At 72.6% G+C, this 57,671-nt stretch carries 32 protein-coding genes and 1 pseudogene (1 of these 33 running past the window's edge); 18 read left to right on the top strand and 15 right to left on the bottom strand.

The genetic code is table 11. The features are described 5' to 3' along the window. From ACZ303_RS27920 to ACZ303_RS27900, 5 genes are all read left to right on the top strand, one after another. A protein-coding gene (locus ACZ303_RS27920) for an urease subunit alpha (protein ID WP_467343340.1) crosses the window boundary here: on the top strand, nucleotides 1-795 show its 3' portion. 927 nt of this gene lie to the left of the window's left edge; the window shows 795 of its 1,722 coding nt (coding positions 928-1,722); its start codon lies beyond the left edge, outside the window; the stop codon is at nucleotides 793-795. 133 nt (nucleotides 796-928) lie between these two features. Then, on the top strand, nucleotides 929-1,588 hold the full coding sequence (locus tag ACZ303_RS27915; RefSeq protein ID WP_467343339.1) for an urease accessory protein UreF: 660 nt from the start codon (nucleotides 929-931) through the stop codon (nucleotides 1,586-1,588). A 39-nt stretch (nucleotides 1,589-1,627) separates the two neighbouring features. Beyond that, on the top strand, nucleotides 1,628-2,338 hold the full coding sequence (gene ureG / locus ACZ303_RS27910) for an urease accessory protein UreG (RefSeq protein WP_467343227.1): 711 nt from the start codon (nucleotides 1,628-1,630) through the stop codon (nucleotides 2,336-2,338). Beyond that, the gene (locus ACZ303_RS27905) at nucleotides 2,335-3,120 is read left to right on the top strand and encodes an urease accessory protein UreD (RefSeq protein WP_467343226.1); all 786 of its coding nucleotides are present in this window, start codon (nucleotides 2,335-2,337) and stop codon (nucleotides 3,118-3,120) included. The genes ureG and ACZ303_RS27905 overlap by 4 nt, the downstream gene beginning before the upstream one ends. Nucleotides 3,121-3,294: 174 nt before the next feature. Beyond that, nucleotides 3,295-4,893, top strand: a complete 1,599-nt coding sequence (locus ACZ303_RS27900) for an alpha/beta hydrolase (protein ID WP_467343225.1) — start codon at nucleotides 3,295-3,297, stop codon at nucleotides 4,891-4,893. Between the two features lie 86 nt (nucleotides 4,894-4,979). On the opposite strand, the gene ACZ303_RS27895 is transcribed toward ACZ303_RS27900, so the two are convergent. Next, nucleotides 4,980-5,402, bottom strand: a complete 423-nt coding sequence (locus ACZ303_RS27895) for a DUF6415 family natural product biosynthesis protein (RefSeq protein ID WP_467343224.1) — start codon at nucleotides 5,400-5,402, stop codon at nucleotides 4,980-4,982. A gap of 92 nt (nucleotides 5,403-5,494) precedes the next feature. Here ACZ303_RS27895 and ACZ303_RS27890 point away from each other — a divergent pair, with 92 nt between their 5' ends. Together ACZ303_RS27890 and cyaB are read left to right on the top strand one after the other, a co-directional pair. Continuing rightward, on the top strand, nucleotides 5,495-6,343 hold the full coding sequence (locus ACZ303_RS27890) for a helix-turn-helix domain-containing protein (RefSeq protein WP_467343223.1): 849 nt from the start codon (nucleotides 5,495-5,497) through the stop codon (nucleotides 6,341-6,343). Nucleotides 6,344-6,360: 17 nt separating this feature from the next. Beyond that, on the top strand, nucleotides 6,361-6,945 hold the full coding sequence (gene cyaB / locus ACZ303_RS27885) for a class IV adenylate cyclase (protein ID WP_467343222.1): 585 nt from the start codon (nucleotides 6,361-6,363) through the stop codon (nucleotides 6,943-6,945). A gap of 103 nt (nucleotides 6,946-7,048) precedes the next feature. Here the strand turns inward: cyaB and ACZ303_RS27880 are convergent, their stop codons facing one another. The 6 genes from ACZ303_RS27880 to ACZ303_RS27855 form a co-directional block, all read right to left on the bottom strand. After that, nucleotides 7,049-8,149, bottom strand: a complete 1,101-nt coding sequence (locus ACZ303_RS27880) for an FAD-dependent oxidoreductase (protein WP_467343221.1) — start codon at nucleotides 8,147-8,149, stop codon at nucleotides 7,049-7,051. 397 nt (nucleotides 8,150-8,546) lie between these two features. After that, nucleotides 8,547-9,722, bottom strand: coding sequence for an extracellular catalytic domain type 1 short-chain-length polyhydroxyalkanoate depolymerase (locus tag ACZ303_RS27875; protein WP_467343220.1), 1,176 nt, complete (start codon nucleotides 9,720-9,722; stop codon nucleotides 8,547-8,549). Nucleotides 9,723-10,449: 727 nt separating this feature from the next. Next, entirely contained in the window at nucleotides 10,450-12,414 is a 1,965-nt protein-coding gene (locus ACZ303_RS27870) for a helix-turn-helix domain-containing protein (protein WP_467343219.1), read from the bottom strand. 128 nt (nucleotides 12,415-12,542) lie between these two features. After that, on the bottom strand, nucleotides 12,543-13,943 hold the full coding sequence (locus ACZ303_RS27865) for an MFS transporter (protein ID WP_467343218.1): 1,401 nt from the start codon (nucleotides 13,941-13,943) through the stop codon (nucleotides 12,543-12,545). Between the two features lie 65 nt (nucleotides 13,944-14,008). Then, nucleotides 14,009-14,815 carry a 3-hydroxybutyrate dehydrogenase gene (locus ACZ303_RS27860; RefSeq protein WP_467343338.1) on the bottom strand — a complete coding sequence of 269 codons (807 nt, stop codon included), beginning with the start codon at nucleotides 14,813-14,815 and terminating at the stop codon, nucleotides 14,009-14,011. A gap of 170 nt (nucleotides 14,816-14,985) precedes the next feature. Next, nucleotides 14,986-16,410, bottom strand: a complete 1,425-nt coding sequence (locus ACZ303_RS27855; protein WP_467343217.1) for a 3-hydroxybutyrate oligomer hydrolase family protein — start codon at nucleotides 16,408-16,410, stop codon at nucleotides 14,986-14,988. Nucleotides 16,411-16,813: 403 nt separating this feature from the next. Between ACZ303_RS27855 and ACZ303_RS27850 the strand changes: the two are divergent. Continuing rightward, nucleotides 16,814-17,595: pseudogene (locus ACZ303_RS27850) on the top strand (CoA transferase subunit A). 206 nt (nucleotides 17,596-17,801) lie between these two features. On the opposite strand, the gene ACZ303_RS27845 reads toward ACZ303_RS27850, so the two are convergent. Beyond that, the gene (locus ACZ303_RS27845; protein ID WP_467343216.1) at nucleotides 17,802-19,436 is read right to left on the bottom strand and encodes a TROVE domain-containing protein; all 1,635 of its coding nucleotides are present in this window, start codon (nucleotides 19,434-19,436) and stop codon (nucleotides 17,802-17,804) included. 605 nt (nucleotides 19,437-20,041) lie between these two features. Between ACZ303_RS27845 and ACZ303_RS27840 the strand changes: the two genes are divergently transcribed. Beyond that, a complete protein-coding gene (locus ACZ303_RS27840) occupies nucleotides 20,042-20,644 on the top strand; it encodes a hypothetical protein (protein WP_467343215.1) in 603 nt (200 codons plus the stop codon). Nucleotides 20,645-20,732: 88 nt separating this feature from the next. Here the strand turns inward: ACZ303_RS27840 and ACZ303_RS27835 are convergent, their stop codons facing one another. After that, entirely contained in the window at nucleotides 20,733-21,560 is an 828-nt protein-coding gene (locus ACZ303_RS27835) for a TIGR02452 family protein (protein WP_467343214.1), read from the bottom strand. Nucleotides 21,561-21,828: 268 nt separating this feature from the next. Between ACZ303_RS27835 and ACZ303_RS27830 the strand changes: the two genes are divergently transcribed. Further along, nucleotides 21,829-22,218 (top strand): SSI family serine proteinase inhibitor, encoded by a 390-nt coding sequence (locus ACZ303_RS27830; protein ID WP_467343213.1) that lies wholly within the window; start codon nucleotides 21,829-21,831, stop codon nucleotides 22,216-22,218. Between the two features lie 9 nt (nucleotides 22,219-22,227). Here the strand turns inward: ACZ303_RS27830 and ACZ303_RS27825 are convergent, their stop codons facing one another. The 5 genes from ACZ303_RS27825 to ACZ303_RS27805 all read right to left on the bottom strand — a co-directional run bounded on the left by ACZ303_RS27825 (nucleotide 22,228) and on the right by ACZ303_RS27805 (nucleotide 26,700). Further along, nucleotides 22,228-22,386: a hypothetical protein gene (locus tag ACZ303_RS27825; protein WP_467343212.1), complete on the bottom strand. Its 159-nt coding sequence runs from the start codon at nucleotides 22,384-22,386 to the stop codon at nucleotides 22,228-22,230. 129 nt (nucleotides 22,387-22,515) lie between these two features. Continuing rightward, nucleotides 22,516-23,463 carry a cytochrome c oxidase assembly protein gene (locus tag ACZ303_RS27820; RefSeq protein WP_467343211.1) on the bottom strand — a complete coding sequence of 316 codons (948 nt, stop codon included), beginning with the start codon at nucleotides 23,461-23,463 and terminating at the stop codon, nucleotides 22,516-22,518. A gap of 102 nt (nucleotides 23,464-23,565) precedes the next feature. Next, entirely contained in the window at nucleotides 23,566-24,591 is a 1,026-nt protein-coding gene (locus ACZ303_RS27815; RefSeq protein ID WP_467343210.1) for a 6-phosphofructokinase, read from the bottom strand. 121 nt (nucleotides 24,592-24,712) lie between these two features. Continuing rightward, nucleotides 24,713-25,441, bottom strand: a complete 729-nt coding sequence (locus ACZ303_RS27810; RefSeq protein ID WP_215084552.1) for a type 1 glutamine amidotransferase — start codon at nucleotides 25,439-25,441, stop codon at nucleotides 24,713-24,715. 20 nt (nucleotides 25,442-25,461) lie between these two features. Further along, nucleotides 25,462-26,700 carry a MurT ligase domain-containing protein gene (locus ACZ303_RS27805; protein WP_467343209.1) on the bottom strand — a complete coding sequence of 413 codons (1,239 nt, stop codon included), beginning with the start codon at nucleotides 26,698-26,700 and terminating at the stop codon, nucleotides 25,462-25,464. Nucleotides 26,701-26,865: 165 nt separating this feature from the next. Between ACZ303_RS27805 and def the strand changes: the two genes are divergently transcribed. Next, nucleotides 26,866-27,405: a peptide deformylase gene (gene def, locus ACZ303_RS27800; protein ID WP_467343208.1), complete on the top strand. Its 540-nt coding sequence runs from the start codon at nucleotides 26,866-26,868 to the stop codon at nucleotides 27,403-27,405. Between the two features lie 198 nt (nucleotides 27,406-27,603). Here the strand turns inward: def and ACZ303_RS27795 are convergent, their stop codons facing one another. Further along, on the bottom strand, nucleotides 27,604-28,248 hold the full coding sequence (locus tag ACZ303_RS27795) for a TetR/AcrR family transcriptional regulator (RefSeq protein ID WP_467343207.1): 645 nt from the start codon (nucleotides 28,246-28,248) through the stop codon (nucleotides 27,604-27,606). Nucleotides 28,249-28,420: 172 nt separating this feature from the next. On the opposite strand from ACZ303_RS27795, the gene ACZ303_RS27790 reads away from it, so the two are divergent. From ACZ303_RS27790 to ACZ303_RS27760, 7 genes are all read left to right on the top strand, one after another. Beyond that, nucleotides 28,421-29,641 (top strand): acyl-CoA dehydrogenase family protein, encoded by a 1,221-nt coding sequence (locus ACZ303_RS27790; protein ID WP_467343206.1) that lies wholly within the window; start codon nucleotides 28,421-28,423, stop codon nucleotides 29,639-29,641. 411 nt (nucleotides 29,642-30,052) lie between these two features. Then, a complete protein-coding gene (locus ACZ303_RS27785; protein WP_467343205.1) occupies nucleotides 30,053-32,932 on the top strand; it encodes a helix-turn-helix transcriptional regulator in 2,880 nt (959 codons plus the stop codon). A gap of 10 nt (nucleotides 32,933-32,942) precedes the next feature. Then, nucleotides 32,943-35,687 (top strand): AAA family ATPase, encoded by a 2,745-nt coding sequence (locus ACZ303_RS27780; protein ID WP_467343204.1) that lies wholly within the window; start codon nucleotides 32,943-32,945, stop codon nucleotides 35,685-35,687. Continuing rightward, nucleotides 35,684-38,527 (top strand): ATP-binding protein, encoded by a 2,844-nt coding sequence (locus ACZ303_RS27775; protein ID WP_467343203.1) that lies wholly within the window; start codon nucleotides 35,684-35,686, stop codon nucleotides 38,525-38,527. The genes ACZ303_RS27780 and ACZ303_RS27775 overlap by 4 nt, the downstream gene beginning before the upstream one ends. Before the next feature lie 264 nt (nucleotides 38,528-38,791). Continuing rightward, nucleotides 38,792-39,886 (top strand): cytochrome P450, encoded by a 1,095-nt coding sequence (locus ACZ303_RS27770; RefSeq protein WP_467343202.1) that lies wholly within the window; start codon nucleotides 38,792-38,794, stop codon nucleotides 39,884-39,886. Between the two features lie 117 nt (nucleotides 39,887-40,003). After that, nucleotides 40,004-41,602, top strand: a complete 1,599-nt coding sequence (locus tag ACZ303_RS27765; protein ID WP_467343337.1) for a GMC family oxidoreductase — start codon at nucleotides 40,004-40,006, stop codon at nucleotides 41,600-41,602. A gap of 90 nt (nucleotides 41,603-41,692) precedes the next feature. Then, nucleotides 41,693-57,671 (top strand): type I polyketide synthase (locus ACZ303_RS27760; RefSeq protein ID WP_467343201.1); only part of this gene is annotated, 15,979 nt, incomplete at its 3' end.

Genomic DNA, 57,671 nt, shown 5'->3' with positions numbered 1-57,671 from the left:
CCGCACACCGTCAACACCGTCGACGAGCACCTCGACATGCTGATGGTCTGTCACCACCTCAACCCGGCCGTCCCCGAGGACCTCGCGTTCGCCGAGTCCCGGATCCGGCCCGGCACCATCGCCGCCGAGGACGTGCTGCACGACCTCGGCGCGATATCGATCATCTCCTCCGACTCCCAGGCCATGGGCCGCATCGGCGAGGTCGTCCTGCGCACCTGGCAGACGGCCCACGTCATGAAGCGACGGCGTGGCGCCCTGCCGGGCGACGGGCCCGCGGACAACCGGCGGGCGCGCCGTTATGTCGCCAAATACACCATCAATCCGGCCGTCGCCCAGGGCCTCGACCATGAGATCGGCTCCGTCGAGACGGGCAAGCTCGCCGATCTCGTGCTGTGGGAACCGGCGTTCTTCGGGGTCCGGCCGCAGCTGGTGATCAAGGGCGGCCAGATCGCGTACGCGCAGATGGGCGACGCCAACGCCTCCATCCCCACGCCCCAGCCGGTCCTGCCGCGCCCCATGTTCGGCGGCGTCGGACGGGCCCCGGCCGCCAACTCCCTCAACTTCACCACCCAGTGGGCCCTGGACGACGGCCTGCCCGAACGGCTCGGCCTCGGCAAGCGATTCGTACCCATCCGCTCCACGCGCGGCGTCACCAAGGCGGACATGCGGTGCAACGACGCCCGTCCCCGGGTGGAGGTCGACCCGGACACCTTCACCGTCACCATCGACGGCGACGTCGTCGATCCGCGGCCGGTGGCGGAACTGCCGATGGCCCAGCGGTACTTCCTCTTCTGATGGGGGCGTTCTGATGGGGGCCCTGGATATGGCCGTGACCGCCTCGGCAACGGCGCCGGTGGCCGGCCCGGCCGCCGCCCCCGCGAGTGCCTCCCCGCCCGTCCCCACGCCCACCCCCGCCGCCCGGGCCGCGTTGCTCGTGCTCGCCGACGGCCGGTTCCCCGCCGGCGGGCACGCGCACTCCGGTGGGGCCGAGGCGGCCGTGAAGGCGGGGCGGGTCCGGGACGGCGCCACACTGGAGGAGTTCTGCCGGGGTCGGCTGCACACCGCCGGGCTGACCTCGGCCGGTCTGGCCGCCGCCGCGGCCGCCGGCCTGGACCCGCTCGAACTCGACGCCGCCGCCGACGCCCGTACCCCCGCGCCCGCCCTGCGCGCCGCCGCCCGCCGCCTGGGCCGGCAGATGATGCGCGCCGCCCGCGCCGCCTGGCCCTCGCCCGAGCTGGACGCCCTCGCCGCGGCCCGGCCGCGCGGCGCCCATCAGCCGGTCGTCCTCGGCCTCGCCGCCCGCGCCGCCGGGCTCGGGCCGCTGGACGCCGCGTACGCCACCGTCTACGAGTCGGTCAGCGGTTCCGCCACCGCGGTCGTACGGCTGTTGAGCCTCGACCCGTTCGAGGCGACCGCCGTCCTGGCCCACCTCGCACCCGACCTCGACCGGATCGCCCAGCGTGCCGCCGAGGCCGCGCTCCAAGCCCTGCGGGAGGGCACGGACGCCCTCCCGGCGGCCTCCGCGCCGCTCCTGGACATCACCGCCGAACAGCACGCGGCCTGGCCGGTGCGGCTCTTCGCCTCCTAGCCCCAGCGGCTCGCGCCCCTCAGCAGATCGGAGACCTCCATGCACCTCGACCACACCGACACCACCTACCCCCACCGCCACACCTACAGCGCCGCCGACCCCCACCGCCCCGACGGCACCCGCCGCGCCCTGCGGATCGGCCTCGGCGGGCCCGTGGGCTCCGGGAAGACCGCGACCGTCGCCGCGCTCTGCCGACGACTGCGCGACCGGCTGTCCATCGCCGTCGTCACCAACGACATCTACACCCGCGAGGACGCCGAGTTCCTGCTGCGCAACGCCGTCCTGCCGCCGGAGCGCATCACGGCCGTCGAGACCGGCGCCTGCCCGCACACGGCGATCCGCGACGACATCTCCGCCAACCTCGAAGCCGTCGAGGACCTGGAGGCTGCGTTTTCTTCCTCGGGCGCCGGGCCCCTCGACCTCATCCTCGTCGAGTCCGGCGGCGACAACCTCACCGCCACCTTCTCCAAGGGCCTCGTCGACGCGCAGATCTTCGTCATCGATGTCGCCGGCGGCGACGACATCCCCCGCAAGGGCGGCCCCGGCGTCACCACCGCCGACCTCCTCGTCGTCAACAAGACCGACCTCGCCCCCTACGTCGGCGCCGACCTGGAGGGCATGGCCCGCGACGCCGGGGCCCAGCGCGGCGACCTCCCCGTCGTCTTCACCTCGCTCGCCGCCGAGGGCGGTGTGGCGCCCGTGGCGGACTGGGTGGGGGAGCGGCTCGCCGCCTGGACCGCCGCGCCATGACCGTTGCCGGTACCGGTTCCGGGGTACGGGCCGACGCCCGGATCGTCGCCGCCGCGGACGGCCGGGGCGGCACCGCGCTGCCCGTGCTCGACGGCGCGGGCCCCTTCGCGCTGCGCCGGCTGCGTCCGCACGGGCCGCGGGCGCGGGTCGCGCTCGTCGGCGCGATGAGCGCGCCGCTGGGCGGCGACGCCCTCGCCCTCACCGCCGAGGTCGGTGACGGCGCCGCCCTGACCTTCACCACCACGGCCGCCACCATCGCGCTGCCCGGCCGCACCGGCGCCCCGGCCACGTACGACATCCGGATCCGGGTCGGCGACGGTGCCACGCTGCACTGGCTGCCCGAGCCGCTGATCTCCGCGCGCGGCAGCGACCTGCGGACGACCACGCGCGTCGAGCTGGCCCCGACCGCGCGACTGGTGCTGCGCGAGGAGCAGATCCTCGGCCGCGCGGGGGAGCCGCCGGGGCGGCTGAGCGCCCGGCTGACCGTACGCCGCGCGGGCCGCCCGCTGTACGACCAGGAGCTTGCGTACGGGCCCGGGGCGCCCGGCTGGGACGGTGGCGCGGTCCTCGGCGGACACCGGGCCGTGGGCCAACTCCTCGTCGTCGACCCGGCCTTCGAGGAGGATCCGGTGGTGTCCCGGCCGCTGGGGCCCACCGCCGCCGTCATGCCGCTCGCCGGACCGGCGGCCGTGGTGGGCGCGGTCGCGCCGGACGGCCTGCTGCTGCGGAAAATGCTGGAAGTTGAGGCATTTACGTCGAATGTCGCCATGGAGCTCGCGTGATGCCGACGTGACGAGCGACACCACGCGTGTCGCCGAGCATGTCGTCATCCTTACGGATTAGTAAAGAACACCCGTACGACCTGTCCTTTGTGGCAAGGGAGACGGAAGGATCCGACCAGCAGTACTTGCGATCATCGCCGCCCCAAGCGGCGTATCCAGCAGGGGGATTCCTACGTGAGATCTACATCCATACTCGGCGCGGCCGGCACGGTCGTGACCGGCGTGCTGGTGGCCGGGTTCCTGACCGCCCCGGCAGCCAGCGCCGGTGAGCGCGTGCCGGGCGGCGCCGCCGAGGCGCGCGGTGTGCGCGTCGCCGCCGAGAAGGCGGCCAAGGCGGGAATCAAGTGGCAGGAATGTCCGGCCGATTGGGGCCTTGAGAAGCCCATCGAGTGCGGTTACGTCACGGTCCCCGTCGACTACACCAAGCCCAACGGCCGCACCATCAAGATCGCGGTGGACCGGGCCCGCTCCACCGGCACCGCCAAGGAGCGCCAGGGCGCCCTCGTCTACAACCCCGGCGGCCCCGGCGGCTCCGGCATGCGGTTCCCCAAGCGCATCACCACCAAGGCCCCGCTGTGGGCCAAGACCGCGAAGGCGTACGACTTCGTCGGCTTCGACCCGCGTGGCGTGGGCCACTCCGCGCCGATCTCCTGCGTCGACCCGCAGAAGTTCGTCGCCGCGCCCAAGGCCGACCCGGTGCCCGACAGCGAGGCCGACAAGCGCGCCCAGCGCAAGCTGGCCCGCGAGTACGCCGACGGCTGCGCCGCCCGCAGCGGCAGCCTGCTGCCGTACCTCACCACCCTCAACACCGCCCGTGACGTCGACGTCGTCCGCGCCGCGCTCGGTGAGAAGAAGCTCAACTACCTGGGCGTCTCCTACGGCACCTACCTCGGCGCCGTCTACGGCACCCTCTTCCCGAACCACGTCCGCCGCATGGTCGTCGACAGCGTCGTCAACCCCGCGCAGGACAACATCTGGTACGAGGCCAACCTGGAGCAGGACGTCGCCTTCGAGGGCCGCTTCAAGGACTGGGAGGCGTGGGTCGCCAAGTACGACTCCGTCTTCCACCTCGGCAACACCCAGGCCAAGGTCCAGAAGGGCTGGGAGAAGCTCCGGGCCACCGCCAAGAAGAAGCCCCTCGGCGGGGTCGTCGGCCCGGCCGAGCTGATCAACTTCTTCCAGGGCGCCGCGTACTACGACTCCTCCTGGGTGCCGGTCGCCGAGACCTGGAGCAAGTACGTCGCCGGTGACGAGAAGGCGCTGGTCGAGGCCGCCGGCCCGAACCTGTCCGACACGGCGGGCAACATCGCCGCCGAGAACGGCAACGCCGTCTACACCGCGGTCGAGTGCGCCGACGCCAAGTGGCCCACCAGCTGGAAGAAGTGGGACCGCGACAACACCCGCATCCACGAGAAGGCCCCGTTCATGACGTGGGCGAACGCCTGGATGAACCTCCCCTGCGCCACGTGGAAGGCCCCCCAGCAGAACCCGCTGGAGGTCACCACCCACAAGGGTCTGCCGCAGACCCTCATCGTGCAGTCCGACCGTGACGCCGCCACGCCGTACGTGGGCGCGGTCGAGCTCCACAAGCGTTTCCAGGGCTCCCGCCTGATCACCGAGAAGGGCGCCGGCTCGCACGGCGTCACGGGCCTCGTCAACCCCTGCATCAACTCGAGGGTCGACGCCTACCTCCTCGACGGCAAGGTCGACGCCAAGGACGTGACGTGCGCCCCGCACGCCACGCCTGAGCCGAAGGCCGCCGCGGCCAAGTAGCCGCGGGCCGACCACGAAGAGCCGCCCCCCGGTCCGCCATGGACCGGGGGGCGGCTCTTCGCTCGGGTGCTCGGTCCGCGTCGCCCTCACGCGTCATGAACGGGAGGGGCGGCTACCTCATGGTTGCCCCGTCCGGAGGCGACCTCATCAGGGTGCTTCCGCTCCGAGACGACAGGCTGTGGCCATTCGAGAAGCCGCCGGCAGTCGCGCGCGAGCTGGGCGACGTGGGCGATGTCGGACAGCGGGGCGCCGGTGAGGCCGTAGCGGGCGTGGTCGGCGATGTGGTCGAGGGTGGTCCGGTCGCGGCACCAGTCGAGGCTGCCGTGCCAGAGCTTGTCGACTCGCGCCCGGGCCTCCGGCAGCAACTGGTAGATGCCGTTGCGGAGATGGGCTTCGAGTGCGGGCAGCTCGTCACCTTCAGCCGGCTTGGACCGGAGCGCGAGGGCTTGGTCGATGTGCCGTTGGATGGTGGCCGAGTCGGGGCACGTGTGGATGGGTCTGCTGTTCACGCCCAAAGGTTCTTGGTGCGCCGGGGGTCGGCTCGATACCCAGTCGGTAATCTCACGGTGAGATGTACTTCCCTTGGCCGGCGGGGGCGCGGATGTCTACAGCACTGGTACCGATCGACCTGCCGGATTGGGCGTGGCAGCGGGCCGAGGTCAGACAGGCACTGCGGGCCCGGAACATGGGGGCGGTGTTCCGGCACGTGCAGCAGTACGGCGGGGCGAGCCAGGCCAGGATCGCCACGGCGGTCGGGATGACACAGGCCCGCGTCAACGAGATCATCAACGGCCGGCGGGAAGTAGCCCTGCTCGACGTCTACGAGCGGATCGCGGAGGGCCTCAGCCTGCCCGACGATGCCCGACACCTGCTCGGCCTGGCGGCGGGGCGGGAGGTCCGCAGCGGCGGGAAGGCGTTCGACCTGGCCGCCTTCCCTGAAGTGGTGCGGGTCTACCCGTCGCAGGCGTCCGCGGCCGAGGAGATCCAGCGGCAGGCACGCACCGCGGCGGAAGTGGACGTTCTCGCCGTGCGCGGCCTCGGCCTGGTCGGCCTGAACGACTCGCTGCTCCGTGGGCCCGTGATGGGCGGTGCCGAAGCGTCGTTGCGGGTTCGTGTGCTGCTACTCGACCCGGACACGCCGGCCCTTGCCAAGCGGGCGGCAGAGATCGGGGAATCCGCTGAGTCCATGGCGAGCGGGGTGCGGCTGGCCGAGGCCCGCCTGCGGGAGCTCACGGGGGCTTGCGACGTGCGGGTGTACCGCTACCGGATGCTTCCGACGTGGCGCATCATCCGACTCGACGCCACCATGTTCGTGTCCGCCTTCGACGTCGGGTGGGAAGGGCATGAGTCAGCGGTGTACAAGGTGATGGAGACATCGCACGGGCCTTTGTACCGGGGGTGCCGTCGCATGTTCGAGGCACTCGTCGAAGACGGAGAGCGCACTGTCTGAGAACGGGGGTACTGCTGGTGATCGAAGCTGAACTGAAGGCCAGGGTCCACGACCCGGAAGGTGTCATGCGGCGTCTCGACGAGCGGGCCACCGGGCGGGCGGAGGTCTACCAGGACACCTACTACGACGATCCGGGTGGCGCCCTGGGGAAGGGCGACCGCGAGCTTCGGGTGCGGACCGTGCACGGCCCGGATGGCACCCGGTCCGTCCTCACGTACAAGGGCGCACGGGTGGATGACGCGTCGGGTTCGAAGCCGGAGCACGAGACCGGCGTCGAAGACCCGGACGCGGTGCACGCCATGCTGCGCGGTCTCGGCTTCGTGCCCGCCATCGCCTTCGAGAAGCGGTGCCGGAACTACGCGTTCGACGCCCGTGGCCGAACGATGCTCGCGACCCTGGTACGGGTGCCGGAGATCGAGGGCACCTTCATCGAGCTGGAGACCCAGGCCGGCGAGGACGACGTACGGCCTGCCCTCGACGACATCCGGGCGGTCCTCGAAGAGCTGGGCATCACCGGCGCGGACCTGACCACCGAGCTGTACACGGATGCCGTTGCCGCGGGACGGCACACGCCGCAGCCGAAGGCCGCCGCGGCCAAGTAGCCGCGGGCTGACCACGAAGAGCCGCCCCCCGGTCCGCCATGGACCGGGGGGCGGCTCTTCGCTTGGGGGCTCGGTCCGCGTCGCCCTTACGTGATCATGTCGATCAGGCCGTGGCCGCGTGGTCACCGGAGAAGATCTCGGAGAGATCGACACCTTCAAAAGTGGCGTCCTCGGCGCTGCGAGGGAACATGGCCTGCTCGTACGCGGTGAGCGCGGCCTCGATGTCGTCGGGGTGCGCGGCGATGGCCTTGCCGAGTTCGGCGCCGTCGAGCATGGCCAGGTTGGCGCCTTCGCCGTTCGGGGCCGAGAGGTGGGCGGCGTCGCCGAGCAGCGTCACCCCCGGCACCCGGTCCCACCGGTGCCCGGTCGGCAGAGCGTGGAGGGGGCGCAGGACCGGCGCGATGTCGCTGTCGGTGATCAGCGCGGTGAGCTCCGGCGCCCAGCCGTCGAATTCCTGCGCGATCCGCGCGGTGGCCACGGCGGCATCGGTGAAATCGATGGCGGCGAACCATTCCCGCGGCTCGGACAGCCCCACGTAGGCGTGCAGAGTGTCGCCCCTTTCCCGGTGAGCGAAGATCTCCCTGCCCGGCGTGGGCACGATCATCGTCCCGCCGCCGACCGCTTTCGCGGCGGCCGGATGCCGGGTCTCGGCGTCGAACAGATAGGTCTCGACGACCGACTTGCCGACGTACTCGGGTGTGGCGCTGGAGAGCAACGGCCGGACCCGTGACCACGCGCCGTCCGCGCCGACCAGCAGGCTCGTGACGACGGTGCTGCCGTCGGCGAAGGCCACCTCGTGGCGCCCCCCGCCGAGGGGACGGGCGCTGCCGGCCTTGTGCCCCCAACGGACGGTGCCTGCCGGGAGCGAGTCGAGCAGGATCTGTCGCAGCTCGCCGCGTTGCACCTCGGGGCGTCCCCCCGTGCCGTCGTCGGCCTTGTCGAGCAGGACGGACCCGTTCCGGTCGAGGACCCGCATCGCCTGGCGGCCCTCCAGGACGATGGCGTGGAACTCGTCCATCAGGCCGGCCGCATTGAGGGCGAGCTGCCCGTTGTAGTCGTGGATGTCGAGCATCCCGCCCTGCGTGCGAGCCGTCGGGGAGGACTCCGCCTCGTAGATCGTGGCCGGGATTCCGTGGAGGTGCAGGACGCGGGCCAGCGCGAGTCCGCCGAGTCCGGCGCCGATGATCGTGACGGGGCTGTGCATGGTGGCTCCTTCGGCATCGGGGCCGCCCGGTGAACTCCGGCCGGCCGTCTCCGGAAAGGTGCCAAACCCCGCCGACGAGCCGCCGACAGTGGACCAACAACCTCCGACAGATGACCGACACCACGGCTCCGCCGCCGGTCATCTGAGGGTCGAGGCTTGCCCGTGTCCTTCTGGCCCCCTGCCGGCGGCAGCTCGGCCATGCAGGCGGCGTGTGTGGCGCCGAGGTAGCCACAGCCGATGACGGTGAGCAGGCGGCACGACTTCAAGCTGGAGGGTCAGCGGACTCGGTGCTCAGCAGGGGAGCCCGGTACCTCCCGCAGGGGGCCGCGGCAGCGCATGTCGCCGAGGAGGCTTTTCCTGAGCGCTATGCGCTGCCGCGGCCTTTGACCTTCGCAGGTCAGAGAGGCGAGCAAGCAGACTTATCTGTCCATCCCGACTCGCACTTGTAGAGAGTGAAGGGGGTGTTGTAGCCGTGGGTGACGCCCAGCTTGTTGTACTCATCCACTGTTACGCGCCCTGCAACGTAGTGGTCGGTCGCTGTGCCGTAGGCGGTGTCGGAATAGGGTGGGTGTGTGCTGGTGGGCGTCGGTGTCGGCGTGATCGTAGCGGTCGGGCTCGGCGTGGGGGAGGTGCTGTCGTCGATGCCCCAGAAGCGGACGAGGTAGTAGGGGGAGCAGATGTTGACATCCAGGATGTAGGCGCCAGCGGTGCCGCATTGGGTCGGTCCGGTGCCGGGGTCGACGGGCTGTCCATGTCCCATCCCGGTGATCTCATAAGTTTCTACCGTGCCGCCGTAGACCCGGTGGGGGTAGCCTCCGACCGTATCCGTGATGTCCGGTGTCTGATCGGTGCCGTTGACGTTGGTGAATTGCTCCATGAGCTCAGTGGCGTTCATGGGTTTGACGATGGTATCTGCGGTGCCCTGCCAGATCGCGACCTTGGGGCGCGGCCCGGAGTACGAGTAGGCTGCCCTGACTTTGTCTCCCCACTTCTGGGGGCTTTTGTCGACGCCGGGGCTCATGCACGTGTAGGCGGTGGATGCCGAGTTGGCGCAGCCGTAGGGCAGCCCAGCGATTATTCCTCCGCCCGAGAAGACCTCGGGGTAGGTTGCCAGCATGACAGCGGTCATCGCCCCGCCTGCCGAGAGCCCGCTGACGTAGGCGCTCGCCGAGCCGTTGTCCTGTTTCGTGCGGTCGACCATCTGTTTGATCGACAGCGCTTCTCCGGAGTCGCGTCGACTGTCAGCGGGCTCGAAGAAGTTAAAGCAGGAGCTTGAGTTGTTCGCCGATCGCTGCTGAGGGAAGACCACGGCGAACCTGTACGTGTCAGCCAGTTGCATCCAGCCGGTATTCACTGCGTAGGTCGAGGCGTCCTGGGTGCAGCCGTGAAGGGCGACCACGACAGGGCGTCCGTTGGGCAACCCTCGAGGCACGTAACGGAACATGCGCAGATTGCCCGGGTTGGATCCGAATCCCGTCACCTCTTGGGGAGTGGTCGCCGCGCGGGCCGGGCTGGACAGGGACACGACGGACAAGGCCGCGAGCAGCAGGACGACCAGTCCCGCGGTAAACACTGGGGCTGGTCGGCGACAAGCCGCGGATAGGAGATGGCGCACGGGGGACCTCCACGTTCGGCCTGGTGATGACGGTCATCACGGGGCTGTGTGGAGGCTAGGGGCGTAAGTGTCGCCTGCGCCCTGGGCGGTATCGCTACAATGCCGATCGCCCCAGTGGTGCCGAACCCCATGCGTGAACAGAACTGCCATGCGGCCACCGCTGGCGACCTGCCCTCCGTTGGGGTGGCGCCCACGTCGTCCGCGTCCTGAGCGGCAGGAACATCGTCAGCCGTCCACCTCCGTGGACACGTTGGCATGGCCGAGCCGACGGCCTGAGCGGGGGGCTCTCGTATGATCACCACGCCCAGCAGCACATCAAATCGTGCGCATCCCCTTTTGCGCGGTGAGCCGCACGGTTTGAGTTGCGGTCACTGGTCATGGCTAGCGATCCTGGAGAGGTGCCTACATGCGGTCGTAGGGCGCTCAGGGACGAGTCTGATCTACCGTCACGGTTGAAATGACATCGGGTCGCGGCCGTGGCAGCCACCCCCGGCTATATTCATCGGCAGTCCAGCGGAATGTGACTGCAACATGGCATGACCGGGCCGGCCGTCTGCGAGGCCGGCCACAGTGGGCGGAAGTCAACGCCCCGACTGAGTACTGGCCCTGACCGTCCCGTACGGGCAGTGCGAATCTCGGGGTATGGACAGCTTAGGTACGCGCGGTCGCGGCTGGCATACAGCGTTCACAACCCGGCGGAGGTGGGCGGTGTCGAGCTCGGGGGCGACTGTCCGCTCAGGCGGTGCAGCCTCAGAGCCACCTGCAGTTCCAAGGCTCTGGCGGGGCTGTTCCAGTCGGCGCCGAGGAGTTGTGCGACCCGGTCCAAGCGCTGCACAACGGTGTTGACGTGAACGTGCAAGGCGTCCTTGGCTTTGGACAGGCTTGCGCCGTGGGCGTAATAGGCGTCGAGGGTGTGGACCAACTCGGTGCCACGTTGCTGGTCGTATGCGATAACGGGGCCGAGGAAGCGCTGCACGAAACCGTCGAGGTTCGATCGGTCGCCGAGCAGGACACCGAGGAAGCCTAGTCCGGTCATGTCGCTGCCCTCTCCAGCGCGCCCCAGGGCGTGCAGGGCCTTGAGGCAGCGACTGGCTTCTGTGTATGCGGCGGGGAACTGGTCGGGGCCCGTGGCTGGTCCTGCAGACCCTACGGTGACGGGTGTCTTGGCGGCGTGGCTGAGATCCCGGGCCAGTTCCACGGCGAGTGCGCCGGGATCCGATGACGGCACGAGCAGGACGATGTGGCCGTCGTGGATCCCCGTGAGCCCGCTCAGCGAGCGGGCGCTTCGTACGGCTTGTGCGAACAGGTGGGAGCGGGGTTCGTTGTCGGTGTCCAGGGTGAGTACGGCGTGGGGCCGGGAGAGGTTGATGCCGAGTTTGCGAGCGCGGATGGTCAGGCTCGCGCTGTCGTGACCTCCCTCGAGTTGGTGGCAGGTGAGCAGGTCGTCGAGGAGTTCTCCGCGGACGCGGTCCTCGGCCTCGGCGACCGTGCGGCGTAGCAGCAGCAGGAGGGCGGCGACCAACGCTGCGCGTTCGAACAGACGGCGGTCGGCGTCGGTCAGGTTCGCGCGTCCGGTCAGGATGATGCTGCCGAGGAGTTCGGAGCCGGCCATCACGGCGCACACCCAGGTGCCGTCCACCGGGACGGCACGACCACCGGTGCGCGAAGCGGCGATGCCCTGAGGGGAGGGGGTGAGGGGCTCGGTGCCGGCCCGGGCCATTTCCGTGCCGTCGTTGTCGTGGAGGGCGAGGCCGCCGCCGAGCAGTGCGGCGATCTCGCGGACCAAGTCGTTAACGGTTGCGCCGCGCAGGACTAGGTCGGTGAGCCGGTCATGGGCGTCGGCGGCGCGTCGCAGCGCCGTGCTGTGGGCTCGGGCGGTTTCGTTGGCTGTGTTGAGGTCGACCAGGGCGGAGCGGGTTTCCTCCAGCATGCGTGCGCTGTCGATGGCGACGGCCGCGTGGTCGGCCAGGGAGGTGAGCAGCGCGATGGCTTCCGGCGGGAAGTCGCGGGTGGTGCGGTCCGCGGCGAAGAGCACGCCGATGACGCGTTTCCCCACGCGCAGTGGCACGCCGAGGATGCCGCGCAGCCCTTCTTCCAGCACTGCTTCGTCGATGGGCCGGGTGTGTCTGAAGCGGGTGTCGGCTTGGTAGTCGGCGCTGGTGTAGGGGCGGGCGGTCTGGGCGACCAGCCCGCCCAGGCCCTCTCCCATGCCGAGCCGCAGTTGTTGGAAGCGCGCTGAGACGGAGCCGTCGGTGACGCGCATAAAGGTGTCTTTGACGACGGGGTCGTTGAGGGAGAGGTAGGCGGCATCGGTTCCGAGCAGGGTTCTGGCCCGGTGGACGATGGCGCGCAGGACGGCGTCCAGGTCGCGCAGTGCCGCGAGGTCACTGGCGGTGTCGAAGAGTGCGGCCAGTTCCGCCTCGCGTTTGCGGTGCTGGTCGAGCGTGCGGCGAATTTCCAGCGCGATCTGTGTGGCGTCCGCCAAGATGGATCGCTCATCGGACGGGAGGTGCTCGATGGCGGTGCCGCGCGAGGGGTGGGTGAACTGCTCCGCGGGTGCGCCAGAGGCCAGCAGGGCGAGCAGTTGTCTGAGGGCCGCCATCGCACTGTATGCCGCTGCGAGGTATGTGCGGTCGCTCACAGTGGCCATGATGGCACTCCTTCTGGCCAGGCGGTCGCCGGACACGTGCGGGACGCGGCGCTGGGTGGCACGGTGCAGTCATTGTCTTGCCTGGTGCCCGAGGATCATTCCCGATCGGGCTGGGCGGGTGGAGCGGATTACGCCCTTTCTGATTCGGCGGGTGCGGGCGCCGGGCGGGGTGCTTGGTGAGTGGGGTCGTCCGTCGTGGCGAGGGTGAGGTCCCGGCCACGTGTTTCCCCGGCGAGGGCGACCGCGATGGTGCTGACGACTGCGGCGAGGCATAGGTACAGCGCGACGGGAGTGGCGGAGTCGTAGTCCTTGAGGAGGTCGACCGCGATGATCGGCGCCAAGGCGCCGGCGACGATGGAAGCGAGTTGGGAGCCCATGGAGGCACCGGAGTAGCGAACCTTCGTGTCGAACATCTCGGAGATGAAGGCGGCTTGCGGACCGTACATGGCTCCGTGCAGGAGCAGGCCGATGGTGACCGCGAGTGTGATGACGGCGAACGATTTGGTATCGAGCAGGGCGAAGAATGCGAAGGCCCACAGTGCCATGCCTACCGAGCCGATCAAGGTGACTGGCCTGCGTCCGATGCGGTCGGAGAGCGCGCCCCACAGGGGGATGGTGACGAAGTGGACGGCGGAGCCGATCAGGACGGCGTTCAGCGCGGTGCTCTTGGGCAGGCTTAGGTGGCCTGTGACGTAGACCAGGAGGAACGCGGTGAGGATGTAGTAGGAGATGTTCTCACCGAACCGGGTGCCGACGGCGGTGAGGACCTCTTTCCAGCTGCGGCGGAACACCTCGACCACCGGTGGCTTCTCCTCGATGCCGCGAGCGGCGTCGGCCTGTGTCTTGGCCTGGGCGGCCAGGAAGACAGGGGACTCGGAGACGGAGAGGCGAATCCACAAGCCGAGGAGGACCAGGACACCGGAGAGCAGAAAGGGGATGCGCCAGCCCCACGCGTTGAAGGATTCTTCCGACTGGACAGCGGCGAGCAAGGCGAGGACACCCGTGGCCAGAAGGTTGCCGCCCGGGGCCCCGGCCTGCGGCCAGGAAGCCCAGTAGCCGCGCTGCTTGTCACCGCCGTGCTCGGAGACGAGGAGGACCGCGCCGCCCCATTCGCCGCCCAGCGCGAAGCCTTGGATGAGGCGCAGCACGGTGAGCAGGATCGGCGCGCCAACGCCGAGCGTGCCATAGGTGGGCAGCAGGCCCATCGCGAAGGTGGCCCCGCCCATCATGAGCAGGCTGATGACGAGCAGCTTCTTACGCCCGATCTTGTCGCCGAAGTGCCCGAAGACGACGCCGCCGAGCGGCCTAGCGGCGAAACCGATCGCATAAGTGATGAAAGCGATCATGGTGCCGACGAGCGGGTCGGCGGTGGGGAAGAAGAGTGTGTTGAACACCAGCGCGGCAGCCGAGCCGTAGAGGAAGAAGTCGTACCACTCGATGGTGGTGCCGATCAGGCTCGCGCTGACGATCCGGGCGATGCCAGGAGAGCGTCCTGGCACAGTGGGGCCGGTGGCCGGGGCATCGGACATGTGTCACCAGTTTCGTATGCGGGGAAAGGACGGGAAAGACGCGGGTGGGACGTACGCTGCTCGGGTCAGTTCGCTGCCCAGCCACCGTCCAAGGGCAGCGAGGATCCCGTGATGTAGCTGGAGTGGGGTCCGCACAGCCACAAGACCGCGGCGGCCACCTCTTCGACCTCAAGCAGTCGTTTGACCGGAGTGCGTGCCAGCAGCACGTCGGACAGGACGTCGCCGGTACTGATGCCGTGGGCTACGGCTTGGTCCTGTATCTGGCCCTCGACCAGAGAGGTGCGGACGTAGCCCGGATTCACGCAGTTGCTGGTCACGCCGTGTGGGGCGCCCTCAACGGCGGTGACCTTGCTCAGACCCTCCAAGGCGTGCTTGGCGGCGACGTAGGCCGACTTGTACGCGCTGGCGCGCAGTCCGTGGACGCTGGAGATGTTGACCACCCGGCCCCATCCGGCCATGTACATGTGCGGCAGTACGCGCCGGATGAGCAGGAACGGGGCTGTGACCATCACCTGCTGCATGAGCGCGAAGCGCTCGGGCGGGAACTCGTGGAGCGCGGCGACGTGCTGCAGCCCTGCGTTGTTGACGAGGATGTCGATGTCAGCGGGCAGTGTGTCGATCACGTCTGGGTCAGCCAGGTCGGCGGTGTGTGCCACGCCCCCGATGGCATCGGCGGCTGTCTTGGCCTTCTTGGCGTCGAGGTCGACCACGTGGACTGTCGCGCCGGCGGCGCCGAGGGCGGCGGCGCATGCCAGACCGATGCCGCCGGCGCCGCCGGTCACCAGTGCGGTGCGTCCGGACAGGTCCACGCCGCGTGCGGCCGAGCTCGAGGACGTCTCTGGCAGTTGTGAGGGTGCAAATTCCCTGGTCATGGCCGGAAACAGTAGGGTCACGTCGCCAGCTCTCCTATGGGAACCAGCACCACAATGGCCCGTGCAGGGGTGGCGGACTCCCCTACATGCACACGCTGCGCCGGCCGCGTACCTGGACTCCCACAGCTCAGGCCCACCGCGAGACGTCGCTCGCGGTGGGCCGTGTGGTGTCAATGGCCGAGAGGGCAGGAGGTCAGGAGCGTGTCCGCGTTGGCGGTGGGCGGGCGGGGCACGGTGTGGCTTGCTGGAGGCATCTGGGAGTGGGCCAGCCACTCCTCCAGGGCGGTGAATGCGGAGCGGTGGCACGGGACGAGCGGCCGCAGCCGGTCGGGGAAGACGTCCGCCAAGGAGTCGGTGTGGGTGCCATCTTCGATGCGGTAGTAGCGGTGCAGCGCGCCGCGGCCTGCTTGGCGCACCATGCGGGTGTACACGTCGGAGTCCTGGCTGATGGGAAGCAGTACGTCCAGGGTTCCCTGGATGGTGATCAGGGGCTTTCCGATGCGGCCGGTCAGGGCGATCCGCTGCACAGCGCGGTGGACTTCCGCCGGGCGCGAGGCGTAGTCGTAGTCCGCGTCGCAGGCCGGACTTCCAGGGGCGCAGTACGGGGTGCCGGCTTCCGTCGGACCGTCGAAGCTGGGGTCGATTTCCTCTCGGTAGATGCGCTGGGTGAGATCCCAGTACACCTGGTCGTGGTACGGCCACAGGAACTCTGAACCGGCCGGGTACCCGGCCGCGTACATGGCTTGCCGTGCCTGTTCGGCGCTATGCCCAGACGCGTACGCGGGGTAATGGCGGAGGGCGGGCGGCAGGGATGTGAGCAGGTTCGGCCCGTCGGCGCGCCAGAGCGTGCCTTCCCAGTCCACCCCGCCGTCATACAGCTCAGGGTGGTTCTCCAACTGCCGGCGCACCAGGTAGCCGCCGTTGGACATCCCCGTGGCCAGGGTCCGCGCGGGCGGGCGATGGTAGCGCTGGGCGACCACGGCACGGCCCGCCCGGGTGAGCTGAGTCAGGCGCGTATTCCACTCGGCGATGGCGTCACCCGGCCGGTAGCCGTCGCGGTAGAAGGTCGGCCCGGTGTTGCCCTTGTCGGTGGCGGCGTAGGCATAGCCACGTGACAGGACCCAGTCGGAGATTGCCCGGTCGTTGGCGTACTGCTCCCGGTTGCCGGAGGTGCCCGTTACTACCAGGCCGCCGTTCCATCGGTCGGGCAGCCGGATGACGAACTGAGCGTCGTGATTCCAGCCATGGTTGGTATTGGTCGTAGAAGTGTCGGGGAAGTAGCCATCGATCTGGATACCCGGCACGCCGCTCGGGGTCGCGAGATCCTTCGGGGTCAGGCCCGCCCAGTCGGCCGGATCGGTGTGACCGGATTCTATGGTCCCTGCCGTGGTCAGCTCGTCCAGGCAGCTCGCCTGCTCGTACGCGGCGCCGGGCACTGTAAGTCGTGCCAGGCCAGTGCAGTGCCGGTCCCGCGCGACGCTCGCGCTGGAAGGCATGGCCGTCGCTGTCTGTGCGAGGGACAGCGAGATCATGAACAGGGTGACGAGGGTTGTGCGCACGCGTGGTCGCGCGCTCGTGGTGATGGGCTGAGCCATGAAGTACCTCCGTTTAGACGGGCGGAGGTTAGGCGGCCACAGCACGCGACGGATATGGGCGTGCACGCCATGATGACGGCCCGGCGGGAGGTGCTCAGTGCTATACGTCGAGACCCCCTCGCTGGGTGACACATGACGGTGTTCGACGGCCCGGCGGCAGAGCAGGCCAATCCGGCCCATGTGTGCCAACCACATGCTCAGGCTTTGTCCATGTCGGTTATAGACCGTCCGGACAGTGGTCGGCTGGGAGTCGCCTGGCGATTTTTCTCAGCGCGCGAGCGCATAACCCCTCACATGCGAGGCCGTCAGTGTGTGGGAGAGAACCATGGTGACCAGTGGTCCGATGTTCTTAGGCTCAGCACCTGCTTGGTCACAGAGAGCATCAAAGATGGAGAGAGGTCGCATGGGTCCGGACAAGACAGTTGTGGACGCTGTCCAGGCGGTGAGAGGCATCCCCGACGGGGCATCCCTTGCCGTCGGTGGGTTCGGCCTGTGCGGTATACCGAGCGCCTTGATCGCCGCCCTGCTGCGCGAGGGCACTTCCGGACTCAGGATCGTCTCCAACAACTGCGGTGTGGACGACTGGGGCTGGGACTGCTCTTGCGAGCGGGCCGAATCGCCCGGATGACCAGCTCATACGTGGGAGAGAACAAGGAATTCGCCCGGCAGTACCTCAGCGGGGAGCTGGAGGTGGAGCTGGTACCGCAGGGCACCCTCGCCGAGCGGCTGCGCGCCGGAGGCGCGGGGATCCCCGCCTTCTATACACCAGCCGGCGCCGGCACTCAGATCAGCGAGGGCGGGCTGCCCTGGCGGTACGGGCCAGGTGGCGAAATCGCCGTGGCCTCACCACCCAAGGAGAGTCGCACCTTCGACGGCACCGAGTACCTGCTGGAGCACAGCATCACCACCGACTACGCACTGGTGCGGGCCACCATTGGCGACCGCCACGGCAATCTGGTCTTCCGCTCCTCCGCCCGCAACTTCAACCCGCTGGCGGCGATGGCCGGCAAGGTCGCCATCGCCGAGGTCGAGCACCTGGTTGAACCCGGCGAGTTGGACCCGGACGAGGTCCATCTGCCCGGCGTGTTCGTCCAGAGAGTCGTGCGCGTCCACCCCGGCGACTCCACGGCCGCGCGGCGCATCGAGCGCCGTACAGTCCGTACCCAGCAGGAAGGCGGTGCCTGACATGGCGCTTACCCGAGAGCAGATGGCCGCCCGGGCCGCCCGGGAACTGACGGATGGCGACCGCCAGGTCGACGTCCCCCATCGCCTGACCGCCGCTGACATGACGATCAGCGGAAGACCACGGTGGGGTGGAGTGTCTTCCTGAGCACATGCGGATGAGCCGCACTCCGGTCTTCCAACGGACCGGGGTGCGGCTCTTCGTCGCGTCAGTCGGTGGGGGCGGTCTCCCACGGCCACCGTGCGTCGCGCCCCGACTCCAGTAGGGGGATCATGCGGAACGCCTGGTCCGTGAGGCCGCCGAAGGCGTGTCGGTTGTGGCCGCCGGACGGAGCGTGGCCGGTGCGGTGGCCGGCCAGGTTCCAGGTGTACATCGGGGTCGTCTCCGGGATGGAGCGGGTGACCTCGTGCGCGTCGTGACCGGCCTGCTCGTCGGTGACGATGACGACGCGGTCGTGTCCCTTGAACTCCTGGCGGAGCGCGGCGGCGGTGTCGGTGCCGCCGCCCAGGAACCAGCCCCCGTCCTTCCAGCGCCCCACCGCTCGCAGCAGCGGTTCGTCGCGGCCGAGAGGGAACGGTTTGGTCCTCGCGCCCGGCTCGTCGTTCACGTAGCGGCGGGCGCTGGAGAACGACACGACGTCCGCCCGCTCGCACCGCCGGCCGAGACCGAGGCCGAACAGGGCCGCGGCGTCCCAGCGCTTCAGCGAGCCGTCGCGGGAGAACCCGGCCTCCATGGAGGTGGACGTGTCGACGAGCACCAGCGTGCGGCCGGGCAGCGCGGGGATGTTGCCCAGCGAGGCGGTCAGCGCCTTGTCCAGGGCGTGGCCCCAGCGGAGCGACGGGGCGGCGTTGTACGCGGAGTAGAACCGCATGGGCAGCTGCCGGGACCGGGCGACCTGCTCGGCGTCGGCGAGCTTGCGGCACACGGCCTCGGCGACCTCGTCGGAGACCCCGGCCTCGTCGAAATTCCGGAGGTTCCGGAGCAACGCCATGAATCCCATGGACGGGATGACCGCTTCCCACGCCTCCCGGTCCATCGGGCCCTGGAGCCAGCCGGCCAGCGACTCCCAGGTCATGCCGGCCTCGTGGAGCCGCCGGCGGCCTTCCGCTGTGGACAGGACGAGTCGGCGGCTCTCCGTGGAGCCGCCCGGTGACAGGAGCTCCCGGCGGGCACGGACCATCCCCAGCGACGGCGGGATCTCCTCGTCACGCCCCTTGCGCCGGTCGAGGGCGTGCTTGAACAGGTCGCCCTGCCAGGGCTTGTCGGCGGCGGGCGACGGGTGCACGAGGTTGAGGATGTCGCCGAACCGGTAGCCCTTGGAGTCCGTGTCGTACTTCAGGAGCGTCTTCTCGCTGTAGAGGCGCCGGACCGCGTCGGCCACACCGCGCTTGAGCGGCTTGGGGAGCGTCCGCCCGTACCGCGCGGTCCAGTAGCCGAGCATCTCGCCCGGCTCGTCGGCCCGCTGAAGGACCGCGTCGACAGCCTGCCGGGAGTGGCCGGCGGCCCCCTTGAGGATCCGTTCGGCGGTGAACTCCGCGGCGCCGACGAGTGCGGCGGTACGCATGTTGCCGGGGCCTCGCAGCCAGCGCAGGAAATCCAGGCACCAGTCGGGGTCGTCGATCGCGAGCTTCCGGACGAGGTGCGTGAAACGGTCGTCGCGCTGCCCGCCGGTCTCGTAGAAGGTGTCGGTGCCGACCATGTTCGTCACCGCGAGCAGGAAGAGCTCGGACTTGGTGTCGCGGAGGTAGCCGGTGCCGCCTTCGTGGGTGGCGTCCCGCTCCCCGGTCGTGGTCACGGGCGAGCTCGGCGCCGGTCCGGCGGCGCGGGTGTTGAAGCGTGCCATGGAAAGTCCCCTCACATGGAGGGAAGGCTTCAGCAGGGGGTGCCCGAGATCAGGGTCGGCCGCGGTTCTGCGGGTATCGAAAACCGCGCGCCGTGAAGCGCTAGACGTAACCGCCGCCCGCGCACCGGGCAACCCCCGTGCTGTGCCTCCCGAGATCAAAGACGGCTGCGGCGGACTTATTTGGAAGAAGTAGCCGCGGCCCGCGCACCGGGAGGTGCAAATCCGAAGTTGGGTGTCCAGAGATCGAAGTCGGAGGGGGTGACAAGGTGCTCTGCCAACTGAGCTACGTCGACACGAAGTCGACGGCGGGACTCGAACCCGCGACCGCCCCATTAAGAGTGGAAGTAACCCCCGCCTGCGCACCTGGACGTGATCAACTGTAAGGGACGGCGCCGATATCGGCCGCACGATTTTTATATGGGTAGATTTCGGGCGCGCTACGGCGCGTTGGCATCGGTGCGGCTCTATATGGGGTGATGTCGCCTTGTGTCCAGGGTCGCCGGTCGCAAAGGGGTAGCGGCCTGGTCACGATTCATGCAGGTCGGCCGCCCAGGGATTGTTACCGGCGGTACGGTGCATCGGTCCACTCAGATCTCAGGGGATCCATGCGCACCAGTGTCATAGCCGCGGTTTGTATCGCCGCCGTCCTGCCCGTCGCCGCCTGCAGCAGCAGCGGCGAGACGAAAGCCCAGCCGCCGAAGAGCTCCGCGTCAGCGCCTCCGGTCGCCTCGGTCGCGGGGGAGACCCTGCTGCTGGGGAAGGGCACGGAGACGGTCGGGTCCGGCGGCGGAGGCCGGCTGGAGATGACGCCCACCAGCGTCGTCTACACCCCCAAGGTGAAGGCCGACAAGCCCGAGCGCGCCCTGTTCGTCATCGTGACGGTCAAGGTCCGCCCCACGACGAACGCGGCCGCCGCGGAGTCGGTACCGCTCCAGCGAGGCGGATGGTCATGGGTGTCCCCCGACGGCCAGTCGGTCGGGCAGGGTGACGGCAATGCGGCCGACATCTTCCTGGAGGGCTTCGACAGCGGCGGCCCGATCCAGGCCGGCGCGTCCAAGTGGCGGGCGAAGACCTTCGACATCACCGAGGCGCAGCGGGGCGGCACGCTCACCTACACCGACGGCGGTGGCCACACGGTCCGCTGGCAGATCCCGGCCCAGGACACCGGCCCCCAGACGGCCCAGCTGAAGAAGCTCACGACGGGCTGACGGCGATACGAAGCCGCACCGTCACCGCGCCCCGGTCCCCCGCAAGGGAACGGGGCGCCGTGCTTTGGCCTGTCGGCCGAGCACGAGTTCAGATACCGGCCGCCGTGAACGTGTCGGCGAAGGCTTGGCGGACCGGGGAATCCGTGCGGCGGTCCAGGATCGCGAAGACCACCCTGTCGAAGCGGTTCGTGAAGCGGCCCGGTTCCGTCAGGTGGGTGTGGAAGGCTCTCGCGACGGTCCCCGGGTCGTTCTGGAAGACGCCGCAGCCCCAGGCGCCCAGGATCAGTTGGCGGTAGCCGTTCGTGGCCGCCACCTCCAGGACGCGTTCCGCCCGGGAGGTCAGGGCCGCCGGGACGCGGGGGGCCGCCGTGGGGTCGCGGCGGGCTATCACGCCCGCGTTGGGGGCCGGTGAGGTCAGGAAGCCCGCGGTGAAAGGGGTTTCGAGGAGCGTGCCGCGGTCGTCGCGGAAGACGGGCACGCCGGGGGAGTGGATCACCCGGTCGCTGTAGAACGGGCTCGGGTCGGCCCGGTGCGCCGCGTAGTACTCCGGGGCCTCCAGCAGGCAGGTGTACAGCGCCGAGCCCCGGCACAGCGCCTCCTCCTGGGCCTGGGCGCCGTTGAGGTAGCCGCCGCCGGGGTTGCGGGCGGAGGCGAAGTCGAGGACCGCGACCGGGCCGTCGCCGGCCACGCGCCGCGCCGCGTCCAGGCTGCCCTCGCCCGTCACCTCGAACACGGTCCGCCCCGCCGGCCGCCCTTCGGCGACGGGCACCGGCCCCGGCCCGTACAGGCGCGTTCCCCGCACGGCCGCCGCGATGGCGTCCGTGAGGTCGACGCGACGGCCCCGGGGAGTGGTGAAGCCACCGCTCGCGACGATCTGTTCGGTCTCCTTGGCCATGCCGCGCAGTCGCGCGCTCATATGCGATTCCCTGTCACCGGGCTGACCGTACGGATCACCCGGGCAGTTGGCGAACGGTTTTTGCGCAGGTCAGCGCGGTCTCGGCGGGCAGTGGCCGTGTGCCGCGGGGCAGGGCGGGCCCGCAGCGGCGGTACGGTGGCCCCGGCCGCAGGGCCGGGCGGGTGATCGTGTGCCGCCGGCCGGGCGACGGCCCGGTGCGTCCGCTTGCCCGGTGGCCCCCACGCGCGATGGCCTGGTACCGGGCAGACCCGCGTCCCAGGAGGCACCGATGTCCGTACGTACCGCCGTGGCAGCCGTGGCGGCCGCCGCCGCGCTCCTCGCCCTCGCCGCGCCCTCGGCGTCCGCGGGCGACCCCGAGCACGGGCGGCTCTTCCTGACCGTCTCCGGCGCCCAGAACACCTGGATCCGCGGCACCCAGCTCAGCTGCCCCGCCGCCGACGGGCACCATCCGCACGCGGCCAAGGCGTGCGAGACGCTCCGCCGGGCCCAGGGCGAGCCCGACGCGGTGATCGCCGACAAGCACCTGTGCACCCGGGAGTACGACCCCGTCACCGCCACCGCCGAGGGCGACTGGAACGGACACCCCGTCGTCTGGCGGAAGACGTACCCCAACGCCTGCGCGATGGACGTCGCCACCGGGCCCGTCTTCCGGTTCTAGCCCGCCCGCTCAGGCGCCGCGGGCCACCAGCGCGCCTATCGTCATCAGCATCAGCGCCACCCAGGCGAACCACAGCCAGCCGTCGCTGCCGATCGTCACGCTGTAGGCGGTCACCGCGACGAGCCCGCCCACCGTCAGCCCCGCCATCGTCTTCGTCGATCCGGGCATGCCCCGCACCTCCTCAGGGCGGCCCGGGACGCCTGGATGCGCGAGGGCCGCGGCCAGGAGACCATCGTCTCCCGGCCGCGGCCCCCGCCGCCACACCGGCGTCCGGATCGGTTCGAGCTCGGCGGCTCCCTACCCGCGCGTGCGCAGCGACGCCAGATACGCGTTGTACTCCGCCAGTTCCTTGTCGCCGTTGCGGTCCTCGGACCGGTCGTAGCGGCGCGACTGCCGCTGCTCGGAGCGGTACCACTGATACGCCAGGGCCAGCAGCACCACGATCGAGGGGATCTCGCTGAACGCCCAGGCGATGCCGCCGCCGGCCTGCTGGTCCGCCAGCGCCTCGATGCCCAGGGAGGCCGGCGGGTTCTTGTACGTGCTGATCATCGGCTCCGACGCCATCATCAGCGCGATGCCGAAGAACGCGTGGAACGGCATGCCGGCGAACAGCTCCAGCATCCGCATCACATAGCCCGGCCGGTGCGGCCCCGGGTCCACGCCCATGATCGGCCAGAAGAACACCAGCCCGACCGCGAGGAAGTGCACCATCATCGCGATGTGGCCGGTCTTGGACTCCATGAGGAAGTCGAAGAGCGGCGTGAAGTAGAGGGCGTACAGGCTCGCGATGAACAGCGGGATCGTGAACGCCGGGTGCGTGATGATCCGCATGTAGCGGCTGTGCAGCAGCGCCACCAGCCATTCGCGCGGGCCCTTGCGCCCGCGGCCCGCCGCCGGCAGCGCCCGCAGCGTCAGCGTCACCGGCGCGCCGAGGAGCAGCAGGATCGGGGAGAGCATGCTGATCACCATGTGCTGGACCATGTGCACGCTAAACATGACCATGCCGTAGTCGTTCAGCTTGGTGCACATCACCAGCGCCACCGTCAGCACGCCGGTCACGAACGCGACCGTCCGGCCGACCGGCCACGCGTCACCGCGCCGCCGCAGCCGCACCACGCCCCAGCCGTACAGCGCCAGCCCGAGCAGGCAGCCGATCATGAAGAAGGGTTCGCCGCTGAACTGCAGACCCCGTCCCAGCGTGAACGGCGGCATGTCCATCATCATGCCGTGCCCGCTGTGATCCATCCGCTCTCTCCCATTTCGCACCAATGCGCCGGGACCAGAGTAGAGCCGCCCCCGGCCGGGACTCCGGCCGGGGGCGGCTCCGTGAGACGGACGGAGACCGGCTCACAGCACGCACTCGACCTCGGCGTACCGTTCCCGCGGCACCGTCTTCAGCCGCTCGACGGCCTCGGCCAGCGGCACGAGGGTGATGTCGGTCCCGCGCAGCGCGGTCATCATCCCGAAGGCGCCCTGGTGCGCCGCCTCCACGGCGTGCCAGCCGAACCGCGTCGCCAGCACCCGGTCGTACGCGGTGGGCGTGCCGCCGCGCTGCACATGGCCGAGGATCACCGGGCGGGCCTCCTTGTCCAGGCGCCGCTCCAGCTCCCCGGCCAGCTGCCGGGCGACCCCGGCGAACCGCTCGTGCCCGTACACGTCCGTGCCGCCGACCTCGAAGGCCATGGAGCCCTCGCGCGGCTTGGCGCCCTCGGCGACCACCACGATCGCGAAGCGCTTGCCCGCCTCGAAGCGGCGGCCGACCACCTCGGTCAGCTCGTCGATGTCGAAGGGCCGCTCGGGGACGACGATGGCGTGCGCGCCGGCGGCCATGCCCGAGTGCAGGGCGATCCACCCGGTGTGGCGGCCCATCACCTCGACGATCAGCACCCGCTGATGGGACTCGGCGGTCGTCTTCAGCCGGTCCAGGGCCTCGGTGGCCACGCCCACGGCCGTGTCGAAGCCGAAGGTCACATCGGTCGAGGCGATGTCGTTGTCGATGGTCTTGGGTACGCCCACGATGGGTAGTCCGGCGTCCGACAGCAGCCGCGCCGCCTTGAGGGTGCCCTCGCCGCCGATCGGGATGATCGCGTCCAGGCCGAGGTCGGCGACATGGCCGCGCGCCCGCTCGACGCCGTCGCGCAGCTGCGCCGGCTGGACCCGGGAGGAGCCCAGGACCGTACCGCCGAGGGCGAGGATGCCGCCGACCGCGTCCAGGTCGAGCTTGCGGTAGTCGGCCTCCAGCAGCCCCCGCCAGCCGTCGTGGAATCCGATGACCTCGTCGCCGTGGTCGACCATGGCGCGGTGCACGACGGACCTGATGACGGCGTTCAGGCCGGGGCAGTCGCCGCCGGAGGTGAGTACACCAATGCGCATGACAGGGAACCTTCACAACAGGGCCGGTGACCGGACCCCGTCGTCCGGCTGGATCCCCGCCACCCTACAAGTGGGAGGTGGCGGGGAACACAACCGTCCGTCATGCGGGCTGTACGGCCGTCTACGAGGGCTGGCTCGCCGCCGCGATCCGCTCGTTGCGCAGGGCCTCGTACCAGCGGTCGTCGACCGGCGGCAGGGCGTTGACATCCAGCGCCAGCTTGATCAGCAGGTCCGAGATGTGCGGGTTGCGGGCCATGACCGGACCGTGCATGTACGTACCGAAGACGGTGTCGTTGTACGCGCCCTCCGTGCCGTCGCCCGTGCCGTTGCCCTTGCCGATCCGCGTCCGCGCGAAGGGGCGGGCGTTCGGGCCGACGTGGGTGATGCCCTGGTGGTTCTCGAAGCCGGTCAGCGGCGGCAGCCCCAGCCGGTCGTCGATGTCGGCCAGGACGTCACCGACGCACCGCTCGCCCTCGCCGCGGGTGCTGACGACGTCGAGCAGGCCCAGGCCCTGCTCGCGCTGGCCCAGGTCGTTGATGAACTCGTGGCCCAGGATCTGGTAGCCGGCGCAGACCGAGAAGACGATCGCGCCGTTGGCGACGGCCCGGTTCAGACCGCCGTCGCGGCGCAGCCGCTCGGCCGCCAGGCGCTGCGGACGGTCCTCACCGCCGCCGATCAGATAGATGTCTCCCGAGGTCGGGATGGGCTGGTCGGAGCGTACGTCCACCCGCTGGACGTCCAGGCGGCGCTGGCGCGCCCGGCGCTCCAGGACCAGGACGTTGCCCTGGTCCCCGTAGGTGCTGAGCAGGTCGGGGTAGACCCACACCACACGCAGACTGTTCTGGCTCATGCTCACAATCCTTTTGCGGGTCAGTTGCCGACGCGGCGGCGGACGTCCTGGAACGCGGTGTAGTTGGCGATCAGCTCGATCCGCCCGGGCGGCGCCGACTGCACCGCCTCGTCCACCGTCTCGCAGACCCGGAAGTCCAGGCCCGCGACCTCCAGGCGCACCGCGAGGTCGAGCTTGCGGTCACCGATGACGAAGATCGGGTGCCCGGCGAGCCGGGTGTAGTCCACGTCCCACAGCCACGAGGTGTCGGTGCCGTCCGCGCCGCGGGCGTTCACGCCCAGGATCACCGGTGCCGGCGGTCCGTCGATCAGCGAGAACGTCTCCAGCCAGCCGGCCGGGTTCTTCGCCAGCAGCAGCCGGACCTCACGACCCAGGAACGACACCACGTCGAACCGGCCCGCGACCGCCTGGACCTGGTACATCCGCTCCAGCGCCACCTGCGGCGGCACCCCGAAGGTGGCCGCGACGGCCGCCGAGGTCGTGGCGTTCGCCTTGTTCGCCCGGCCCGGCAGCTGGAGGTGGATCGGCCACGCGCTGCCGTGCGGGTCGAGGACGTAGTCGCCCGACAGCGCCCAGCTCGGCGTCGGCCGGCGGAACCCGCACTCGCCGCAGAACCAGTCGTCGCCCGGACGCTGCATCACGCCACCGCACGACGGGCACGACCAGGCGTCGTCCTTCCACTCCTGACCGGCCGCCACCCACACCACGTTCGGCGAGGAGGAGGCGGCCCACACGATCAGCGGGTCGTCCGCGTTCGCGATCACCACGGCCTTGGTGCCGGCCAGACCCTCGCGCCACTTCTCGGCGAGCATGCGCGTCTCCGCGGCCCGGTCGAGCTGGTCGCGCGAGAGGTTCAGCAGCGCTATGGCCTTGGGCGAGACGTCGCGGGCGACACCCGCCAGGTACTTCTCGTCCACCTCGATCACGCCGTAGCGCGCGTCCGAGCCGCCCGCGAGGGCGGAGGTGATGCCGGCCGGCATGTTCGCGCCCAGCGCGTTGGACACCACCGGGCCGCTGGCCCGCAGTGCCTCGGCGATCAGCCGGGTCGTGGTCGTCTTGCCGTTGGTGGCCGACACCAGGACCACGTCCAGGTGAGTCGCCAGCCGCGCGAGCAGATCCGGGTCGAGCTTGAGCGCGACCTTGCCACCGATCACCGATCCGCTGCCGCGGCCCGCGGCTCGCGACACCGCCGCAGCAGCCTTGCCCGCCGTCACGGCCAGCTTGGCCCGCGGTGACAGCGGCCCCGTGTTGCCTGCCATCGTCCTAGATCCTCCTTGCATCCGGCGCCGCGCCTGTCCCTGGTCCGCCGGTGGAACGCCCCCTCCGCGCCGAATCGCCAGCCGGGAGGCTTCGGTCGGGGAGCAGCCTATCGAGATCCGGCCGTGGGCCCGAACCCGCGGCCTGCGGAACGTAGGGTTGACCCCATGCGCAGAGGCTCGATTCCCGGTGGTTCAGGACATGTACGGCCCATGAGGCTGCTCGGAGATCCGGGTCTCCGCACCCCCTGCGAGGAGGTCACGGACTTCGACGCGGCCCTGGCGGAGCTGGTCGAGGACATGTTCGCGACGATGTACGCGGCCCGGGGCGTGGGCCTCGCCGCCAACCAGATCGGCGTTCCGCTGCGGGTCTTCGTCTACGACTGCCCGGACGACGAGGACCGCCGCCATCTCGGGCACATCGTCAATCCCCGCCTGGTGGAGGCCGACGGCATCACCGTCCGGGGCCCCGAGGGCTGCCTGTCCCTGCCGGGGATCGAGGCGGGTACGGAGCGCTTCGACCACGCGGTGGTGGAAGGTTTCACCGCGGACGGTGCGGCGGTTCGGGTGAGCGGTACGGGGTTCTTCGCGCGGTGTCTTCAGCATGAGTGCGATCACCTGGGCGGTGGGCTGTACGTGGACCGTCTCGCCGGGCTCCGGCGGTACCGGGCTCTGCGGGCTGCCCGGCGGGCGGCCTGGGCTTCCTGAACGGGGCTCCGCGGTTTGCGCCCGCGGCTTGGCGGGTGGCTTGCGTTCCTGATCGGGGCTCCGCCTCGGACCCCGGTCCTCGATCTCCTCCAGCTACCGCTGGGCGGTGCCCCCAGACGGGCTGGGTTGTCGCCCGGGCGGGCTGGGAATCCAGCCCGCCCGGTGATCGGGGACACCGCGCGTAGTGCGGGCTCCCGGCTAGAAGCCCGGCCCTCCGGGAAGGTCGCCCGCCGCCGCGAGCCGCCCCCACAGCAGATCCGCGAGGTGGCGCACCAGGTGTGCCCGCGGGAAGGGGCGCTCGCGCAGCCACCAGTCGCCCGCGGCGTGCATCATGCCGACGATCCCGTGTCCCCAGGCGCGGGCCATCTCCTCGCTGCCGGGGCCGAGGTCGACGCGCTCGGCTATGACCTGGGCCAGCTCCTCGCCGAGACGCCGCAGCAGCGGCGCGGAGTGCCGGCCCACGTCGAAGCCCTGTTCCGCGGGCTGGCCCTCGTCGGCGGGGTGCATCAGGAAGCGGTAGACCTGCGGCCGCGCCTCTATGGCCGCGAGGTAGGTGTCCAAGGTCGCCTCGACCCGGTCGCGGCGGGCGGCCGGCGCGTCCAGCGCGGCGCGCAGCCCGTCGAGGAGCGCGTCGGTGTGGCGTGTGGCGAGGGCGCGGTAGAGCCCGCCCTTGTCGCCGAAGTGGCGGTAGAGGATCGGTTTGGTGATGCCGGCCTCGGCCGCGATGGCGTTCATCGACGCCCCGGGCCCGTCCCTCAGCACCACCCGGTCCGCGGCCTCCAGCAGCTCTTTGCGCCGCCGTTCCGCCACCCGCTGCTGATCGTCCCGCTGACTGGCTTCCATAGGACTGCCTCCCCGCCCCTGCGATCTGTCACGCATGCGCAACGTAACACCCGCCCCACGCAGCGAATCGGGGAGACGAGCACGTTGACACCTGTACCAGTGGGTAACATACTCCCGTTACCAGGAGTAACAAGCGGTGGGAGGGGCTGTGACGGCCGTGACGGGGTTTCGCATGGAGCTCGACGAGGAGCAGCGGGGGGTGCGCGACTGGATCCACGGCTTCGCCGCCGACGTGATGCGCCCCGCCGCCGCGGAGTGGGACGAACGGGAGGAATTCCCGTGGCCGGTCGTCCAGGAGGCGGCCAAGATCGGGCTGTACTCGCTCGACTTCTACGCCCAGCAGTTCTTCGACCCGACGGGTCTGGGCATACCGATGGCCCTGGAGGAGCTCTTCTGGGGTGACGCCGGCCTCGGGCTCGCGATCACCGGCACCGGTCTCGCCGCGATCGGCGTCCTGACCAACGGCACCGAGGAGCAGATCGGCACCTGGATCCCGCAGATGTACGGCGACGCCAGTGATGTGAAGGTCGCCGCCTTCTGCTCCTCCGAGCCCGACGCCGGCTCGGACGTGTCGGCGATGCGCACCCGAGCCGTCTACGACGAGGCCAAGGACGAGTGGGTGATCGACGGCACCAAGACCTGGGCGACCAACGGCGGCATCGCCAACGTCCATATCGTCGTCGCGGTGGTCGACCCCGCCCTCGGCTCGCGCGGCCACGCCTCCTTCATCATTCCGCCGGGCACGCCGGGGCTGTCGCAGGGGCAGAAGTTCAAGAAGCACGGCATCCGCGCCTCCCACACGGCCGAGGTCGTCCTCGACGGCGTCCGGGTCCCCGGCCGCTGCCTGCTCGGCGGCAAGGAGAAGCTGGACGAGCGGCTGGCCCGCGCCCGCGAGCGCGCCAAGGCCGGCGGCGAGCGCGGGGCCGGTTCGCAGAACGCCGCGATGGCCACGTTCGAGGCGTCCCGCCCGGCGGTGGGGGCCCAGGCGGTCGGCATCGCCCGCGCCGCGTACGAGGTGGCCCTCGACTACGCCAAGACGCGCGTCCAGTTCGGCCGCCCCATCATCGACAACCAGGGCGTCGCCTTCCAGCTCGCCGACATGCGCACCCGGATCGACGCCGCCCGCCTGCTGGTGTGGCGCGCGTCCTGGATGGCCACCGCGGGCAAGCCCTTCACCTCGGCGGAGGGCTCGATGTCCAAACTCTTCGCGGGCGAGACGGCCAAGACCGTCACGGCGCAGGCGATGCAGATCCTCGGCGGCAACGGTTACACCCGCGAGTACCCGGTGGAGCGGATGCACCGCGACGCGGCCATCTACACCATCTTCGAGGGGACGAGCGAGATCCAGCGGCTCGTGATCGCCCGTACGGTATCGGGCGTGCCGATCCGATAGGCGGTAAGGGGCCTCGCGCCGCGGCGCGCGCCCCGACGGTGCCGGGCCCCTTCGCGACAGCCGCGGAGGGGCCCGGCGTCGTGCCGTCATGCGGCGCGGAACCGGGCAGATTACAGCAGGCATATGACAGCCATGTGCAGAGCCCGGCGCCGCGGATCGGTTTCGGCTCTTTTCCGGCGCGGCCGACGGTATGGGCACGCCGTGTAGGCGGGTATGGACGCACCGTTCAACCTTTGGCCATCAGTGCTCCGCATTCTGTCTCAAAGGTGATGGGTGCCCACCAGCCGTCCTGTTACCGTCGTTTCCGATCTTGATCGTGCAAGTCGGGTCCCGGAGGCCGCCTTCGTGAACCGCCTTCCGCCACGTCGATCACCGGAGCTCGAGTGCGGCTTCACGAAAGAAGGAAACGCCGTGGCGGTCATCAAGGAACAGGACCAGGACGCCACCGGGCAGCTCGTCGGCCGCGCCGCCGAACTGGACAGCCTCGCACGGTGCGCCGAGCGGGCCCGCGGCGGTAGCGCGCGGGCCGTCCTCGTCCGCGGCCCCGCCGGCATCGGCAGGAGCGCTCTCCTGGCCGCCTTCGCCGAGCACCTGACCTCCCGGGGCGTACGGGTGCGCCGGTCCGCCGCCACCGAGGCGGACCCCGACGGCCACCGCACCGTACGCGAACTGTTCGGCACCGACCCGGTCGCCCCGCCGCCCGGGGCCTCCGCCGCCCGGAGCGCCCACGCCGCCCACAGCGGGCTCCACCGCCACCTCACGCGACTGCTGGCGACCGGCCCCCTGGCCCTCGTCCTCGACGACGCCCAGTGGTGCGACGAAACGTCCCTGCGGAGCGTGGACTTCGTGCTGCGCCGCGCCACCGCCCGGCCCCTGCTGGTGCTCCTCGCCCAGCGCACCGAGTGCCGCGGGCCCGGCACGCCCGTACTCGAAGAACTCCTCGCCCACGGCCGCTGCCACCCCCTCGACCTCGGCCCGCTCCGGCCGCGGGACACCGCCGAGATGATCACCCGGACGCTCGGCCGCCCCCCGGAGGAACCATTCCTCCGGCACTGTGCCGAGGTCACCGGCGGCAACCCCGGCCTGCTGCGGAAACTCCTCACCGGAGTCCGCGCGACCGGAGCCCGCCCCGACACCGCGGGCGCCCGACGGCTGCGCAAGACCGGCGAGAGCCTCCTCGCCGCCTCCGCCAGCGCCCACCTGGCCGGTCGGCCCGCCCACGAACGCGCCGTCGCCCGGGCCCTGGCCGTCCTCGGCCGGGCCTGCCCCGACCCGCTCGCCGCGCTCTCCGGCGTCACCGGCGGGCGCCTGACCTCCGCGCTGGAGGCGCTGCGCCGCAACGGAGTCATCGGCGCGGAGACCCCCGCCGGACCCCACCCCGTCCTCGTCATGCGCGAGGCCGTCCGCCCGGCCGTCCTCGCCGACCTGACCGGGGACCGGCTGGAGGCGCTGCGCGCCCGCGCCGCCCGGGTGCTCAACGACGCCGGGCGCCCGGCCTCCGACGTCGCCGACCAGCTCGTGCTCCTCAAGGAGCTGACCGAGCCGTGGATGCTCACCGTCCTGCGTGACGCGGCCGCCGAGGCACCCGGCCGGGACACCGCCCGCGCGGCCATGCGCTACCTGCGCCGCGCCCTGGCCGCCGACCTCACCGACGCCCAGCGCAAGGTCGTCCGCATCGAACTCGCCCGCGCCTCCGCCCAGGTGGCCCCCGCCACCGCGCTGTGGCAGCTGAGGCAGGCCCTCGACGACGCGCGCGGGCCGCGGGAGCGGGCCCCGATCGCCGTCGAGTACGGGATGACCTCCCTCGGCACGCACAACGCCCCCGACGCCGTCCGGCTCCTCGGCGACGTCCTCGACGGCCTCGGGGCCGAGCTCGGCCCCGACCCCGCGCCCGCCGACGCCGAACTGCGCACGTCCGTCGCCTCCGCCCTGCTCGTCACCGCCGTCAACGAGAAGTCGGCCATGGCGGGCGTCCGCGAGCGGGCCGGAGCCTGGCCCGTACCGCGGGGCGACAGCCCGGCCGAGCGCCAACTGCTGTCCGTCATGAGCGCCTTCGCGGCCCTGGACGGCCGGCCCGCCCGGCAGGCCGTCTCCCTGGCCCGCCGCGCCCTGAAGGTCGAGGAGCCCGCGCCCGCCGGCTGGTGGGTGCTCGGCGCGTCCCTGGTCCTCGCCCTCGCCGACGAGGTCGACGAGGCCATGACGGGCTTCGCCCGCTCGCTGTCCGCCAGCCGGGCCCGCTACGAACCGTGGATGCACATCGCCTCGCTGGCCGGCCGCTCCCTCGCCCTGCACGGCACCGGCGACGTCACCGCCGCCGCCGTCGACGCCCGCGCCGCCGTCGACCTCGCCGAGAAGTGCGGCAGCCGCTGCTCGCCCATGCCCTACATCGCCCTCGGCGCGGCGCTGCTCTCCCAGGGGCACGCCGAACGGGCCGAGAGCGTACTCGACCGGGCCGGCCGGCGCGGCGTGGACCAGCACATCTGGGAATGGCACCAGTACCTCTACGCCCGGGGCCGGGCGCGGCGCGAACGCGGCGACCTCGACGGCGCGCTGGAGCTGTGGCTGCGCTGCGGGCGCAGCCTGGACGAGGCGGGCGTCACCAACCCCGTGCTGGCCCCCTGGTGGCTGTCCGCCACCGTCGCCCTCGTCCAGCGGGGCCGCACCTCGGCCGCCGCCGACCTCGCCGAGCGCGCCCAGGAGCGCGTACGCCGCTGGGGCACGCCGCGCGGCCTCGGCCTCGGCCTGATGGCCGCCGGGGTCGTCGCCGAGGGGCGGGCCCGGCTCGACCTCCTCGCCGAGGCCGTCGACGCCCTCGCCGCCTCCCCGGCCCGCCTCGACCAGGCCAAGGCCCAATACCAGCTCGGCTACGAACTCCTGCGCCACGGCGACACATCGGGTGCCCGTCGGCACCTGCGCGGCGCCATCGAACTCGCCACCCGCTGCGGCTACCACATCCTGGGCGGGCTCGCCCGCGAACTGCTGGTCGCCGCCGGGGGCCGGATGCCGCAGCTCGCGGCCAGCCCCGTCGACTCGCTGACCGACAGCGAGCGCAGGATCGCCGTGCTCGCCCGGGCCGGGGTCAGCAACAAGGAGATAGCGGACGCGCTGTTCATCACCCCGCGCACCGTGGAGATGCACCTCACCAACGTCTACCGCAAGCTCGACGTCCGCGGCCGCGCCGACCTGCCGCCCTCCCTCGGCTCGCCGCACCCGGCGGGCGCGTACGGCCCGCGCGGCCACCGCACGGGACGCCCGCGCCCGCCGGCCGGCGCCCACGCGCCGAGCCGCTAGGGGGCGCCCGGTGTCACAGTGGGAACCGGAGGCGGTGGGGGAGTGGCCGGCCGCCGGCCGCCTCGGCGGGACGACGTCCCTCGTCGAACGGGAGACGGAACAGGAGACGCTGGACGCCCTGTTGCGCGGCCTGGGCTCGGGCCGGTCGGCCACCGTCGCCGTCCACGGCGAGCCCGGCATCGGCCGCAGCGCCCTGCTGGACCGCGCGGTCGCGCTCGCGGCCCGTACGGGCGTCCGCGCGGTCACCGCCCACGCCTCCTGGGAGGAGACCGGGCGGCGCCACGGCGTCATCACCCAGCTCCTGGCCGGCCTCGCACCGGACACCGCGCCGCCCCGCCCCGACAAGGGCGACCACTCCCTGGACCTGTGCCGCGCCTTCCTCGCCGCCGCCCGCGCCCGGCCCCTGCTCATCGCCGTCGACGACGTCCAATGGGCCGACCCGGACTCCTGGCGCTGCCTGCGGGCCCTGGCCCGCAGGCTCTCCGGCGCCCCCGTGCTGCTGCTGACCACGCACGGCGTCACGGCAGGCCCGTACGGCCGCATCGAACCGGACCCCCTCGCCGACGAACGCACGGTCACCGCCCACACCTTCACCCTCGCCCGGCTCTCCGCCGAGGGCGTGGGGGAGATGCTGGCCGCGGCCTACGGGCGGCCCGTCGACCCCGCGTTCAGCGAGGCGGCGGCCCGTGCCGTCGACGGCAGCCCGGCCGTCCTGCGCACCGTCATCGGCCGGTTCGCCCGGCACGGCTGGAGCCCCGGCGCCGACCACCTGCCGCACCTGACCGACAGCGCGGCCGACGCCGTCCGGGACCGCGCCGCACGAACCGTGGCCACCCTGCCCGTGGAGCTCCAGGACGTCCTGCGCGTCATCGCCGTCCGCGGCCGCCACTGCACCCTCGACATGATCACCGCCCTGGCCGAGCCCCGGACCCTCGGCGCCGCCCGCGCCCTGGAGATCCTCTCCGGCACCGGGCTGCTGACCGGCGGCGAACGGCCCGCGTTCCGCGAACCGAAGGCCGCCGAAGCCGTCCTCGCGGGACTGGGCGCGGAACGCCGCGAAGAGCTCTACGCCCGCGCCGCCGACCGCGCCCACCGGGAGGCCGTCCCCGACGGCGACCTGACCCGGATGCTCCTCGCCGCACGTGTCATCGGCTCCACCTGGGCCGTGGAGGCGCTGCGCCGGGAGGCCGCCCGCCGCCGCGCCGCCCGCGACCTCCCGCAGGCCGCCCGGCTGTTGCGGCGCGCCCTGCGCGAACCGCTCGCCCCCGACCTGCGGGTGAAGGTCCTCACCGAGCTGAGCGCGGTGGTCCTGCCCTTCTCGCCCGAAGCGGCCGACCGGCACCTGCGCCGCGCCCTGCTCACCCCTGCCGACGCCACCGCCGGCCCGTCCTGGGTCCACGCCGCCGAACTCCTCGTCGCCCGGGGCGATGTCGTCTCCGCCCAGCCCCTGATCGCCTACGTCCACCACCGCGCCGGCCCCGGCCCCACCGACCGGGCCGCGCTGCGCGCCCTGTACTGGCTCGCCGAACACAGCCAGCAGGGCGCCGCCCACGAGCTGGACCGGCCGCCCATGGACCCGCTGCCGGAGCGGCCCGCCGAACCCGCCGAGGCGGCCGTCGTCGCCTGGCGCGGTGCCCTGCGCGGCCGCGACCTCGCCCGCACCCGTGACCTGGCCCGCGCCGCCCTCGCCCCGCCGGCCCGCGACACCACGCCCCTGACCTGCCAACTGGCGGCCTGCCACGCCCTGATCCTGACCGACGACTTCGCCGCCGCCCGGGCCGGACTGGACGCCGTGCTGGTACGGGCCGAAAGCGCCGGAACCCGCCAGACCGCCGGACTCGCCCTGCTCGTCGCGGCCCTGGCCGAGCTGCACCAAGGACGCACCGAAGCGGCCTCCGCCGCCCTCGACCGCGCACAGGAGGCCATGCCGCCGCACTGCTGGCACCCCCTGATGGCGCCCGCCCTCGTCGGTGTGAAGACCTTGGTGTACCTCGAACAGGGCGACCTCGCCGCCGCCGAGCGGTCCGTCGAGCTGGCCCGCCCCACCGGCGCCGAGGACGGCCTGGCCTGGGCGTACCTGCTGTACGCGCGCGGCCGTCAGCGGCTGGCGGCCGGCCGGCGCGAGGAATCCTTCGCCGACCTCCTGGAATGCGGCCGCGTCCTGCTCACCCGCCAGGTCGCCAACCCCACCCTGCTGCCCTGGCGTTCGGCCGCCGCCCAGGCCCGCGGCGCGGACCCCGAGGACGCCTGGTCCGCGGAGCTGCTGGCCGAGGAGCGCCGCCTCGCCCTGGCCTGGGGCACGCCCAGCGCCGTACGGCGCGTCCTGCTCGCCGCCGGCCGCCCCGGCCCGGAACCGGCCGCCCCCGGGCCCGTGCTCCCCGCACCGGACGCCCCCGCGAGCTGGCAGTACCGCCAGGCCCTCGGCGCCCTGGGCACCGCGCCGCTCACCGGCACCGCCACCCTCGGCGCCCTGCTCGCCCCTACCACCGGCACCACCCGCCCGGCACCACCCGCCCGGCCCGCGGCCGCGTCCGACGCGCCCAGCCCACCGGCACCGCGCGGGCTGACCAGCGCCGAACTGCGCGTGGCCGGCCTCGCCGCACACGGCATGGCCAACCGCGCCATCGCCGCCGAGCTGACGGTGACCCTGCGCACCGTCGAGCTCCACCTGACCAAGGCGTACCGCAAATTGGGCATCTCGGGGCGGTCGGAGCTGGCCGACGCGCTCGAGCGCCTACGGAGGAACACCCGATGACCCCTGAGCCGACCCTCTTGCTGGACCGGCGGCGCGAGCTCGACCTGCTCACCGAGGCGCTGGAGGCCGCCGAAGGGGCGAGCGGCTCACTGCTCGTCGTCACCGGCGGCCTCGGCACCGGCAAGACCGCGCTCCTACGGGCCCTGCGCGCCCCCGCCGAACAGCGCGGCACCCACGTCCTGAGCGCGAGCGCGGCCCCCATGGAACAGGACTTCGCCTTCGGCGTGGTCGGCCAGTTGCTGGAACCCCTCCTCCCCGGCACGCACCTCGAACCGGACACCTGCGCACCCGCCGGAACCACCGACCCGGAGCCGCACGGCGAACTCCTCGCCCTCGCCGCCGACCGCGCCGCCCGCACCCCGCTGCTCCTGCTGGTCGACGACCTCCAGTGGGCCGACGCACCCTCCCTGCGCTGGCTCGGCCACCTGGCCAAGCGCCTCGCCCACCTGCGCATCACCGTCGTCGCCGCCCTGCGCGAGGGCGACCCCGGCTCGGAGGAGCGGCGCGTCCAGGAGATCACCGACCGCGCCACCCACATCCTGCGGCCCGGGCCCCTCTCGCTCCGGAGCACGGCCGAACTCGTCGCCGCCCGCTTCGGCCGCCCCGCCGACCCCGCCTACGTCACCGCCTGCCACGAAACCGGCGGCGGCAACCCGATGTTCCTCACCGCCGCCCTCGACGCCCTCGCCCCCATGGGCGGCCCCGACGCCGAACACGCCGACGCCGTACGCACCACCGCCCTGCCGTCCCTGCGCGAACGCCTCCAGGCCGCCGTGCGCTCCCAGCCCGCCCCCGTACAGGCCATGGCCAAGGCACTGGCCGTCCTCACCGGCCCCACCGCCCCCGAGCTCGCCGGCCGCCTCGCCGGACTGGACGAGACCGGCGGCGACGCGGCGGTCCGCGCCCTGCGCCGACTCGGACTGCTGACCGCCGACCCGGAGCCCCGCTTCGTCCACCGGGCCGTACGGGACGCCGTCGAGGACGCCATGACCCCGGCCGAGCACGAGGACAGCCACATCTACGCCGCCCTCCTCCTGCACAGCTCCGGCCACCCCGCCGAACAGGCCGCCGCCCAACTCCTGGAGGCCACCTCCTGCCAGGACAGCTGGGCGATCGAGGTGCTGCGCACCGCCGCGACCGCGGCCCTGCGCCGCGGCGCCCCCGAGGAAGCCGCCCGCTATCTGCGCCGGGCCCTGCTGGGCAGCGCCCCCACCGGCCCCGACCGGGCCACCCTCCTCGTCGACCTCGCCACCGTCGAGCGCGCCTTCGACCCGCCGGCCGCCATCCGCCACATCTCCCAGGCCCTGCTGCTCATCCCCTCCCCGGCCCGGCGCGCCGTGGCCGCCGCCCGCATACCCCCCTCCCTCCTCGGCGGCTGCCCGCCCCCGTCCGTCGAGGCGATCCACAAGGTCGCCGACGAACTCGGCGCACCCGAACTGATCGCCGGCGAGAACCGCGAACTGGCCCTGCGGCTCGAAGCCCGGCTGCGCCACATCGCCGTCGCGGGACCCGGGCAACTCCTCACCTGCGTCGACCGGTTGCGCGCCCTCGGCCCGACGCCCCCGCTGGGCACCGCCGCCGAACGCGAACTGGTCACCGTCCTGCTGCACGGCGCCACCATGTCCCAGGGCCTGTCCGCGGCCGAGGTCACCCCGCTCGCCAACCGCGTCCTGCAGTACGAACCCGCCTCCCCGGAGCACACCTACACCGCCCTGCCCCTGCTGACCCACATCCTCATCGCCGGGGACTCCGTCGAGACCATCGAACCCTGGCTGCGCACCGCCCGGGAACGCGCCCGCCGCGAGCGCGCCACCGTCCCCGAGGCCGTCATCAGCATCGAACTCACCCACGTCCTGCTGGCCCAAGGGCGCCTGGAGGAGGCACGCGCCCAGGCCGCCGACGCCCTCGCCCTGGGCGTGGCGGACTGGGCGACGCTCCAGTCGCTGATCGGGGTCGTCCTCGTCGCCATCGAGAGCCGCGACGCCGACCTGACCCGGCGGCTGCTGGCCTACCGCCGCGAAGGGGTCCACCAGGGCCACCAACCCTCCTCCCTCCAGCTCATCCGGGGCTCGGCCGCCGCCGCCTCGGGGGACCTGCCGACCGCACTGGAGTACTTCCTCGACTGGGGGCGCTCCGCCGAACGCGCCGACTGGCGCAACCCCGCCGTCTTCCCGTGGCGCGCCTGGGCCGCCGGGCTGCACTACCGCATGGGCCACGCCGTACGGGCACAGGAGCTCATCGAGGAGGAGTGCGCGCGGGCCCGGGCCTGGGGCACCCCCGTGGCGATCGGCCGCGCCCAGCGGATGAGGGGCGCCGTCACCGAGGGGGAGCCGGGGATCGCCCTGTTGCGCGCGTCCGCGGACACCCTGGCGGGCGCCGTCAACGGCATGGAGCGCGCCCGCACCTCCGTCCTCCTCGGCAGGCGGCTGCGCGCCACCGACCGGGCCGAGGAGGCCGAGAGCCATCTGCGCCGCGGCCGCGAGCAGGCCCTGGCCTGCGGGGTGCCCTGGCTCGCCGAACGCGCCGCCCGGGAGCTCCAGGCCATGGCGCGCGGCGTCGGCTCCCTCGCCGTGGAGTCCCTCACCCGGACCGAACGGCGCGTCGCCGGACTGGCCGCGCACGGCATCTCCAACCGCGACATCGCCGAGCGGCTCGACGTGAGCTCACGCGCGGTGGAGAAGCACCTGACGCACGCCTACCGGAAGCTGAGCGTGAGCGGCCGGGCGGAACTCGCGGGCCTCGCCCACCTGCTGCCGGACGGCTCCGCCAGCGGTGCCGGGCAGCCCGGCCGTACCGCGGCGGACCGTACCGAACCGAAGCACCGGGCGAACCGGAAGTAACCGTACCTACGGGCCGCCCCCACAGGGTTAGCGTCCCGGGGATTGATTTCGTTGACAGCGTTCCGGCCGTCTCCATACCGTTATTTTCGACGGTATCGAAGGCTTGTGCGCACGCATGGAATGCCTCGGGCCGACATGAAGCCAATCTCTTGGGGGCTGTGGATGACCGGGGTCGCTCCGGCATTATTCTCGACCGTTCGTGAGAACTTCTTCGATCCGCCGGCGGAGACGCGCGCTCTGCGGGAAAGGGAACCGCTCACCCGGATGACATTCGCGAACGGTCATCTCGGCTGGCTCGTCACCGGCTATTCCGCCGCACGCGCCGTGTTGTCCGACCCCCGCTTCAGCGCCCGGGGGGAACTGAAACACCCGCCCGTGCCGCGCGCGCTGACCCTGGAGGAGTCACCGGCCGCGCCGCCGGGAATGTTCATCCAGCACGACGACCCGGAGCACCAGCGCTACCGCAGGCTCCTCACCGGCCAGTTCACCGTCCGCCGGATGCGCCTGCTGACCGAGTGGATCGAGAAGATCACGGAGGACCACCTGGACGGCATGGAGCGGATGGGCCCGCCGGCCGACCTGTTCGAGCACTTCGCCCTGCCGATCCCCTCCCTCGTGATCAGCGAACTCCTCGGCGTGCCCTACGCCGACCGGGAGCGCTTCCAGCACGACACCGCCGTCTGGAGCAGCTACGGCGCCACCACCGAAGAGGTCACCGGCGCCTTCGCCGACCTCGGCGCGTACCTCCACCAGCTCGTCCTCCTCAAGCGCGACCGGCCCGGCGACGACATCCTCAGCGGCCTGGCCCACGGCGACGGCGGCCTCACCGACGAGGAACTCACCTCCATCGCCTTCCTCCTGCTGGTCGCCGGCCACGAGACGACCGCCAACCAGCTCGCCCTCTCCACCTTCGCGCTGCTGCAGAACCCCGAACAGTTCGCCGCGCTGCGCGCCGACCCCTCCCTGACCGAGGGCGCGGTGGAGGAACTGCTGCGCTACCTCAGCATCGTCCACCACGGCCCGACCCGCGCCGCCCTGGAGGACGTCGAGATCGACGGCCGGCTGATCAAGAAGGGCGAGGTCGTCATGGTCTCGCTGGCCGCCGCCAACCGCGACCCCGAGCGCTACGCCGCCCCCGAGGGCCTCGACGTCACCCGCCACGCGGCCGCCCACCTCGCCTTCGGCCACGGCATCCACCAGTGCCTCGGCCAGCAACTGGCCCGCATCGAACTGCGCGTCGGTATCAACGGCCTGCTGCGCCGCTTCCCCGACCTGCGCCTGGCCGTACCGGCCGAAGAGGTGCCGCTCCGGGACGACATGCAGGTCTACGGCGTCCACAGCCTCCCGGTGGCCTGGTAGGGCGCACCGGGCCGAACCACCCGCACCCTCCGGCAAGTCCCCCATGGAACGTCTGAAAGGTCAGGTAAGACCAGCGTGGTAGAGAACCAGCACCTGTCCCGCCGCCGGCTGTTCGGCATGGCCGCCCTGAGCGCCGCCGCCCTCGCCGGTGCCACCACCGTCTCGGTGGCCCCCCGCGCCCAGGCCGCCGGCAAGGCCACCGCCGGCGGCTCGTTCGTACCGGCCGTGGTGATCGGCACCGGCTACGGCGCGGCCGTCTCCGCGCTGCGCCTCGGCGAGGCCGGCGTCCCCACGCTGATGCTGGAGATGGGCCAGCTGTGGAACCGGGCCGGCGCGGACGGCAACGTCTTCAGCGGGATGCTCAAGCCCGACAAGCGCTCCAGCTGGTTCAAGACCCGCACCGAGGCGCCGCTGGGCTCGTTCCTCTGGCTCGACCTGGCCAACCGCGACATCGAGCCCTACGCCGGTGTCCTGGACCGGGTGAACTTCGAGCAGATGTCCGTCTACGTCGGGCGCGGCGTCGGCGGCGGCTCGCTCGTCAACGGCGGCATGGCGGTGACGCCCCGGCGCTCGTACTTCGAGGAGGTGCTGCCCCAGGTCGACGCCGCCGAGATGTACGACCGGTACTTCCCGCGCGCCAACTCCGCGCTCCGCGTCAAGAACATCGACAAGAGCTGGTTCGAGCAGACCGAGTGGTACAAGTTCGCCCGGGTCTCGCGCGATCAGGCGTCGAAGGCGGGCCTCGGCACCACCTTCGTGCCCAACGTCTACGACTGGGACTACATGCGGCGCGAGGCGGACGGCTCCGCGCCCAAGTCCGCGCTGGCCGCCGAGGTCATCTACGGCAACAACCACGGCAAGATGAGCCTCGACAAGACCTACCTGGCCGCCGCCCTCGGCACCGGCAAGGTCACCATCGAGACGATGCACGAGGTCAAGGCGATCCGTCTGCAGAAGGACGGCACGTACGCGCTGACCGTCGAGCAGAAGGACCCCGACGGCAAGGTGCTCGCCTCGAAGGAGATCACCTGCCGCCACCTGTTCCTCGGCGCCGGCAGCCTCGGCTCCACCGAACTGCTGCTGCGCGCCCGCGAGACCGGCGCCCTGCCCGACCTCAGCCCCGAGATCGGCGCCGGCTGGGGCCCCAACGGCAACATCATGACCGCCCGTGCCAACCACGTCTGGAACCCCACCGGCTCCAAGCAGTCGTCGATCCCCGCCCTCGGCATCGACGACTGGGACAACCGCGACGCCCCGGTCTTCGCCGAGATCGCGCCCATGCCGGCGGGCCTGGAGACCTGGGTCAGCCTCTACCTGGCCATCACCAAGAACCCCGAGCGCGGCACGTTCGTCTACGACCGGGCCACGGACCGGGCCAAGCTGCGCTGGACCCGGGAGCAGAACGCGCCCGCCGTCAACGCCGCCAAGTCGCTGTTCGACCGCATCAACAAGGCGAACGGCACGATGTACCGCTACGACCTCTTCGGCAAGCAGCTCAAGGCGTTCGCCGACGACTTCTGTTACCACCCGCTCGGCGGCTGCGTCCTGGGCAAGGCCACCGACAACTACGGCCGGGTCGTCGGCTACAAGAACCTCTACGTCACCGACGGTTCGCTGATCCCCGGTTCCATCGGCGTCAACCCCTTTGTGACGATCACGGCGCTCGCCGAACGCAACATCGAGCGCGTCATCAAACAGGATGTCACCGCCGCGTAAGGCCGGGCATTCCCTGGGCGCGCGCATCACCAGTGTGCGCGCGCCCACCTGCAAATTGGCTGAAGTTCTACGGGTCGATGGAGCACGGTAATGAGCGAGACCGAGTCGGTGTTGTCCGAGTCCGGCAAGATGAGGGAAGACGCCATCGCGGTCGTCGGATCGGCTCACCGGCCTCCCGAGGAATTCCGCGACATGGATGAGGAAATCCTCGCGGAATTTCTCGGACACCCCGTGGAAACAGCCTCGTACGCAGGGCGGTCCGCTGCCGTCCTCTGGGCGGCGCTGGAGGACGCCGGTGCCGCCACCGCGACGCCGGCGGCCCTCCGCACCGCGCTCCACGTCGCGCTGCCGCAGGGCGAAGCGGAATCCTTGGGCGAGAGCCCGCTGCGCCACGCGCTGAGGCTCACGGGTGACGGCCCGGCCGCCGAACTCGGCCACGCGAGCGGCGCGGAGGCGGTCCGGGCCGCATGCGATCGCCTGCGGCGGGGCGACTGCGAACTTGCGGTCGTGGGCGGCCCGGATGTGCGGTTGCGCCTGAGCGGCGCGGAGGTGGACAGGGCTTCCGAGACCGGCGGTCGTGAGCCCGCTGAGTCCGGCAGCCACCGTGCTGTCGAGCCCGGCAGCCCTGAGGCCACCGCGCCCGACAGCCACGGCGTTGCCGGTGCCGCCGGCGCCGAGACCGCCGAGCCCATCGGCTACGGTGCCGTCGTCCTCAAGCCTCTCCGCCAGGCCCTCGCCGACGGCGACCGGGTTCTTGGCGTGCTCCGGCCCGGTGACACCCTGGACACCGCTCAGCCCTACGAACAGGGCGAGCGGTCCGAGTCGGCCGCCGGGCTCCCCGTCTCCGCCGCCCGTGGTCCCCTGCCCTGGATGCTGTCCGCCGCCGGGCCCGACGCGCTGCGCGCACAGGCCCAGCGTCTCCACGCCCACCTCGCCGCCCATCCCGGCCTGGAGGCCGCCGACGTCGGTCACGCCCTGGCCACCCGGCGCCACCGCTTCGCCCACCGCTCCGTCGTCCTGGGCGAGAGCCGCGAGGAGCTCCTGCGCGGCCTCGACGCCCTCGCGCGCGGCGGCGTCGCGCCGAACGTGGTGAGCGGCGCCGCCACCGGCGGCGGCCTCGCGTTCGTCTTCCCCGGCATGGGCGGCCAGTGGCCGCTGATGGCCGTCGAACTCCTCGACGCCAGCCCCGTGTTCCGCGACGCCGTCGCCGACTGCCAGGACGCGCTCGCGCCCTACGTCGACTGGAACCTGACCGACGTGCTGCGCGCCGCCCCCGGCGCCCCGTCGCTCGACACCGCCGACGTCAACCAGCCCGTCATGTTCGCCGTCCAGGTCGCCCTCGCCGAGACCTGGCGCTCGTACGGCGTACGGCCCGACGCCGTGGCCGGCCACAGCGTCGGCGAGATCGCCGCCGCCCACGTCGCGGGCGCCCTCACCCTTCAGGACGCCGCCCTCGTCGCCGCCCGCTGGGGCCAGGCCGAGGCCACCCTCGCCGGGCGCGGCGACATGCTGTCCGTGGCCCTGCCCGCCGCCGAGGTGACCGACCGGCTGGCCCCGTACGGCGACCGGCTCGTCATCGGCGCGTACAACGGCCCCCACTCCACGGTCGTCTCCGGCGACGCCGACGCCCTCGCCGAACTGCTGGCCGAGCTCACCGCCGACGGCGTACGCCACCGCCGGGTGGCCATCGGCCTCGCGGCCCACTCGCCGCACATCGAGGACGTCCGCGACCGCCTCCTGCGCGACCTCGCCGACCTCGCGCCGCGCACCGCCCGCCTGCCGCTGTACTCCTCACTCACCGGCGCCCCCATCGACGGCCGGGACGCCGACGCCGCCCACTGGTACGAGACGCTGCGCCGGCCCGTACTGTTCGAGCAGGTCACGCGCGCCCTCCTCGACGCCGGCCACGACCTGTTCGTCGAGGCCGGCCCGCACCCCACGCTGACCGCCGCCGTCCAGGACACCGCGGCCGCCGCCGGCCACCGGGCCGCCGCCGTGGCCACCCTGCGCCGCGACCGGGGCGGCGAGCAGCGGCTGCGGACGTCGCTGGCCGAGGCGTACGTCCACGGCGCCGACGTCGACTGGGCGCAGGTGTTCGACGCCCCGGCCCCGCGCCACGTACCGCTGCCGACCTACGCCTTCCACCGGCCCGAGGCCACCGGTCTGCCCTTCGGACAGCAGCTGCTCGCGTTCCCCGAGGCCGAACAGGAGCGGTTCGTCGCGGACCTGGTGCGATCCGCGACCGCCGCCCTCCTCGACCTGCCCGGCCCCGCCGCCGTCACCCCCGGCCGTGCCTTCCGCGACCTGGGGCTCGACTCGGTCTCCGCCGTGGAGCTCCGCAACCGGCTCACCGAGGCCACCGGCCTGGCCCTGCCCCACACCGTGGTCTTCGACCACCCCACGCCCGCCGGACTCGTCAGCCGCATCCTCGCCGAAGCCCTCGGGCGCACCGAGCAGACCGACGCCGAGACCGCGGCCCCCGCCGGGGACGACGAGCCCATCGCCATCGTCGCGATGAGCTGCCGCCTGCCCGGCGGCATCGACACCCCCGAGGAGCTGTGGCGGCTCCTGACCGCCGGCGAGGACGCCGTGGCGGCCATCCCGCACGACCGCGGCTGGGACGTCGACGGGCTCTACGACCCCGAACCCGGCCGCCCCGGCGCCTACTACCAGCGCGAGGCCGGCTTCCTCCACGACGTCGCCGGCTTCGACCCCGAGTTCTTCGGGATCTCCCCGCGCGAGGCCCTCGCCATGGACCCCCAGCAGCGCCTGCTGCTGGAGACCGCCTGGGAGGTCCTCGAACGCGCCGGCATCGACCCGCGCACGCTGCACTCCACCCGCACCGGCACGTTCGTCGGCGCCATGACCCAGGACTACGGGCCGCGCCTGTACGAGGCGCCCGAGGACCTCAGCGGCTACCTGCTGACCGGCAACACCGCCAGCGTCGCCTCCGGCCGCCTCTCCTACACCCTCGGCCTCGAAGGCCCCGCCGTCACCGTCGACACCGCCTGCTCCTCCTCGCTGGTCGCCCTGCACCTGGCCGTCCAGGCGCTGCGCGCCGGCGACTGCTCGCTGGCCCTCGCCGGAGGCGCCACCGTCATCCCCTCGGCGGGCATGTTCATCGAGTTCAGCAAGCAGCGCGCCCTCGCCCCCGACGGCCGCTGCAAGGCGTTCTCCGCCGCCGCGGACGGCTTCGGGCTCGCCGAGGGCACCGGCATGCTCCTGCTGGAGAAGCTCTCCGACGCCCGCCGCAACGGACACCCCGTCCTGGCCGTCGTCCGCTCCACCGCCATCAACCAGGACGGCGCCTCCAACGGCCTGACCGCGCCCAGCGGTCCGGCACAGCGGCGCGTCATCCGCCAGGCCCTGGCCGGGGCGGGCCTGACCCCTGCCGACGTCGACGCCGTCGACGCCCACGGCACCGGCACCAGGCTCGGCGACCCCATCGAGGCCCAGGCGCTGCTGGCCACCTACGGCCAGGACCGGCCCGAGGACCGGCCGCTGTGGCTCGGCTCCCTGAAGTCCAGCATCGGCCACACCCAGGCCGCCGCGGGCGTCGCCTCCGTCATCAAGATGGTCCTCGCCCTCCAGCACGGGATCCTCCCCAAGACCCTGCACGCCGACGAGCCCTCGCCGCACGTCGACTGGTCCACCGGCGCCGTACGCCTCCTCGCCGAGCAGGCCCCCTGGCCCGAGACCGGGCGGCCGCGCCGCTCGGGCGTGTCCTCCTTCGGCATCAGCGGCACCAACGCCCACGCCATCCTCGAACAGGCCCCGGACGCACCGGCCGAGGAGATACCCGAGGCCGACGAGCAGGCCACCACCGTGCCCTGGCCGCTGTCCGCCCGCACCCCCGAGGCCCTCACCGCGCAGGCCCGCGCCCTGCTCGCCCACCTCGACGCCCACCCCGGCCTCCGCCCCGCCGACATCGGCCACTCCCTCGCCACCACCCGCACGGCCTTCGAGCACCGCGCCGTCGTCGTCGGCGCCGACCGTACGGAACTCACCGACGCCCTGCGCGCCCTCGCCACCGGCACCGCCACCCCCGCGGCCGTCCAGGGGCAGGCCACCGACGAGCCGCGCGTGGTGTTCGTCTTCCCCGGCCAGGGCTCCCAGTGGGCCGGCATGGCCGTCGAACTCCTCGACTCCTCCGCCGTGTTCCGCGAGCGGCTGCGCGCCTGCGACGCCGCCCTGGCCCCGCACGTCGGCTGGTCCCTGGAGGACGTCCTGCGCGGCGCCCCCGGCGCCCCCGCCCTGGACTCCGCCGACGACGTCGTCCAGCCCGCCCTGTGGGCCGTCATGGTGTCCCTCGCCGAGCTGTGGCGCTCCTTCGGCGTACATCCCGCGGCCGTCGTCGGCCACTCCCAGGGCGAGATCGCCGCCGCCACCGTGGCCGGCGCCCTCGGCCTGGAGGACGGCGCCCGTGTCGTCGCCCTCCGCAGCCGGCTCCTGGGCCGCCTCGCGGGACTCGGCGGCATGGTGTCCGTACCCCTGCCGCTGCCCGACGTCACCGACCGGCTGGCCCCCTGGGGCGACCGCATCGGCATCGCCGCCGTCAACGGGCCCCGCTCCGTCGTCGTCTCCGGCGACGCCGACGCCCTCGACGAACTCCTCGCCGCCTGCGAGGCCGACGGCGTACGCGCCAAGCGCGTGCCCGTCGACTACGCCTCCCACTCCTCCCACGTGGAGATCATCGAGGACGAACTCGCCGCCGCCCTGGCCGGGATCACCCCCCGCGTCCCGGAGATCCCCTTCCACTCCACCGTCACCGGCGACGTGATCGACACCGCCGCCACCGACGCCGCGTACTGGTACACCAACCTGCGCACCACCGTACGGTTCGAGCCCGCCACCCGCGGGCTCATGGAGACCGGCCACCAGGTCTTCATCGAGGTCAGCCCGCACCCGGTGCTCGCCATCGGCCTCCAGGAGACCGCGGAGACGGTCGGCACCACCGCGCACGTCGTCCCCTCCCTGCGCCGCGAGCAGGGCGGCCCCGTCCGCTTCCTGACCTCGCTCGGCGAGGCCCATGTGCGCGGCGTCGACGTCGACTGGTCGCCCGTCCTCGCCGGCCGGCCCGTCCGCACGGTCGACCTGCCCACCTACCCGTTCCAACGGCGCCGCTTCTGGCTCGACTCCGCCGCCCCCGCCACCGGACGCGGCGGCTCCGGCAGCGCGGAGGAGACCCGCTTCTGGGAGGCCGTCGAGACCGAGGACCTGGCGGCCCTGACCGCCGCCCTCGACCTGGGCACCGACCCCTCCGTCGACGACCTCCTCGCCGGCCTCGCCACCTGGCGCCGCCGCGCCGCCGACACCTCCACCGTCGACGGCTGGCGCTACCGCGTCACCTGGCAGCCGCTCCGCCGCGCCACCGCCGCACCGGCCGGGACCTGGCTGCTCGCCGTCCCCGCCGGCCACGCCGACGACGAGCGGATCACCGCTGTCCACCACGCCCTCGCCGCGCGGGGCGCCGACGTCGAACTCCTCACCGTCGACGCCACCGACGACCGCACCACCCTGGCCGCACGCCTCGCGGGCCAGGACACCGGCGCGCTGACCGGCGTGCTGTCCCTGCTCGCCACCGACGGCGGCACCCTCCCCACCCACCGGGTCGCCACCGCCCTGGCCACGACCGTCGCCCTCGTCCAGGCCCTCGGCGACGCCGAGGTGACCGCGCCCCTGTGGTGCGTCACCTCCGGCGCCGTCTCCACCGGCCCCGCCGACCCGCTGCGCGACCCCGCGCAGGCCCAGCTATGGGGCATCGGACGTGTCGTGGGAGCCGAGTACCCGCAGCGCTGGGGCGGCGTCGTCGACCTCCCCGAGACGCTCGACGAACGCACCCTGGCCGCCTTCACCGCCGTTCTCGCCGGCACCGAGGACGAAGTCGCGGTACGCGGCTCCACCACCTTCGGCCGCCGCCTCGTACGGGCCCACGCCACCCCCGCCCGCACCCCGCTGCGGCCGCGCGGCACGGTCCTCGTCACCGGCGGCACCGGCACCCTCGGCGCCCACGTCGCCCGCTGGCTCGCCCACCACGGCGCCGAACACCTCGTCCTGACCAGCCGCAGCGGCCCCGCCGCCGAGGGGGCGGAAGAGCTCCGCGCCGAGCTCGAAGCGCTCGGCACCCGCACCACGATCGCCGCCTGCGACGTCAGCGACCGCGACCAACTGCGCGACCTCCTCGGGTCGCTGCCCGCCGAGCACCCCCTCAGCGGTGTCATCCACACCGCCGGTGTCCTGGACGACGGCGTCCTCGACGCGCTGACCACGGACCGGCTGGAGCGCGTCCTGCGCCCCAAGACCGACGCCGCGCTCCACCTGCACGAGCTCACGGCCTCCGTGGACCTGGACTTCTTCGTCCTCTTCTCCTCGATCTCCGGTGTCGTCGGCAACGGCGGCCAGGGCGGCTACGCCGCCGCCAACGCCTTCCTCGACGCCCTCGCCCACCGGCGCCGCGCCCAGGGCCTGCCCGCCACCGCCGTCGCCTGGGGCTCCTGGGGCTCCGGCCGCATGATGGGCGACCACGCCGAGGCGCACCTCGCCCGCCGCGGCATCCTGCCCATGGCCGCCGAACTCGGCATCCAGGCGCTGCACACCGCCATCGAGCAGAACGACACCGCCGTCACCGTCGCCGACATCGACTGGGACCGCTTCGTCCCCGCCTTCGCCGTCACCGGCACCTACCCCCTCCTCGACGACCTCCCCGAGGCGCGCGCCCTGCTCGCGGCCGGCACCACCCCGGCCGCCCCCGGCGACACCGACGGACCGGCCCTCGAACGGCGCCTCGCCGGACTGGGCCACGCCGAACAGGCCCGCACCGTCCTGGAGCTCGTACGCGCCCAGGCCGCCACCGTCCTCGGCCACGCCGGCGCGGACGCCGTCCAGCCCGGCCGCGCCTTCCGCGAGACGGGCTTCGACTCGCTGACCGCCATCGAGCTGCGCAACCGGCTCGCCGTGGCCACCGGCATGAGCCTGCCCACCACCGTCGTCTTCGACTACCCCAACCCCACGGAACTCGCGCAATACCTGCACGCCCAGGTGTCCGGTACGCCGCAGGACGCCCCGGCCCTCACGGCCGGCACTGTGCGCCCGGCCGACGACGAGCCCATCGCCATCGTCTCCATGAGCTGCCGCTTCCCCGGCGGCGTCCACTCGCCCGAACAGCTCTGGCAGCTCCTCGTGGCCGGTGACGACGCCCTGACCGGCTTCCCCACCGACCGCGGCTGGGATCTGGAAAGCCTCTACGACCCCGACCCCGAACACCGCGGCACCACCTACTCCCGCGAAGGCGGCTTCCTGCACGACGCCGCCGACTTCGACGCCTCCTTCTTCGGCATCAGCCCCCGCGAGGCGCTGGCCATGGACCCCCAGCAGCGGCTGCTCCTGGAGACCTCCTGGGAGGCGTTCGAACGCGCCGGCATCGACCCCACCACGCTCAAGGGCACCCAGGCCGGCGTGTTCATCGGCTCCAACGGCCAGGAATACGCCTGGGGCCTGAACGCCGGAGCCCAGAAGGCCCCCGAGGGCGTCGAGGGCTACCTCCTCACCGGCCGCGCCGCCAGCGTCGTCTCCGGCCGCCTCTCCTACACGTACGGGCTCGAAGGCCCGGCCGTCACCGTCGACACCGCCTGCTCCTCCTCGCTGGTCGCCCTGCACCTCGCGGCGCAGGCCCTGCGACAGGGGGAGTGCTCGCTCGCCCTCGCCGGCGGCGTCACCATCATGGCCAGCCCCGGCATCTTCATCGAGTTCAGCCGCCAGCGCGGCCTGGCGCCCGACGGCCGCTGCAAGGCGTTCGCCGCTGCCGCCGACGGGACCGGCTGGGGCGAAGGCGTCGGCATGCTCCTCCTGGAGCGGCTCTCCGACGCCGAGCGCAACGGCCACCGCGTCCTCGCGGTGGTACGGGGCAGCGCCGTCAACCAGGACGGCGCCTCCAACGGCCTGACCGCCCCCAACGGCCCCTCCCAGCAGCGCGTCATCCGCCAGGCCCTCGCCAACGCCGGCCTCGACGCGGCCGACGTCGACGCCGTCGAGGCGCACGGCACCGGCACCAGGCTCGGCGACCCCATCGAGGCCCAGGCGCTGCTGGCCACCTACGGCCAGGACCGCCCCGAGGGCAGCCCGCTGTGGCTCGGCTCCCTGAAGTCCAACATCGGCCACACCCAGGCCGCCGCCGGTGTCGCCGGCGTCATCAAGACCGTACTGGCCCTCGAACACGGCCTGTTGCCCAAGACCCTGCACGTCGACGAGCCGACCCCGCACGTCGACTGGACGGCCGGCGCCGTCGAACTCCTCACCGAGCCCGTCGCCTGGCCCGCCGACGGCCGCACCCGCCGCGCCGCCGTCTCCGCGTTCGGCGTCAGCGGCACCAACGCCCACGTCATCGTCGAACAGGCACCCGCACCCGAGCCCGCCGAGCCCACCGGGACGACGACCCGGCCGGAACTCCCCGTGCCGTGGGTCCTCTCCGGCCACGACACCCCCGCGCTCCTCGCCCAGGCCCGCCGCCTGAAGTCCCACCTCACCGCCGACCCCGGCCTCCACCCCGCCGACATCGGCCTGTCCCTCGCCACCTCCCGGGCCGCCCTGGAGCGCCGCGCCGCCGTCGTCGGCACCGACCGCGACGGGCTCCTGCGCGGCCTCGACGCCCTGAGCCGCGACGAGACGGCCGCCAACGTGCTGCGCGGCGGCGTCGGCCCCGACGGGCCCGGCCGCCTCGCCCTGCTCTTCTCCGGCCAGGGCAGCCAGCGGCCGGGCATGGGACGCGAGCTGTACGCCGCGTTCCCCGCCTTCGCCGACGCCTTCGACACCGTCTGCGCCCACCTGGACGCCCACCTCGACCGGCCGCTGCGCGACGTGATCCTCGCCGAGGACGCCGAGCCGCTGAACCGGACCGCCTTCACCCAGCCCGCCCTGTTCGCCGTCGAGGTGGCGCTGTTCCGCCTCGTCGAGTCGTGGGGCGTACGACCCGACGCGCTCGCCGGCCACTCGATCGGCGAACTGGCCGCGGCCCACGTGGCCGGAGTCCTCTCCCTCGCCGACGCCGCCGCTCTCGTGACCGCCCGCGGCCGGCTGATGCAGGCGCTGCCCTCCGGCGGCGTGATGGTGGCCGTCCAGGCGACCGAGGACGAGGTCCTGCCGCTGCTGGCCGGACACGAGTCCGAGACCGGCATCGCGGCGGTCAACGGCCCGACGTCGGTGGTCATCTCGGGTGCCGAGGACGCGGTGACGGCGATCGTCGAGCGGCTCGCCTCCGAAGGCCGCAAGACCAAGCTCCTCACGGTCTCGCACGCCTTCCACTCCCCGCTGATGGAGCCGATGCTGGCGGAGTTCCGCACGGTCGCCCAGGACCTGACCTTCTCCGCGCCCACGCTGCCGATCGTCTCGACGCTCACCGGTCGGCTCGTATCGGCGGAGGAACTGTGCGACCCGGAGTACTGGGTGCGCCACGTCCGCCAGGCCGTCCGCTTCACCGACGCCGTCGACACCCTCGCGGCGGACGGCGTCACCACCTTCCTGGAGATCGGCCCCGGCGGCGTCCTGACCGCCATGGCCCAGGAGATCCTCGACGGCGCCGGTGTCACCATCCCGTCGCTGCGCACCGACCGCCCCGAGGACGAGGCCCTCACCACCGCCGTCGCCCACCTCCACGTCCACGGCGTCCCCCTCGACTGGGACGCGGTGTTCACCGGCCGCGCCGCCCACCACGTCGATCTGCCCACCTACGCCTTCCAGCGGCAGCGCTACTGGCTGACGACCCCGCCCGCCGCCGACGCCGCCGCCATCGGCCTCACCGACCCCGGACACCCCATGCTGGGCGCCGCCGTCGCCCTCCCCGACGGCACCACCGTCCTCACCGGCCGGCTCTCCCTGGCCACGCACGCCTGGCTCGCCGACCACGCGGTCTCCGGCGTCGTCATCATCCCCGGCACCGCCTTCGTCGAACTGGCCCTCCGCGCCGGCGAGGAGACGGGCTGCGAGCGCGTCGAGGACCTCACCATCGAGGCCCCGCTCGTCCTCCCCGAGCACGGCGGAGTCCAGCTCCGCCTCACCATAGGCACCCAGGACACCACCGGGCGCCGCACCCTGGAGCTCTTCTCCCGCCCCGAGGACACCCTCGCCCCGGACGAGTGGACCCGCCACGCCGGCGGCACCCTCGCCACCGGCACCCCGCCGGCCGCACCCGGCCACGACCTCACCACCTGGCCGCCCCCCGGCGCCGCACTCGTCCCCACCGACGACCTCTACGACCGGCTCGACGCCCTCGGCTTCGGCTACGGCCCCGCCTTCCGCGGTCTGCGCGCCGCCTGGCGCCAGGGCGACACCGTGTACACCGAGGTGGCCCTGCCCGCCGAACCGGCCGCGGAAGCCGGCTCGTACGCGCTCCACCCCGCCCTCCTCGACGCGGCCCTGCACGCCTCCTGGCTCGGCCTGCTCTCCGGCACCGAGACCGGGCAGGGCCTGCTGCCCTTCGCCTGGGACCGGATCGACCTGAGCGCCACCGGCGCCCGGGACCTGCGCGTCGCCCTCACCCCGGCGGGCACCGACGCCGTGGCGCTGACCGTCGCCGACGGCACCGGGCAGCACGTCGCCTCCGTCGGCTCGCTCGTCCTGCGCCCCGTCGCCGCCGAGCAACTGCGCGGCGCGGCCGCACCCCGCCAGGACTCCCTCTTCCACCTCGACTGGATCACCGCCGAGCCCGGCGCCACCCCCGCCCCCTGGACCGCGCTCGGCACCCTCGCGACCACCGGCGACGGCCACACCGACCTGGCGGCGCTCGCCGAGGCCGTCGACGCGGGCACCCCCGTGCCCGACCACGTCGCGGTCGCCGTGGAGACCCGGCAGGCGGCGTCACCGGCCGACACCGTACGAGCCACGACCCACCACGCGCTGCGGCTCGTACAGCACTGGCTCACCGACGAACGGTTCACCGACTCCCGCCTGGTACTGGTCACCCGGGGCGCCGTCGAGCCCGACGGAGAGGGCCACACGCTCGACGCGGCCCAGGCGGCCGTCTGGGGCCTGGTGCGCTCGGCGCAGTCGGAGAACCCCGGCCGCCTCGTCCTCCTCGATCTCGACCCCGCCGACGAGGCCACCGCCCCCATCGACGCCGCCCTGAGCACCGGCGAGCCGCAGATCGCCGTCCGGGACGGCCGGCTCCTGCTGCCCCGCCTGGCCAAGGCACCCGACCCGGACCCCGCCGGCGCCCACACCTTCCCGGCCGACGGCACCACCCTGATCACCGGCGCCACCGGCACCCTCGGCCGGCTCCTCGCCCGCCACCTGGTCACCGAGCACGGCGCCCGCCACCTGCTGCTCCTCGGCCGCCGCGGCCCCGCCGCCGACGGCGCGGCCGACTTCGCCGCCGAACTCACCGCCCTCGGCGCCGACGTCGTCACCACCGCCTGCGACGTCGCCGACCGCGCCGCACTCGCCGACGTCCTCGCCGCAATCCCGGCGCAGCACCCCCTGACCGCCGTGGTGCACGCGGCGGGCGTGACGGACGACGGCATCGTCCCGGCCCTCACCCCCGAGCGACTCGACCGCGTCCTGCGCCCCAAGGTGGACGCCGCCCTCAACCTCCACGAACTCACCCAGGAGACGGACCTGAGCGCCTTCGTGCTCTTCTCCTCCGTCTCCGCCACCCTCGGCGGCGCCGGCCAGGGCAACTACGCCGCGGCCAACGCCTTCCTGGACGCCCTGGCACAGCAGCGGCGGGCGGCGGGCCTGCCGGCCGTGTCGATGGCCTGGGGCCTGTGGGCCGAGGACAGCGGCATGACCAGCAAGCTCCACTCCGCCGACCTCGCCCGCATCCGCCGCATGGGCCTGGCCGCGATGGCCTCCGGCGACGGCCTCGCCCTCTTCGACGCCGCCTGCGCCAACGCCACCGACGTCCTCTTCCCGCTGCGCCTGGACGGCCCCGGCCTGCGCGCCCAAGCCGCCGACGGAGACGTCCCCGCCCTGCTGCGCGCCCTGGTCAAGGCCCCCGTCCGGCGGGCCCTCGGCCACGGCACCGGCGGCACCGAGGCCCCCGCCTCGTCCCTCGCCCAGCGGCTGGCCGGCCTCACCGCGGCCGAGCAGGACCGCGAACTGCTGGAGCTCGTACGCCGGCAGATCGCCACCGTCCTCGGCCACGGCTCGGCCGAACAGGTCGACGCCGAGCGCGCGTTCAAGGAGCTCGGCTTCGACTCGCTCACCGCCGTCGAACTGCGCAACCTCCTCAACTCCGCCACCGGCACCCGCCTCCCGGCGACCCTGGTCTTCGACCACCCGACCCCCCACGCCCTCGCCCGCTTCCTCCGCACGGAGATCGTGGGCGATGCACCGCTGACCGCGCCCGTCGCGACGGCGCCGACGGGCCTCCCGGCCGACGACGACCCCATCGCCATCGTGGGCATGAGCTGCCGCTACCCGGGCGGCGTACGCTCGCCGGAGGAGCTGTGGCAGCTCATCAGCGAGGGCGGCGACGCCATCGGCGGCTTCCCCACCGACCGCGGCTGGGCCATCGACTCGCTCTACCACCCCGACCCCGACCACCACGGCACCACCTACGCCCGCGAAGGCGGCTTCCTCTACGGGGCCGGCGAGTTCGACCCGGCGTTCTTCGGGATCTCGCCGCGCGAGGCCCTGGCGATGGACCCGCAGCAGCGGCTGCTGCTGGAGACGTCCTGGGAAGCCTTCGAGCGGGCCGGGATCGACCCGGCATCGGTGCGCGGCTCGCGGACGGGCGTGTTCGCCGGCGTGATGTACAACGACTACGGCTCCCGCCTGACGGTCATTCCCGAAGGCTTCGAGGGCTACGTCATGAACGGCAGCGCGGGCAGCATCGCGTCGGGCCGCATCGCGTACACCTTCGGGCTGGAGGGCCCGGCGGTGACGGTCGACACGGCGTGCTCGTCGTCGCTGGTCGCCCTGCACCTCGCGGCGCAGGCGCTGCGACAGGGTGAGTGCGAGATGGCCCTGGTCGGCGGCGTGACCGTCATGTCGACGCCCAACACCTTCATCGAGTTCAGCCGCCAGCGCGGCCTGGCCGTCGACGGCCGCTGCAAGGCGTTCTCCGCCGACGCCGACGGCACCGGCTGGGCCGAGGGGGCGGGCATGCTCCTGGTCGAGCGACTGTCGGACGCCCGGCGCAACGGCCACGAGGTCCTGGCGGTCGTGCGCGGCAGCGCGATCAACCAGGACGGCGCCTCCAACGGTCTGACGGCTCCGAACGGTCCCGCGCAGCAGCGCGTGATCCGCCAGGCGCTGGCGAGCGCCGGTCTGTCGCCGTCGGACGTCGACGCGGTCGAGGCACACGGCACGGGCACGACGCTGGGCGACCCGATCGAGGCCCAGGCGCTGCTGGCGACGTACGGGCAGGAGCGGGACGCGGACCGGCCGCTGTGGCTGGGTTCGCTGAAGTCCAACATCGGTCACACCCAGGCCGCCGCCGGTGTCGCGGGCGTCATCAAGATGGTCATGGCGATGCGGGAAGGCGTCCTGCCCAGGACGCTGCACGCCGACGAGCCCTCACCGCACGTCGACTGGTCGGCGGGCGCCGTACGGCTGCTCAACGAGCCCGTCGAGTGGGTGGAGAACGGGCATCCCCGCCGGGCGGGCGTGTCGTCGTTCGGTGTCAGCGGCACGAACGCGCACGTGGTCCTCGAACAGGGCCCGACGGACGTGCGCGAACCTTCGAGGCCGGACACCGGCTCGATCGTCCCCTGGGTGGTCTCCGCGAAGGACCCGGCGGCACTGCGCGAGCAGGCGGGACGGCTGCGGTCGTACGTGACGGAGCGCCCGGAACTCGCCCTGGCGGACGTCGGCTTCTCGCTGGCGACCTCGCGCGCGGCGCTGGAACACCGCGCCGTGGTCATCGGCTCCGACATCACCGAACTGACCGCCGGCCTGGGCGCCCTCGCCGACGACCGGCAGCCGCCGGGAGTGGTGCGGGGCGAGGCCGGATCCGGCCGCCTGGCGCTGATGTTCTCGGGTCAGGGGAGCCAGCGGCCGGGGATGGGGCGTGAGCTGTACGACGCCTTCCCCGTCTTCGCGGAGGCTTTCGACGCGGTGTGCGGGGAGCTCGACCGGCACCTTGAGGAGTCGGTGCTGGAGGTGATGTTCGGTGAGGATGCCGGGGCGCTGAACGAGACGGGCTTTACGCAGCCTGCGTTGTTCGCTGTCGAGGTTGCTCTGTTCCGTCTGGTGGAGTCGTGGGGTGTGCGGCCGGACTTCCTGGCCGGGCATTCGATTGGTGAGCTGGCCGCCGCGCATGTGGCTGGAGTGTTGTCGTTGGCTGATGCGGCGGCTTTGGTGGCTGCTCGTGGTCGGTTGATGCAGGCGCTGCCGGCCGGTGGTGTGATGGTGGCGGTGCAGGCGACGGAAGAGGAAGTCCTTCCGCTGCTTGAAGGTCATGTGGGCATAGCGGCTGTCAACGGCCCGACCTCGGTGGTTATTTCAGGTGCCGAGGACGCGGTGACGGCCATCGCCGAGCGCCTGGCGGCTGAGGGTCGTAAGACCAAGCGCCTCACGGTCTCCCATGCGTTCCACTCGCCGCTGATGGAGCCGATGCTGGCGGAGTTCCGCACGGTCGCGGAGGGGCTGAACTTCTCCGCCCCCGCGCTGCCGATCGTCTCGACGCTGACCGGCCGACTGGTCTCGGCCGACGAGGTGTGCGACCCGGAGTACTGGGTCCGCCACGTCCGCCAGGCCGTCCGCTTCGCCGACGCCGTCACCACCCTCGCCGCCGAAGGTGCCCGCACCTTCCTGGAGATCGGCCCCGGCGGCGTCCTGACCGCCCTGACCGAGGAGATCCTCGACGGCAACGGCGTCACGGTGCCGTCCCTGCGCACCGACCGGTCCGAGGACACGGCGGTCACCACGGCGCTCGCCCATCTGCACGTACACGGTACGTCCGTCGACTGGCAGGCGTTCTTCGCCGGTACCGGCGCCCGGCGCGTCGACCTTCCCACCTACGCCTTCCAGTACGAGGAGTACTGGCTCGAGGCCCCGGCGCCCACGGGCGACGTGAGCTCGGCCGGTCTCGCGGCCGCGGACCACGCGCTGCTCGGTGCGGCGGTGAGCCTGCCCGACGTCGGCGGTGCGCTGCTGACCGGCCGGCTGTCGACGGCCACGCACCCCTGGCTGGCGGACCACGCGGTGTCCGGAGTGACGCTGGTCCCCGGCACGGCGCTCCTGGAGATGGCGGTACGCGCCGGCGACGAGGTCGGCTGCGGCCGCGTCGACGAACTGACGCTCGCGGCGCCGCTGGCGCTCCCCGAGCGGGGCGCGGTCCAGATCAGGGTGACCATCGGCGAGGCCGACGCGTCGGGCAGCCGCCCGGTGCGGATCTACTCGCGCGCCGAGGACGCGTCCGCGCCGGACGCCCCGTGGACGTGCCACGCCACCGGTGCGCTGTCGGACTCCCAGGACGCCACCGCGACGCCCGACACGGCCGACCTGGCCTCCCAGTGGCCGCCCGCCGGAGCCGCTGCCGTGGACATCGACGGCTGCTACGAGCGGCTGGCGGACGCGGGCTTCGGCTACGGCCCCGTGTTCCAGGGCCTGCGGGGGGTGTGGCGGCGCGGGGAGGAACTCTTCGCCGAGGTCGCCCTGCCCGACGACGCCTCCGTGACCGGTTTCGCGACGCACCCGGCGCTCCTCGACTCGGCGCTGCACGCCCTCGGCCTGGGCGAGCTCCTCGACGACGGGGACGGGCAGAGGCTGCCCTTCGTGTGGACCGGCGTGAGCGTGCACGCCACGGGCGCCGCCTCGCTGCGGGTCCGGCTGGCCGAGGTCGGCCACGACTCCGTGTCCCTGCTGATCGCCGACGGAACCGGTGCCCCGGTCGCCTCCGTCGACGCCCTCACCCTGCGCGCCGTGAGCGCCGAGCAGCTCGCGGCCGCCCAAGGCGCACGGGACGACTCGCTGTACCGGGTGGACTGGGTGTCCCGCGGCGCCGCCTCCGGTGCGGGTGATCTGGAGGTGGGGGAGAGCCTTCCGATTGCGGGGGCCGAGGTTCCCGATGTGGTCGCGGTGTCGCTCGCGTCGGGGGCCGACGACGTACGGGCCGTCGTGGGTCGGGTGTTGG

Source organism: Streptomyces sp. NPDC023527, from assembly GCF_055560115.1.
This window is presented reverse-complemented; position numbering and strand designations above follow the sequence as displayed.

Bases quoted from the DNA above. Each gene is read 5' to 3' on its own strand.
- ACZ303_RS27765 (WP_467343337.1), top strand. From the start codon at position 40,004: ATGGCCGCCCTGAGCGCCGCCGCCCTCGCCGGTGCCACCACCGTCTCG.
- def (WP_467343208.1), top strand. From the start codon at position 26,866: ATGCGCAGAGGCTCGATTCCCGGTGGTTCAGGACATGTACGGCCCATG.
- ACZ303_RS27905 (WP_467343226.1), top strand. From the start codon at position 2,335: ATGACCGTTGCCGGTACCGGTTCCGGGGTACGGGCCGACGCCCGGATC.
- ACZ303_RS27790 (WP_467343206.1), top strand. From the start codon at position 28,421: ATGGAGCTCGACGAGGAGCAGCGGGGGGTGCGCGACTGGATCCACGGC.
- ACZ303_RS27890 (WP_467343223.1), top strand. From the start codon at position 5,495: ATGTCTACAGCACTGGTACCGATCGACCTGCCGGATTGGGCGTGGCAG.
- ACZ303_RS27770 (WP_467343202.1), top strand. From the start codon at position 38,792: ATGACATTCGCGAACGGTCATCTCGGCTGGCTCGTCACCGGCTATTCC.
- ACZ303_RS27830 (WP_467343213.1), top strand. From the start codon at position 21,829: ATGTCCGTACGTACCGCCGTGGCAGCCGTGGCGGCCGCCGCCGCGCTC.
- ACZ303_RS27855 (WP_467343217.1), bottom strand. From the start codon at position 16,410: ATGGCTCAGCCCATCACCACGAGCGCGCGACCACGCGTGCGCACAACC.
- ACZ303_RS27880 (WP_467343221.1), bottom strand. From the start codon at position 8,149: ATGCACAGCCCCGTCACGATCATCGGCGCCGGACTCGGCGGACTCGCG.
- ACZ303_RS27820 (WP_467343211.1), bottom strand. From the start codon at position 23,463: ATGGATCACAGCGGGCACGGCATGATGATGGACATGCCGCCGTTCACG.
- ACZ303_RS27810 (WP_215084552.1), bottom strand. From the start codon at position 25,441: ATGAGCCAGAACAGTCTGCGTGTGGTGTGGGTCTACCCCGACCTGCTC.
- ureG (WP_467343227.1), top strand. From the start codon at position 1,628: ATGCACCTCGACCACACCGACACCACCTACCCCCACCGCCACACCTAC.
- ACZ303_RS27840 (WP_467343215.1), top strand. From the start codon at position 20,042: ATGCGCACCAGTGTCATAGCCGCGGTTTGTATCGCCGCCGTCCTGCCC.
- ACZ303_RS27805 (WP_467343209.1), bottom strand. From the start codon at position 26,700: ATGGCAGGCAACACGGGGCCGCTGTCACCGCGGGCCAAGCTGGCCGTG.
- ACZ303_RS27815 (WP_467343210.1), bottom strand. From the start codon at position 24,591: ATGCGCATTGGTGTACTCACCTCCGGCGGCGACTGCCCCGGCCTGAAC.
- ACZ303_RS27775 (WP_467343203.1), top strand. From the start codon at position 35,684: ATGACCCCTGAGCCGACCCTCTTGCTGGACCGGCGGCGCGAGCTCGAC.
- ACZ303_RS27845 (WP_467343216.1), bottom strand. From the start codon at position 19,436: ATGGCACGCTTCAACACCCGCGCCGCCGGACCGGCGCCGAGCTCGCCC.
- ACZ303_RS27835 (WP_467343214.1), bottom strand. From the start codon at position 21,560: ATGAGCGCGCGACTGCGCGGCATGGCCAAGGAGACCGAACAGATCGTC.
- ACZ303_RS27870 (WP_467343219.1), bottom strand. From the start codon at position 12,414: ATGGCCACTGTGAGCGACCGCACATACCTCGCAGCGGCATACAGTGCG.
- ACZ303_RS27865 (WP_467343218.1), bottom strand. From the start codon at position 13,943: ATGTCCGATGCCCCGGCCACCGGCCCCACTGTGCCAGGACGCTCTCCT.
- ACZ303_RS27860 (WP_467343338.1), bottom strand. From the start codon at position 14,815: ATGACCAGGGAATTTGCACCCTCACAACTGCCAGAGACGTCCTCGAGC.
- ACZ303_RS27825 (WP_467343212.1), bottom strand. From the start codon at position 22,386: ATGCCCGGATCGACGAAGACGATGGCGGGGCTGACGGTGGGCGGGCTC.
- ACZ303_RS27795 (WP_467343207.1), bottom strand. From the start codon at position 28,248: ATGGAAGCCAGTCAGCGGGACGATCAGCAGCGGGTGGCGGAACGGCGG.